The sequence below is a fragment of the Terasakiella brassicae genome, from assembly GCF_014641495.1.
Taxonomy (GTDB): Bacteria; Pseudomonadota; Alphaproteobacteria; order Rhodospirillales; family Terasakiellaceae; genus Terasakiella; species Terasakiella brassicae.
On sequence record NZ_BMHV01000001.1, the window covers coordinates 115,344 to 171,644 of the forward strand.

Annotated in this window: 62 protein-coding genes and 3 tRNA genes (2 of these 65 running past the window's edge); 25 read left to right on the top strand and 40 right to left on the bottom strand. The window is 46.8% G+C overall.

Going from position 1 to position 56,301, the window contains the following annotated elements; all coding sequences use genetic code 11:
* The 15 genes from IEW74_RS00465 to IEW74_RS00535 all read right to left on the bottom strand — a co-directional run.
* Positions 1–320, bottom strand: partial view of a protein-L-isoaspartate(D-aspartate) O-methyltransferase gene (locus tag IEW74_RS00465; RefSeq protein WP_188659872.1) — the 5' portion only. 316 nt of this gene lie to the left of the window's left edge; 320 of the gene's 636 nt are visible here — the first part of the coding sequence; its start codon is at positions 318–320; its stop codon lies beyond the left edge, outside the window.
* Entirely contained in the window at positions 317–1,087 is a 771-nt protein-coding gene (gene surE / locus IEW74_RS00470; protein WP_188659875.1) for a 5'/3'-nucleotidase SurE, read from the bottom strand. The genes IEW74_RS00465 and surE overlap by 4 nt, the downstream gene beginning before the upstream one ends.
* Entirely contained in the window at positions 1,084–2,361 is a 1,278-nt protein-coding gene (gene serS / locus IEW74_RS00475; protein ID WP_188659878.1) for a serine--tRNA ligase, read from the bottom strand. The genes surE and serS overlap by 4 nt, the downstream gene beginning before the upstream one ends.
* 12 nt (positions 2,362–2,373) lie before the next feature.
* Positions 2,374–3,195: a twin-arginine translocase subunit TatC gene (gene tatC, locus IEW74_RS00480; RefSeq protein WP_308419081.1), complete on the bottom strand. Its 822-nt coding sequence runs from the start codon at positions 3,193–3,195 to the stop codon at positions 2,374–2,376.
* A gap of 11 nt (positions 3,196–3,206) precedes the next feature.
* On the bottom strand, positions 3,207–3,605 hold the full coding sequence (tatB, locus tag IEW74_RS00485) for a Sec-independent protein translocase protein TatB (protein ID WP_188659889.1): 399 nt from the start codon (positions 3,603–3,605) through the stop codon (positions 3,207–3,209).
* A 33-nt stretch (positions 3,606–3,638) separates the two neighbouring features.
* The gene (gene tatA, locus IEW74_RS00490; RefSeq protein WP_188659890.1) at positions 3,639–3,866 is read right to left on the bottom strand and encodes a twin-arginine translocase TatA/TatE family subunit; all 228 of its coding nucleotides are present in this window, start codon (positions 3,864–3,866) and stop codon (positions 3,639–3,641) included.
* Between the two features lie 94 nt (positions 3,867–3,960).
* Entirely contained in the window at positions 3,961–5,016 is a 1,056-nt protein-coding gene (locus tag IEW74_RS00495) for an ABC transporter ATP-binding protein (RefSeq protein WP_188659892.1), read from the bottom strand.
* Between the two features lie 12 nt (positions 5,017–5,028).
* A complete protein-coding gene (locus tag IEW74_RS00500) occupies positions 5,029–6,687 on the bottom strand; it encodes an ABC transporter permease (protein WP_188659894.1) in 1,659 nt (552 codons plus the stop codon).
* A gap of 109 nt (positions 6,688–6,796) precedes the next feature.
* The gene (gene scpB / locus IEW74_RS00505; protein ID WP_188659896.1) at positions 6,797–7,438 is read right to left on the bottom strand and encodes an SMC-Scp complex subunit ScpB; all 642 of its coding nucleotides are present in this window, start codon (positions 7,436–7,438) and stop codon (positions 6,797–6,799) included.
* Positions 7,439–8,236, bottom strand: a complete 798-nt coding sequence (locus IEW74_RS00510) for a segregation and condensation protein A (RefSeq protein ID WP_188659898.1) — start codon at positions 8,234–8,236, stop codon at positions 7,439–7,441.
* Positions 8,237–8,242: 6 nt separating this feature from the next.
* On the bottom strand, positions 8,243–8,935 hold the full coding sequence (locus IEW74_RS00515) for a site-2 protease family protein (protein WP_188659900.1): 693 nt from the start codon (positions 8,933–8,935) through the stop codon (positions 8,243–8,245).
* Between the two features lies 1 nt (position 8,936).
* Entirely contained in the window at positions 8,937–9,974 is a 1,038-nt protein-coding gene (gene nagZ, locus IEW74_RS00520; protein WP_188659902.1) for a beta-N-acetylhexosaminidase, read from the bottom strand.
* Positions 9,958–11,013 carry an SPOR domain-containing protein gene (locus tag IEW74_RS00525; RefSeq protein WP_188659904.1) on the bottom strand — a complete coding sequence of 352 codons (1,056 nt, stop codon included), beginning with the start codon at positions 11,011–11,013 and terminating at the stop codon, positions 9,958–9,960. The genes nagZ and IEW74_RS00525 overlap by 17 nt, the downstream gene beginning before the upstream one ends.
* Positions 11,013–12,764, bottom strand: a complete 1,752-nt coding sequence (gene argS / locus IEW74_RS00530) for an arginine--tRNA ligase (protein WP_188659907.1) — start codon at positions 12,762–12,764, stop codon at positions 11,013–11,015. The genes IEW74_RS00525 and argS overlap by 1 nt, the downstream gene beginning before the upstream one ends.
* A complete protein-coding gene (locus IEW74_RS00535) occupies positions 12,761–13,951 on the bottom strand; it encodes a deoxyguanosinetriphosphate triphosphohydrolase (protein WP_188659910.1) in 1,191 nt (396 codons plus the stop codon). Before IEW74_RS00535 ends, argS begins: the two co-directional genes overlap by 4 nt.
* A 104-nt stretch (positions 13,952–14,055) precedes the next feature.
* On the opposite strand from IEW74_RS00535, the gene erpA reads away from it, so the two are divergent.
* Positions 14,056–14,388 (top strand): iron-sulfur cluster insertion protein ErpA, encoded by a 333-nt coding sequence (gene erpA, locus IEW74_RS00540; RefSeq protein WP_188659913.1) that lies wholly within the window; start codon positions 14,056–14,058, stop codon positions 14,386–14,388.
* 10 nt (positions 14,389–14,398) lie between these two features.
* Here erpA and IEW74_RS00545 read toward each other — a convergent pair whose 3' ends face one another.
* Complete coding sequence (locus tag IEW74_RS00545) at positions 14,399–15,085, bottom strand: hypothetical protein (RefSeq protein ID WP_188659916.1); 687 nt, start codon at positions 15,083–15,085, stop codon at positions 14,399–14,401.
* A gap of 50 nt (positions 15,086–15,135) precedes the next feature.
* Between IEW74_RS00545 and xth the strand changes: the two genes are divergently transcribed.
* Both xth and IEW74_RS00555 read left to right on the top strand, forming a co-directional pair.
* On the top strand, positions 15,136–15,909 hold the full coding sequence (gene xth, locus IEW74_RS00550; RefSeq protein ID WP_188659918.1) for an exodeoxyribonuclease III: 774 nt from the start codon (positions 15,136–15,138) through the stop codon (positions 15,907–15,909).
* 1 nt (position 15,910) lies between these two features.
* Positions 15,911–16,264: a VOC family protein gene (locus IEW74_RS00555; RefSeq protein WP_188659921.1), complete on the top strand. Its 354-nt coding sequence runs from the start codon at positions 15,911–15,913 to the stop codon at positions 16,262–16,264.
* Here IEW74_RS00555 and IEW74_RS00560 read toward each other — a convergent pair.
* Positions 16,261–17,118 (bottom strand): ATP-binding protein, encoded by an 858-nt coding sequence (locus IEW74_RS00560; RefSeq protein ID WP_188659924.1) that lies wholly within the window; start codon positions 17,116–17,118, stop codon positions 16,261–16,263. The two genes, IEW74_RS00555 and IEW74_RS00560, sit on opposite strands and share 4 nt — an antisense overlap.
* A gap of 134 nt (positions 17,119–17,252) precedes the next feature.
* Here IEW74_RS00560 and yajC point away from each other — a divergent pair, with 134 nt between their 5' ends.
* From yajC to IEW74_RS00580, 4 genes are read left to right on the top strand one after another with little or no spacing between them, the layout of a single operon-like run.
* Positions 17,253–17,651 (top strand): preprotein translocase subunit YajC, encoded by a 399-nt coding sequence (gene yajC / locus IEW74_RS00565; RefSeq protein ID WP_188659927.1) that lies wholly within the window; start codon positions 17,253–17,255, stop codon positions 17,649–17,651.
* Between the two features lie 31 nt (positions 17,652–17,682).
* Positions 17,683–19,242, top strand: a complete 1,560-nt coding sequence (gene secD / locus IEW74_RS00570) for a protein translocase subunit SecD (protein ID WP_188659930.1) — start codon at positions 17,683–17,685, stop codon at positions 19,240–19,242.
* 14 nt (positions 19,243–19,256) lie between these two features.
* The gene (gene secF / locus IEW74_RS00575) at positions 19,257–20,210 is read left to right on the top strand and encodes a protein translocase subunit SecF (protein ID WP_188659933.1); all 954 of its coding nucleotides are present in this window, start codon (positions 19,257–19,259) and stop codon (positions 20,208–20,210) included.
* The gene (locus IEW74_RS00580; RefSeq protein WP_188659936.1) at positions 20,210–20,590 is read left to right on the top strand and encodes an Mth938-like domain-containing protein; all 381 of its coding nucleotides are present in this window, start codon (positions 20,210–20,212) and stop codon (positions 20,588–20,590) included. Before secF ends, IEW74_RS00580 begins: the two co-directional genes overlap by 1 nt.
* 81 nt (positions 20,591–20,671) lie before the next feature.
* Here the strand turns inward: IEW74_RS00580 and IEW74_RS00585 are convergent, their stop codons facing one another.
* From IEW74_RS00585 to IEW74_RS00600, 4 genes are all read right to left on the bottom strand, one after another.
* Entirely contained in the window at positions 20,672–21,274 is a 603-nt protein-coding gene (locus tag IEW74_RS00585) for a superoxide dismutase (RefSeq protein WP_188659939.1), read from the bottom strand.
* A gap of 98 nt (positions 21,275–21,372) precedes the next feature.
* Entirely contained in the window at positions 21,373–22,494 is a 1,122-nt protein-coding gene (locus IEW74_RS00590; protein ID WP_188659942.1) for a hydroxysqualene dehydroxylase, read from the bottom strand.
* Complete coding sequence (locus IEW74_RS00595; RefSeq protein WP_188659945.1) at positions 22,487–23,323, bottom strand: squalene/phytoene synthase family protein; 837 nt, start codon at positions 23,321–23,323, stop codon at positions 22,487–22,489. The genes IEW74_RS00590 and IEW74_RS00595 overlap by 8 nt, the downstream gene beginning before the upstream one ends.
* Positions 23,320–24,042 (bottom strand): squalene/phytoene synthase family protein, encoded by a 723-nt coding sequence (locus tag IEW74_RS00600; RefSeq protein ID WP_188659948.1) that lies wholly within the window; start codon positions 24,040–24,042, stop codon positions 23,320–23,322. The genes IEW74_RS00595 and IEW74_RS00600 overlap by 4 nt, the downstream gene beginning before the upstream one ends.
* A 69-nt stretch (positions 24,043–24,111) precedes the next feature.
* Between IEW74_RS00600 and IEW74_RS00605 the strand changes: the two genes are divergently transcribed.
* Complete coding sequence (locus tag IEW74_RS00605) at positions 24,112–24,942, top strand: phytoene/squalene synthase family protein (RefSeq protein WP_188659951.1); 831 nt, start codon at positions 24,112–24,114, stop codon at positions 24,940–24,942.
* On the opposite strand, the gene IEW74_RS00610 is transcribed toward IEW74_RS00605, so the two are convergent.
* Together IEW74_RS00610 and trmFO are read right to left on the bottom strand one after the other, a co-directional pair.
* Entirely contained in the window at positions 24,939–26,156 is a 1,218-nt protein-coding gene (locus tag IEW74_RS00610) for a threonine ammonia-lyase (protein ID WP_188659955.1), read from the bottom strand. The genes IEW74_RS00605 and IEW74_RS00610 overlap by 4 nt on opposite strands.
* A gap of 15 nt (positions 26,157–26,171) precedes the next feature.
* Positions 26,172–27,524, bottom strand: a complete 1,353-nt coding sequence (trmFO, locus tag IEW74_RS00615; RefSeq protein ID WP_188659958.1) for a methylenetetrahydrofolate--tRNA-(uracil(54)-C(5))-methyltransferase (FADH(2)-oxidizing) TrmFO — start codon at positions 27,522–27,524, stop codon at positions 26,172–26,174.
* Positions 27,525–27,623: 99 nt separating this feature from the next.
* On the opposite strand from trmFO, the gene IEW74_RS00620 reads away from it, so the two are divergent.
* From IEW74_RS00620 to IEW74_RS00640, 5 genes are all read left to right on the top strand, one after another.
* The gene (locus tag IEW74_RS00620) at positions 27,624–28,022 is read left to right on the top strand and encodes a rhodanese-like domain-containing protein (RefSeq protein ID WP_188659961.1); all 399 of its coding nucleotides are present in this window, start codon (positions 27,624–27,626) and stop codon (positions 28,020–28,022) included.
* A gap of 131 nt (positions 28,023–28,153) precedes the next feature.
* On the top strand, positions 28,154–29,992 hold the full coding sequence (locus IEW74_RS00625) for an AsmA family protein (RefSeq protein WP_188659964.1): 1,839 nt from the start codon (positions 28,154–28,156) through the stop codon (positions 29,990–29,992).
* 50 nt (positions 29,993–30,042) lie between these two features.
* Positions 30,043–30,531, top strand: a complete 489-nt coding sequence (locus IEW74_RS00630) for a hypothetical protein (RefSeq protein WP_188659968.1) — start codon at positions 30,043–30,045, stop codon at positions 30,529–30,531.
* A 158-nt stretch (positions 30,532–30,689) separates the two neighbouring features.
* Positions 30,690–31,142 carry a hypothetical protein gene (locus IEW74_RS00635; protein ID WP_188659971.1) on the top strand — a complete coding sequence of 151 codons (453 nt, stop codon included), beginning with the start codon at positions 30,690–30,692 and terminating at the stop codon, positions 31,140–31,142.
* Positions 31,143–31,237: 95 nt separating this feature from the next.
* Complete coding sequence (locus IEW74_RS00640) at positions 31,238–31,813, top strand: Panacea domain-containing protein (protein WP_188659974.1); 576 nt, start codon at positions 31,238–31,240, stop codon at positions 31,811–31,813.
* 67 nt (positions 31,814–31,880) lie between these two features.
* On the opposite strand, the gene IEW74_RS00645 is transcribed toward IEW74_RS00640, so the two are convergent.
* The 10 genes from IEW74_RS00645 to IEW74_RS00690 are packed head-to-tail and all read right to left on the bottom strand — an operon-like array spanning position 31,881 to position 39,308.
* A complete protein-coding gene (locus IEW74_RS00645; protein ID WP_229734184.1) occupies positions 31,881–33,593 on the bottom strand; it encodes a Na(+)/H(+) antiporter subunit D in 1,713 nt (570 codons plus the stop codon).
* Positions 33,583–33,834 carry a hypothetical protein gene (locus IEW74_RS00650; RefSeq protein WP_188659975.1) on the bottom strand — a complete coding sequence of 84 codons (252 nt, stop codon included), beginning with the start codon at positions 33,832–33,834 and terminating at the stop codon, positions 33,583–33,585. Before IEW74_RS00650 ends, IEW74_RS00645 begins: the two co-directional genes overlap by 11 nt.
* Complete coding sequence (locus IEW74_RS00655) at positions 33,831–35,318, bottom strand: monovalent cation/H+ antiporter subunit D family protein (protein WP_188659978.1); 1,488 nt, start codon at positions 35,316–35,318, stop codon at positions 33,831–33,833. The genes IEW74_RS00650 and IEW74_RS00655 overlap by 4 nt, the downstream gene beginning before the upstream one ends.
* Positions 35,315–36,793 carry a monovalent cation/H+ antiporter subunit D family protein gene (locus IEW74_RS00660; protein ID WP_188659981.1) on the bottom strand — a complete coding sequence of 493 codons (1,479 nt, stop codon included), beginning with the start codon at positions 36,791–36,793 and terminating at the stop codon, positions 35,315–35,317. Before IEW74_RS00660 ends, IEW74_RS00655 begins: the two co-directional genes overlap by 4 nt.
* Positions 36,793–37,161, bottom strand: a complete 369-nt coding sequence (locus IEW74_RS00665) for a cation:proton antiporter subunit C (RefSeq protein WP_188659984.1) — start codon at positions 37,159–37,161, stop codon at positions 36,793–36,795. Before IEW74_RS00665 ends, IEW74_RS00660 begins: the two co-directional genes overlap by 1 nt.
* Positions 37,162–37,164: 3 nt before the next feature.
* Positions 37,165–37,584, bottom strand: coding sequence for a Na(+)/H(+) antiporter subunit B (locus IEW74_RS00670; protein ID WP_229734185.1), 420 nt, complete (start codon positions 37,582–37,584; stop codon positions 37,165–37,167).
* The gene (locus IEW74_RS00675) at positions 37,581–38,135 is read right to left on the bottom strand and encodes a DUF4040 domain-containing protein (protein ID WP_188659987.1); all 555 of its coding nucleotides are present in this window, start codon (positions 38,133–38,135) and stop codon (positions 37,581–37,583) included. Before IEW74_RS00675 ends, IEW74_RS00670 begins: the two co-directional genes overlap by 4 nt.
* A 29-nt stretch (positions 38,136–38,164) precedes the next feature.
* Positions 38,165–38,524 carry a monovalent cation/H(+) antiporter subunit G gene (gene mnhG, locus IEW74_RS00680; protein WP_229734186.1) on the bottom strand — a complete coding sequence of 120 codons (360 nt, stop codon included), beginning with the start codon at positions 38,522–38,524 and terminating at the stop codon, positions 38,165–38,167.
* Positions 38,524–38,820: an MrpF/PhaF family protein gene (locus IEW74_RS00685; protein WP_188659989.1), complete on the bottom strand. Its 297-nt coding sequence runs from the start codon at positions 38,818–38,820 to the stop codon at positions 38,524–38,526. The genes mnhG and IEW74_RS00685 overlap by 1 nt, the downstream gene beginning before the upstream one ends.
* On the bottom strand, positions 38,820–39,308 hold the full coding sequence (locus tag IEW74_RS00690) for a Na+/H+ antiporter subunit E (protein ID WP_229734187.1): 489 nt from the start codon (positions 39,306–39,308) through the stop codon (positions 38,820–38,822). The genes IEW74_RS00685 and IEW74_RS00690 overlap by 1 nt, the downstream gene beginning before the upstream one ends.
* A gap of 119 nt (positions 39,309–39,427) precedes the next feature.
* Between IEW74_RS00690 and IEW74_RS00695 the strand changes: the two genes are divergently transcribed.
* The 6 genes from IEW74_RS00695 to IEW74_RS00720 all read left to right on the top strand — a co-directional run bounded on the left by IEW74_RS00695 (position 39,428) and on the right by IEW74_RS00720 (position 43,488).
* The gene (locus IEW74_RS00695) at positions 39,428–40,036 is read left to right on the top strand and encodes a DUF192 domain-containing protein (protein ID WP_188659993.1); all 609 of its coding nucleotides are present in this window, start codon (positions 39,428–39,430) and stop codon (positions 40,034–40,036) included.
* Between the two features lie 57 nt (positions 40,037–40,093).
* Positions 40,094–40,170: transfer RNA gene (locus tag IEW74_RS00700), tRNA-Pro, on the top strand.
* Between the two features lie 180 nt (positions 40,171–40,350).
* On the top strand, positions 40,351–40,647 hold the full coding sequence (locus IEW74_RS00705; RefSeq protein ID WP_188659996.1) for an ETC complex I subunit: 297 nt from the start codon (positions 40,351–40,353) through the stop codon (positions 40,645–40,647).
* 22 nt (positions 40,648–40,669) lie between these two features.
* Positions 40,670–40,746, top strand: a tRNA-Arg gene (locus tag IEW74_RS00710).
* Positions 40,747–40,890: 144 nt separating this feature from the next.
* Positions 40,891–41,499 carry a Cif family virulence factor gene (locus IEW74_RS00715; protein WP_188659999.1) on the top strand — a complete coding sequence of 203 codons (609 nt, stop codon included), beginning with the start codon at positions 40,891–40,893 and terminating at the stop codon, positions 41,497–41,499.
* 267 nt (positions 41,500–41,766) lie between these two features.
* On the top strand, positions 41,767–43,488 hold the full coding sequence (locus tag IEW74_RS00720) for a putative bifunctional diguanylate cyclase/phosphodiesterase (protein ID WP_188660003.1): 1,722 nt from the start codon (positions 41,767–41,769) through the stop codon (positions 43,486–43,488).
* A gap of 3 nt (positions 43,489–43,491) precedes the next feature.
* Here the strand turns inward: IEW74_RS00720 and IEW74_RS00725 are convergent, their stop codons facing one another.
* The 7 genes from IEW74_RS00725 to IEW74_RS00755 form a co-directional block, all read right to left on the bottom strand.
* Positions 43,492–43,782 carry a DUF6460 domain-containing protein gene (locus IEW74_RS00725; RefSeq protein ID WP_188660005.1) on the bottom strand — a complete coding sequence of 97 codons (291 nt, stop codon included), beginning with the start codon at positions 43,780–43,782 and terminating at the stop codon, positions 43,492–43,494.
* A 50-nt stretch (positions 43,783–43,832) separates the two neighbouring features.
* Positions 43,833–44,999, bottom strand: a complete 1,167-nt coding sequence (metC, locus tag IEW74_RS00730) for a cystathionine beta-lyase (RefSeq protein ID WP_188660008.1) — start codon at positions 44,997–44,999, stop codon at positions 43,833–43,835.
* Positions 45,000–45,099: 100 nt separating this feature from the next.
* Positions 45,100–45,957: a 3-mercaptopyruvate sulfurtransferase gene (gene sseA / locus IEW74_RS00735; RefSeq protein ID WP_188660011.1), complete on the bottom strand. Its 858-nt coding sequence runs from the start codon at positions 45,955–45,957 to the stop codon at positions 45,100–45,102.
* Positions 45,958–46,104: 147 nt separating this feature from the next.
* Positions 46,105–47,103 (bottom strand): cysteine synthase A, encoded by a 999-nt coding sequence (locus IEW74_RS00740; protein ID WP_188660014.1) that lies wholly within the window; start codon positions 47,101–47,103, stop codon positions 46,105–46,107.
* An 89-nt stretch (positions 47,104–47,192) separates the two neighbouring features.
* Positions 47,193–47,831 (bottom strand): NUDIX domain-containing protein, encoded by a 639-nt coding sequence (locus IEW74_RS00745; protein WP_188660017.1) that lies wholly within the window; start codon positions 47,829–47,831, stop codon positions 47,193–47,195.
* Positions 47,832–48,461: a ParA family partition ATPase gene (gene parA, locus IEW74_RS00750; protein WP_188660020.1), complete on the bottom strand. Its 630-nt coding sequence runs from the start codon at positions 48,459–48,461 to the stop codon at positions 47,832–47,834.
* An 89-nt stretch (positions 48,462–48,550) separates the two neighbouring features.
* Positions 48,551–49,804 carry a D-amino acid dehydrogenase gene (locus tag IEW74_RS00755; protein ID WP_188660024.1) on the bottom strand — a complete coding sequence of 418 codons (1,254 nt, stop codon included), beginning with the start codon at positions 49,802–49,804 and terminating at the stop codon, positions 48,551–48,553.
* A gap of 71 nt (positions 49,805–49,875) precedes the next feature.
* Between IEW74_RS00755 and IEW74_RS00760 the strand changes: the two genes are divergently transcribed.
* The 6 genes from IEW74_RS00760 to lon all read left to right on the top strand — a co-directional run.
* Complete coding sequence (locus IEW74_RS00760) at positions 49,876–51,315, top strand: NAD(P)H-hydrate dehydratase (protein WP_229734188.1); 1,440 nt, start codon at positions 49,876–49,878, stop codon at positions 51,313–51,315.
* Positions 51,316–51,410: 95 nt separating this feature from the next.
* Positions 51,411–51,495 (top strand) — tRNA-Leu (locus IEW74_RS00765).
* 85 nt (positions 51,496–51,580) lie between these two features.
* Positions 51,581–53,002: a trigger factor gene (tig, locus tag IEW74_RS00770; protein WP_188660027.1), complete on the top strand. Its 1,422-nt coding sequence runs from the start codon at positions 51,581–51,583 to the stop codon at positions 53,000–53,002.
* Positions 53,003–53,121: 119 nt separating this feature from the next.
* Positions 53,122–53,754 (top strand): ATP-dependent Clp endopeptidase proteolytic subunit ClpP, encoded by a 633-nt coding sequence (gene clpP / locus IEW74_RS00775; RefSeq protein ID WP_188660032.1) that lies wholly within the window; start codon positions 53,122–53,124, stop codon positions 53,752–53,754.
* A gap of 221 nt (positions 53,755–53,975) precedes the next feature.
* Positions 53,976–55,241, top strand: a complete 1,266-nt coding sequence (gene clpX, locus IEW74_RS00780; protein WP_188660035.1) for an ATP-dependent Clp protease ATP-binding subunit ClpX — start codon at positions 53,976–53,978, stop codon at positions 55,239–55,241.
* Positions 55,242–55,395: 154 nt separating this feature from the next.
* Positions 55,396–56,301, top strand: the 5' end (the start) of a protein-coding gene (gene lon, locus IEW74_RS00785; RefSeq protein WP_188660038.1) for an endopeptidase La. It continues 1,506 nt past the right edge of the window; the window shows 906 of its 2,412 coding nt (coding positions 1–906); its start codon is at positions 55,396–55,398; the stop codon falls past the right edge of the window.

The window sequence follows — 56,301 nt, forward strand, 5'->3', positions numbered from 1 at the left end:
AACCGTTCAATCGTATAAAGACGGCGGCAAAGCTTTGCCAAAACCAAAGCCTGATAGCCTGACCCTGTCCCGATTTCAAGTACCTTCATACGGTCATTGACCTGAAGCTTTTCTGTCATATAGGCGACAATATAAGGCTGACTGAGCGTCTGGTTATACCCAATCGGTAATGCGATATTGTCATAAGCCTGATCTAAAAAGCTGGCTGCAACAAAACTTTCACGTGGAATACGTTCCAGTGCAGCTAACACATTGGTATCGGTAATGCCTTGTCGGCGTAATTCCATGAGAAGGCGAATTTTCTGGGCTTCGATACTCATAACAGTTCCCCCTGTAAGTCAGTGAGTGTCGAATAATCTGTAAAATCAAGCGAGATCGGCGTTATTGAAATTTTGCCGTGCGTGATCGCGTATAAATCCGTTCCTTCATGGAAAGTTTGTTGAGAACGCAAAGCACCGACCCAAAAATATTCTTCTCCGCGCGGATCAATTCCTTTGGCCAGATCATCCCCGATTTTGCGCCGGCCTTGTTGCGTAACCTCAATTCCTTGTACAGATTTTGCAACCACATCCGGGAAGTTTACATTTATCAATGTATTTTTTGGCCAACCGATCGCAGCCAGCTTTCGCAAGACATCCGGGCCATGCGTCTGGGCGGTTGCCCATTTCACCCGATCAGGATCAGCATAAAATTGTGACAAGGCGATCGCAGGCACTCCTAACAAGGTGGCTTCCATCGCCGCCGCAACCGTACCGGAATAGGTGATATCTTCGCCGAGATTCCCGCCACGGTTTACACCGGAAAGTACCAAATCAGGCGGGTTATCTTTCATAATTTCATTCAAAGCCAACAAAACACTGTCGGTCGGCGTCCCATCCACGCTGAAACGTTGATCTGAATGTTTATGAATACGCAAAGGGCGGCGAAGGGTGAGGGAATGCCCGGTTGCACTTTGTTCCGTTTCCGGCGCAACCACCCAGACCTCTTTCGCCACCTCTTTGGCAATATGTTCCAGTACCTTCAAGCCCGGTGCATGGATACCGTCGTCATTTGATATCAAAATTCGGGCTTGGGACAGGTCTATCATTTGTTTGGCTCGATAACCTCAAGGCCACCCATGTAGGGACGCAGAACCTCAGGCACGATGACGCTGCCATCGGCTTGTTGGTAATTCTCAAGAACGGCAACCAAGCACCGACCGACTGCCAGGCCGGACCCGTTTAAGGTATGCACAAACTGCGGTTTTTTCTCACCTTCTGCGCGGTAACGGGCCTTCATACGGCGAGCCTGAAAATCCCCTGTTGTGGAACAGGATGAAATTTCACGATAACGGTCCTGACCCGGCAACCAAACTTCGATGTCATAAGTGCGGCGGGCGCTAAAGCCCATATCGCCCGCGCAAAGCGTAATCACGCGGTAGGGAAGTTTCAAACCTTGTAAAACCGCTTCGGCACAACCGGTCATACGTTCCAGTTCCGCATCCGATTCTTCAGGTTTGGTGACACAAACCATCTCAACCTTACTAAACTGATGCTGACGGATCATCCCGCGTGTATCCTTGCCCGCAGACCCCGCTTCGGAACGGAAACACCATGTCATAGCCGTATAACGACGCGGCAGATAATCTTCCGACAGAATTTCCCCGGCGACAATATTCGTCAGCGGAACTTCGGCCGTGGGGATCATCCAGAACCCGTCTTCGGTACGAAACAGGTCTTCGGAAAATTTCGGCAATTGCCCCGTGCCATAAAGGGCTGCGTCCTTCACTAAGGCCGGCGGATTTACTTCGATAAATCCGTGTTGCATGGTGTGGAGATCAAGCATGTAAGAGGCCAAGGCGCGTTCCATACGGGCAAGGGCACCAGACAGTAAAACGAACCGGGACCCGGAGAGTTTGGCCGCAGTTTCAAAATCCATCAGGCCAAGTGTTTCGCCTATATCGAAATGCTCTTTCGCTTCAAAATCAAAAGATGGAACCTCGCCCCATTTGCGGACTTCAACGTTATCGTCTTCATCCTTACCATCCGGCACATCATCGTAAGGAAGGTTGGGCAAGGACATGAGCGCATTTTCAAGCTCGGCTTCCTTGGTTTTTGCCTGTTCTTCCAACTCGGCTTGTAAATTTTTGGATTGCGAGACTTTTTCCATAATATCGGAAGCATCGCGACCTTCGCGTTTGGCAAGTCCAATTTCTTTGGACAGCTTGTTGCGCTCTGCCTGAACGTCTTGGGCGCGCGTTAAAATATCACGGCGTTCGGTATCAAGCGCAATCAGACGTTCCGCCTGTGCCTCTTGCCCACGTCGTGCCAGCCCTGTATCGAATTGATCAGGGTTATCTCGTATCCATTTAATATCGAACATAGCTACAAAGCCTTAAGTCATATTGAAGTCTGTTTCTTCGAATTCATCGTCATCTTCTTCATCTTCGATGTCGCCGCGTTTTTTTTCTACGCTGCGCACCGAAATGATAGAGATTTCATACAAAAACAGAATGGGAATTGCCAGCCCTACTTGCGAAATAATATCGGGTGGGGTCATAAGGGCTGCGGCGATAAAGGTCACAACAACAGCATATTTACGTTTTGCGGCAAGACCGCGTGAGGTTGCGGCCCCGATACGCGCCATTAAAGTTAAAACCAGTGGCAGTTGAAAACTGATACCAAAGGCAAAAATCAACTTCATAACCAGCGAGAGGTATTCATTGACCTTTGCTTCCAACTGGATAGGCAACGTGCCATCGGTGCCCAAGGTTTCAAAGCTAAGGAAGAATTTCCAGGCCAATGGCATAATGAAATAATAGACCAGTGCGCCACCCAGTGCGAACAGGATTGGCGATAAAACCAGATAAGGCGCAAGGGCGGCTTTCTCGTTTTTATAAAGACCCGGTGCTAAAAATTTCCAAAATTGGGTCGCAATAACAGGAAAGGCAAGAAACAGGGCTGCAAAGAATGAAACTTTAATCTGCGTAAAAAATGCTTCATGCAGCGCCGTATAGATCATGCGGCGATTGCCGCCAAGTTCGGAAAGAATAGTCGCAAGGGGATGAACCAGAAATCCGTAAATTTCGTTGGCAAAGTAATAACACCCCAAAAAAGCGACGAACAGAGCACCAACCGCAACGGTCAGGCGGTTTTTCAGTTCAATCAGATGCTCCATTAAGGGCATCGTATTTTCAACGGCTTGAGGTTCTTGCACGGCCTAACTCGTTATTTCTTTTCTGATTGATCCGATACTGCATCCTTTTTCGGGACAGCAACTTGTTCTTCGTTTTGCAACGGGGATGGCTCTTTCATGGAATTATTGAAAGCGGCCGCCTCTTTCGAAAGGTCCATTCCTTTTTCAATTGATCCATCTGAATCAATCGCCTTGGCGACTTGGCTTTTCACGTCAAAATTACGGGCGGATTGAATGGACTTTTTGACTTCCTCCAATTCCGTATCCCGGATCATATCATCGACGTTGTTTTGAAATTCACGCATCATATGCTTGGCTTTTCCGATCATCTTGGCCATTGCACGCATTGCTTTGGGCAAATCGCGTGGGCCGATGATAAGAACAGCAAGAATCACAATGGTGACGATTTCCGTCCAACCGATATCAAACATCGATTCTATCCAGATTCAGGGAAAGGGAAGGGCTTAAGAGACGTCTTTTTTCTCGGAAGACGCCGGAACTTCCGTTTCTTCTTTAGCTGAGATCGCAGCTTGGTCGTCTGCTTTGGCTTCTTCTTCGCCTTCTTTCAGGCCGGATTTGAAGTTCTTGACGCCTTTTGCAACATCGCCCATGACTTTAGGCAATTTGCCTGCGCCGAAAATGATCAAAACAATGACAAGGACAAGGACAACTTGCCAAACACCAATACCCATGCGAGGTCTCCAAGATTTTAGTTATACAATTGTTGACAAGCATATAAGCAGAAAGATGGAAGCCCGGCAATGCTAAAGGCACAATTTTTTACATTTAGCAGGCGCGAAATACAAAGGCGCGCGCAGGGTCCATTGTTGCAACAATATTTTGATCTACGATAGGTTTCAACTGACTATCAATACGTGCATGCAAATGTGTGCAAGCCCCCGTTTCATCTTCAACACAAAGATGCAGCAAGCTGTCTCGTCCCAGATAACGGGCGGCCTCAATTTTTGTTGTATGGAAATGCTGATCAACATCGTTTCTGGGCCGGACAATCACGTTTTCCGGTCGAATGAGGACGTCAACAATTTCACCTTCGTTAAAGCCAGATACTGGAACACTGCCCAAAATAGTTTGTGCGGTGCTCTCTTTAATGACCCCTTTAATGATATTGATTTCCCCAAAGAAAGAGGCTGCAAAATGGTCAATCGGATTTGTATAAAGTTCGTGCGGCGCCCCGTCCTGAATAATGGAACCGCCCTTCATCAAGACAATACGGTCAGCCATAAACATGGCTTCTTCCGGGTCATGGGTAACCATCACGGCAGCGACATTTGTTGATTTTAAAACATGCAGGGTTTCATCACGAATATCAGCACGTAAGCCTGAATCAAGGCCGGAAAAAGGTTCATCCAACAACATGATCCCCGGCTTTGGCGCCAAAGCACGCGCAAGCGCGACACGTTGTTGTTGTCCGCCAGACAAGGTATGGGGCAGGGCATGGGCGTATTTATCCATGCGGACCTGTTTTAAAACTTCGAGAACACGGCGTTCTGTTTCAGGTTTAGAATATCCTTTGAGGCCAAAGGCGACATTTTGAAAAATATTCAAATGCGGGAAAAGTGCAAAATCCTGAAAAAGAAAACCGATGTGCCGTTTTTCCGGCGGTAAGACTTTCGTGCCATCGGTTACGATTTTATCGCCGAGCATAACCCGACCACTTAACGGGCTTTCCAAACCTGCACAAACCCGCAAGGTTGATGTCTTGCCACATCCACTGGGACCAAGCAAACAGACAAATTCACCGGCTTTCACATGAAGGCTGAGATTATCCAGAACGCAAAAACCATCAAAAGAAAGTCTTATATCTTCAAGCTTTAAAACCATATTCGTTCTGTCCTAATTTTCTTGACCCGGGCGTGATTTCGCAATGGTGCGACTGATCATAATCACCGGAATAATACCAACGAGTACCATTGCAAGTGCTGCACTGGAAGCTTCGGCCAATTGTTCATCACTTGCCAGTTCAAATGTGCGAACGGCTAGTGTAGTAAAATTGAACGGGCGCATAATCATGGTTGCTGGAAGTTCTTTAATCACATCGACAAAGACTAAAATCCCGGCACTAAACATACTGGCACGAATAAGCGGGAGATGTACTTTTTTAAGGGTTTCGGATGGATTATGTCCAAGCGTACGTGACGCGCAATCCATATTTTGTGTGATTTTACCCAATCCGGCCTCAATGCCATTAAAAGAAACAGACAAAAACCGGACAATATAGGCAAAAACAACGGCAACGATTGTTCCAGACAGAATCAATCCGGTTGAAAAACCCAGATGTTCGCGCGCCCAACTATCCACGAGGTTATCGGTCCAGGCAAACGGCAGCATAATGCCAACCGCCAGAACAGATCCTGGCACAGCATAACCGATAGACGCGGCACGCACACCGAATTTGGTAAAAAATGACGGGCGAAGTCTGGCGCCATAGGCCATTAAAACAGCCAAGAAGACAGCAAGCAAAGCCGCGACACAGGCAAGAATGAAACTGTTAAAGGCGAATTCGACAAATTGCAGGTTCATCCACCATTCGGTTGTTTGAAAAGCCCAGTTTAACAAGACGCCTGCGGGCAGTAAAAAACCCAATAAAACAGGAAAAAAACAAGCCAGAATGCAAATGACTTGCTTCAGGGGCGACATTTCCAACTTGCTTAACGCCCGATAGCGCACGGTGGTATGATGATAAGCTGCTTTACCACGTGAATAACGTTCAAGGGCGATTAAGCTGACAATAAAAATAAGCAGACATGCGCCCAGTTGTGCCGCTGCCGCCGGTTCCCCCATGCCAAACCACGTTCGGTAAATGCCTGTGGTAAAGGTATCAACCGCAAAGAAATGAACGGTGCCAAAATCATTCAGGGTTTCCATCAGGGCAAGGGCACTTCCTGCCGCAATTGCGGGACGTGCCAAGGGAAAGGCAACATCTTTAAAAGCCTGCCAAGGGGTGCGCCCAAGGGTACGGCTGACTTCCAAAACGCAAATGGATTGTTCAAGGAATGCAGCGCGCGACAACATATAGACATAGGGATAAAGCACCAATGTAAACATGGTCATCGCCCCCCAAACTGAACGGATTTCAGGGAACCAGTAATCACGCCGCGAGGTCCAGCCGAAAATCTCGCGCAAGACAGTTTGTACGGGACCGGCAAAATCTGTGAGCCCGGTGTAGGTATAGGCAATCACATAAGCCGGGACCGCCAAGGGCAGCAAAAGCGCCCATTCAAACACCTTTTGTCCCGGAAAACGGCACATGGTGACAATCCACGCGCACCCCGTACCGACCACAAGCGTACCTGTGCCCACACCAACCAATAAAAGAACGGAATTATAGATATAGTTCCCAAGCACCGTATCGGCCAAATGCGACCAGATTTCACCTGTAGGAACGAATACATAGGAAACAACAATGAAAACAGGTGAGGCAATAATCAGCGCGGTGATAACGGTGAAGAGAGTCCAGCCGTTAAAGAGATTTTGCAATCCGTATTGTTTCATGGCCACGCGTTTTTATTTGTAAGGTTGTTGTTTTTGAAAATGACTTGCAATAACAAATATACAAAAGAAGTTGATCCGTCCAGCAGAAATACTGGCAATTTTTCTATGATTATTCTTCTGCGAGCGGTTCGATCAATTCGTCTTCATCTTCCGGTTGATCGGGGTGGTCAAACGGCAGTTCCATTTCCCCGCGCACACTATAGGCATTGATGGCGGGGCGGGCATCCAGCAGGCCAGCTGATTTCAATTCTTCGATCCCCGGCAGGTCTTCGACCCGTTCCAACCCGAATTGATCAAGAAAATCAATCGTGGTGCCCCATGTCATGGGCCGTCCCGGTGTCCGTCTGCGTCCGCGCGGTTTGATCCAATCGGCTTCAAACAAAACATCTAGCGTCCCTTTTGAAAGGGAAACACCACGAATTTCTTCAATCTCAGCACGGGTTACCGGTTGATGATAGGCGATAATGGCTAAAGTTTCGATGGCGGCACGCGATAAGGTTTTTACGTTTTCGCGATATTCGCTTAATTTTTCCGCTAAATCCGGTGCCGTGCGAAACGCCCATGCATTGCCACGTCGGACCAGATTGACCCCTTTATTGGCATATTCTTCCTGAAGGGTTTTCAGCAAGGCTTTTAGATCAATTTCATCTTCAAAATAATTGGAAAGTTTGCGTTCGCCCAAGGGTTCCTTGGTTGCAAAAAGAACGGCTTCCAAAAGGCGGAGGTTTTGCGTGAACTGTTCGTCGCTCATTTACTTGGTCTCCATATCCGGGCTTTGGATATAAATCGGGCCGAAGGTATCGGATTGTCTGATTTTCACTTTACCATCACGTGCCATTTCCAAAGCAGCGGCAAAGGTGGACGCAATTGCAGAACGGGTATGAAGGCTGTTTTTCAAATCCTTGGGCAGAAAATGCATTAACGTTGTCCATTCCGGTATTTTCCCAAGGAAAGCGCGTAACCGTTCAATCGCCATATCCATAGAATAAAGGTCTGTGGGTTCAATATGAAGAGTTTGATCCACATGCTTGTTCATCTGGTCCCCATAAGCCTTCATCAAGTCGTATAACGTGACATCATAGGTCACATCATCCAGCTTGCCGAAATTTTCCGGTTCCCCCCGGCGAAAGATTGTCAGGTTTAAAGCGTTGCGTTCCAGCAAGGTCTGCCCGGCATTACGCATAGCTTCCAATCGTTGCAATTGAAAGGCGAGGGCGGCAGCCATTTCTTCGGCGCTTGGTTCTTCTTCACTGGCTTGTGCCGGGATCAACAAACGGCTTTTCAGATAAGCCAACCAGGCCGCCATAACAAGGTAATCCGCCGCCAGTTCCAGATTTTGGCGACGGGCTTCTGCCACCCACAACAAATATTGATCGGCCAGTTCCAAAATGGACAGATGGATCAAATCAACCTTTTGATCGCGGGCCAATTCCAACAGGATATCCAGCGGCCCTTCAAACCCATCCAGATCAATAATCAGTGACGCTTTTTTGCGCTTTGGGCGCAGGTCATCGTCTTCATGCTGATCAAGATCAATAAGATTGGCCATCACGTTTTACCCCGCGATACCGACCATATAGGCAATTCCATAAGTGATATAGTCAGCAGGAACTTTAACCAACCACCAAAAAATATTTAAGTTTAAGCCGATAATACTTCCTAAATAGGGTACTAAAAAAATCATGCCCAATAAAATGAACATGCCATAACGTTCAAGGCTTGCCAAACGCATAGCTAATGGATGGGGTAATAGACCAACAGCAATCCGCCCGCCATCTAATGGGGGCAAAGGTATTAAGTTAAAAACGCACAATATTACATTGATATACAAAGAATTTTTAAGGTTATGACCTAACCAGTTTGCGACATCAGGAGGCATTAAAGGTAAGGTATAAAATAACAAAGCAGAGATAATGGCTATCAGGATATTGGCCCCTGGCCCAGCCGCCGCCACCAGCACCATATCACGCCGGATATTGGAAAAATTGCGCATGTTAACCGGGACGGGTTTGGCATAACCAAACATCATTTTTCCACCGGATAGCAACAGCATCAACCCCGGCATTAAAAGCGTGCCGAACGGGTCAATATGCTTAATCGGATTGAATGTAACACGCCCCATCATGTAGGCCGTATGATCGCCAAGGCGCCAAGCCACCCAGCCATGTGCGGCTTCGTGTAAGGTCACGGCAATGATAATCGGAATGATCCAGACTGAAACCATAAAACCGATGTTGGCAAAATCCATGTTACAAGACCAATTCCATCAGGGTGTTGAAACGATGTTCGGCTTGGTCAAAGTCAATCTCTTCCAGATTTTCCCGACACATTTTCCAGCCTTCTTCCAGACGGTCATCGGTTTGATCATTAATCGGTCGCAAACCTTCGGCAACCGCCAGCATTTCGTCGCGTTCCCCGTTACAATGAAGGACAAGGTCACATCCGGCTTCCAAGGCGCTTTGTGCCCGGTTTGTAAAATCACCTTCCAAGGCATGCATGGAAAGGTCATCCGAAATCAAAATGCCGTTGAAACCAATTTGGCAGCGAATAACATCTTCGATCAGGCGTGGCGACATGGTTGCCGGTGCATAAGGGTCGATATCGCTGTAAACGATATGTGCCGTCATCGCCCAAGGCATATCCGCCAGATCAATAAAGGGGCGGAAATCGACACTTTCCAGAATATCAAGGGTGGTATCGACAACTGGCAAAGCCTTATGGCTGTCCACAGTTGCCCGCCCATGACCTGGGATATGTTTTACAATAGGCAAGACACCGCCTGCCATGAAGCCCCGACAGGCCGCCCGGCCCAAAACAGCCACCATTTCCGGGTGTGTGGAATAAGCCCGATCACTGATAATCGGATCGGCATCTTCTGTCGGAATATCCAGTACAGGGGCACAATCCACATTAATGCCAAGGTCCATTAATTCCGAGGCAAACAGGCGTGCGTTTAAGTGCGTTGCTTCCAATCCCATTTCCAGATTAAAAGCCGCCAGTTCACCGATTTTGGCCGCTGTCGGGGCTGCACGCCAATGCGGTGGCTTTAACCGGGCAACACGTCCGCCTTCCTGATCAATCAGGATCGGCACATCCGGGTGTGAGACACAACTTCGTAAATCATCACAAAGTTCACGCACCTGATAGGGATTATCGATATTGCGGGCAAAAAGAATAAAACCAAGCGGATTCACATCGCGAAAGAAATCACGTTCCCAGTCATTCAGTTCCAATCCCTCACAGCCAAAAATGACGGCATTCGGATTGTCATTATCGTACTTTGACAATGAAGCACCCCACTTTACGTTTTTTGAATTGCGCGCATAAAGATTTCGCTTTATCCGCCGTTTGAACCGGACCAAGGCGTAAACGGTAATAAATGCCTTTTTCAGGCCCTAAATCCGCCTTGACGATATGGACGGGAAGATCGCCGATAATATCGGTGTTTTTGGCCTTGATCTTATCCCAAGTGGATTGCACGCCACTTTCGCTTTTTGACGACAGCAATTGCAGAATGTACCCGGCCTGATCCAGTGGCTTTATCTCACTTGGAATGGTTTTCGGCTTTTCTTCTACCTTTGCCATTGCCGTTTTGGGGGCTGGGGCGGGTGTTGGCTGTTCAACTTGTGTTTCTTCACCAAGGGCTTCAGCGATTTTCGCATTCAGGTCTTCTTTATCCTGTTGCGTTGGTGCGTTCTGTGGTGAATTTTCAGGTTCATCTTCGGGTGTTGTGGCCTCTTCTATACCGCGTTTCACCAACGCGCGTGGTGAATTGGGGTCGTCAATTTGCACGGGGGCCGGTGCAGGTTCAGATATATTTTTCGCCAAATCTTCTGACGGTACCTCGGGTAAGGCCGGTGTCGGGGTTTCTGATTGTGTTGCTTGCTCTGTTGTATCCGTTGCAGCGACATCTTCGCTTGGCGTGAGTGGCGTTTCCATGTCAGGCAGGGGGATACTTTGAACAGGCTTATCCAAGGGTTGTTCTGCCCGTGGTAACAAACGTTCCAGCTTGGGTTCCGTATTATCACCGGCCACACGGTCATAGACCGTCTTATCACGGTTGGGAACAGCCATCCCGCCGGGATCATCCGGTTTTTCCTTGGTCGGGCTGTCTGTTGCGCGCACAAGCGGCACGTCATCATGGTTTTGCGCCCCGATTCCTACGAAATACCAGGCACCACCTGCCAAACCGGCAATGACCGTGGCAGCGACCAGAAGCTTTACAGCTTTACCGCCGCCGCCTTCGTTTGACGAAACGGGCTTGTAATCATAGGCATCCGAAGACGGGTCCATTAAATCGTCGTCGAAATCATCCCTATGCGGCATTAACGCAACTCCTCACGTGGTTCAACACCCAAAACCAACAAACCGGATGCAATTACCAAAGAAACAGCCTTTAACAAAGCAAGACGCGCTTTGGTCAATTCCAGATTATCGGCATGCAGGAAACGCAAACTGACGTCTCCGGTGCCCTTGTTCCAAAGGGAATGGAACTCGGACGCCAAATCGTATAGGTAATAGGTAATACGATGTGGCTCATGGCTTTCGGCTGCGGCTTCGATCAGGCGCGGCCATTCCGCCATTAATCTCATTAAAGTTAGCTCAGATTCATCATTTAACAAGGACAAATCGGCTTTTGCCAAGGCGGTTTCTGTGCGGTCCAGATCGGCAAATTCTTCATCGGCCTTGCGGAACACAGAATGACAGCGCGCATGTGCATACTGAACATAAAAAACCGGGTTGTCTTTGGATTGTTCGGTGACTTTGGCAAAATCAAAATCCAGTTGCGCGTCATTCTTGCGCGTCAGCATGATGAAGCGCACAACATCTTTGGTCACTTTATTAATGACTTCGCGCAATGTAATGAATGTACCAGCCCGTTTGGACATTTTAACGGGTTCGCCGTTGTCCATCAGGTTCACCATTTGGGCAAGCTTGATGTCTAGTTCCGCTTTTCCTTCGGACATAGCTTTGACGGCGGCTTTCATCCGTTTAACGTATCCGCCGTGATCTGCGCCCATGACATCAATTAATTGATCTGAACCGCGTTGGAATTTATCAAAGTGGTAGGCAATGTCAGAGGCAAAATAAGTCCCGGAACCATCGGATTTTTTAAGCGGACGATCAACATCGTCACCAAATTCGGACGCCTTAAACAGCAATTGCGGACGCGGTTCCCAATCTTCAGGCTTTTTACCTTTCGGCGGTTCCAGCACACCAGTATAGATCAAGCCACGTTCTTCCAAATAAGCGATTGCCTTGTCAACGCCACCATTTTCAACCAATTCTTTTTCGGAAGAAAAGACATCATGGGTTACACCAAGAACGGCTAAATCCTCGCGGATCAAATCCATCATAGCATTGATTGAAAAGGCTTTAATCTCGTCCAGATAATCAGATTCTTCGGCATTCAGCCATTTGTCGCCAAATGTTTCTTTAAGTTTTTCACCGACTGGAACCAGATAATCACCGGGGTATAGGCCTTCAGGGATTTCAATCGTTTCACCGAAAGCTTCGCGGTAACGCAAATAAGCAGAACGGGCCAAGACATCAACCTGCGCCCCGGCATCGTTTATGTAATATTCTTTCGTAACTTTATAACCTGCCTTGGCTAACAACAAGGCGAGGGCATCACCGACCACGGCGCCACGGCCATGTCCGACATGCATCGGGCCTGTCGGGTTTGCAGAAACATATTCCACGTTCACCGTTTGACCGTTTCCGATATCGGAATTCCCCCAATCGGTGCCTGCTGCAAGTACGTCACATAATTTTGCATGCCAAAATTCTTGCGCCAGACGGATATTGATAAAACCGGGGCCTGCAACATCAACAGAGGTGACATGATCGATTTTGGCAATTTCCACCGCCAGCAGCTCTGCCAAGTCACGCGGTTTCATTTTGGCCTGCTTGCACAGAACCATTGCGGCATTGGTGGCAACATCACCGTGCGAGGCATCACGCGGTGGTTCACACGTCAGGCGGGATGGGTCCATGCCATCGGGCAATTTGCCTGCGGCAGATAATTTTTCAACGATAGAAGAAATTTCACAATGAAATGCTTTAAAAAAATTCATGAGTTTCTGGCCTGTACGTCAAATAAACGGGCATGTTCATCCAACGCGTAACGATCTGTAATTCCGGCAATATAATCGGCAACGACCTTTGCGGTGCGTTCCGACGGCTTGCCATCGGTGAGTTTGTACCATTCAGTCGGTAAACAGTTAGGTTCTGCCATAAACAAGGTGAACAAGTTTTGTACCACCCGGCGGGCCTTGCTGGTCATCCGATTGATTTTGTAATGACGATAAACGTTTTCAAACATAAAGGCCTTCAATTCCCGATCACATTTTTGAATGCGTTCGGAAAAAGACGCAATCGGTCCATTCGAATGACGGATATCATCAATATCTTTTGGTGAGGCATCTTTAATGCGCTGTTGCGTTTCCTGCAAGAGATCGTTGACCATATCGCCAATTAGTCTGCGAACAGCCTCGTAAATCAGGCGAGATTCATCCAAACCGGGGTATTGTTTGGCAACTTGTGCAAATGTTTCACCCACAACAGGAATATCACTTAAGTCGTCGATTCGAATAATTTCAGCGCGCAAGGCATCGTCAATATCGTGATTGTTATAGGCGATATCATCGGAAAGGGCGGCGATTTGCGCCTCCAGACTGGAATAGTTTTCCAAATCCAGATCCATAACATTTTCGTTATAGTCCAGTATCGCCTGCGGGACCGGCTTGGGATTTAAAACTTTAGAGCCCAACAAGGGACCGTTATGTTTGACAACACCTTCCACACATTCCCACGTCAGGTTCAGCCCGTCAAATTCGGCGTAGCGTTGCTCCAGTTCACTGACAACACGAAGCGATTGCGCATTATGGTCAAACCCGCCATAAGGCGCGAGGGCCTCGTCCAAGGCATCTTCCCCCGCATGTCCAAAAGGGGGATGGCCAAGATCATGGGCAAGGGCAAGCGATTCCGCCAATTCCTGATTTAAGTTGAGGTAACGACATGCTGTTCGGGCGATTTGCGCGACTTCAAGGGAATGCGTCAATCGCGTTCGGAAAAAATCGCCTTCATGGTTGACGAAAACCTGCGTTTTATACTGCAAACGACGAAAGGCCGCAGAATGAATAATGCGGTCCCGATCACGTTGGTGACAGCTTCGTGTTGCGCTTTCCGGTTCAGGAAAACAGCGGCCTTTGCTTTGTTCTGGCAGGCTGGCAAATGGGGCAAGTGAAATATGTTGGTTCATGGAAAGAAAGGTAACCTCGCGGGCCTTGATATGCAATGGGTTTGACAAATACAAAAGATAGATTACATAAAAGGCCAAAGATATTTTACAGGACGGAGTTCGATATGACTGCACAAGTTGGTTTGACACAAAGCGCAAACGAGCAGGTTAAAAAACTGATTGCGCAGGAAGGTAATCCAGATCTTAAGCTTCGCATTATGATTACCAGCGGCGGTTGTTCGGGTTTTTCCTATAATTTCAGCCTTGATGATCAAGTCAAAGCCGATGATCAGGTCTTTAGCTTTGATGATGTCGATGTACTGGTTGACGAAGCCTCCTTACCGTTTGTAGAAGGTGCGCAACTGGATTATGTGACCGATTTGATGGGGTCCAGCTTTCAAATGACCAACCCGAATGCTACATCGGAGTGCGGTTGCGGGTCGTCTTTTTCCGTTTAATCCGGCGATTTTACCAATTTGCGCACATGGCCTGTTCGCGACGATAATTGGCTTTTGTGTCGATGCGGGCGTTTTTGCGACTAATCGCCGATGACATCCGCTTAAAAAGCGGCCTGATCTGGGCATCCAGCAGGTCGCGCAATTTTTTGCTGGTGGCATTGGCTGAGCGCAAATAAACCGGGCCTATCCTTGGGGCTTTCTTGCGAACAGCACTTTCAATCGAGTTTGCATAGCGATAAAGCGTATCGCGAAAAATCTGCACATGAATATTTTCGTGATTTAAAATCGATTCATATTCGCAAGACCCTTGGGGGTATTTCGAACTGATATAAACGTTGATATTGCGATATCCGATAAAAACCTTTGCTGATTTGATAACGGCACAATAACGATCCCGGCCAAGCTGATAAACTTGTGTCGTCATTTCAAGATTATAGTTTTCATCAGCAACCGTCAGCCCATTTGGCACCCAAAGTGGCCCCATCTGGCGGCGCACCTTGTTTTTTATTTGTGACAATTGCGCGGGATTAAAACCGTTTTGATAGCGCAGGTTTCCCATAGAGGTTTCCATATAAATCTCGACACGGCGACCATCTTCGGGGCAGGTGGGCCAACCGTTTTTGGCCCATGCCTCTTGTCCTGTACCAGACAGCAACAAGCCAACAAAAAAAAGGAAAAGGAATACTGGAAACTTCATAAGGACAGTATATGTTATGGAGGACTGTTGGCTCAATGGAGAAATGACCTGTGAAAATCGCAACGTGGAACGTAAACGGGATTAATGCACGCACAGAACATTTGCTGCGCTGGTTAAAAGATTTCAATCCCGATGTCGCGCTTTTACAGGAATTAAAGACACCGGGCGATACCGTTCCAGCACTGGAATTGAAAGAACTAGGCTATCATATTGAATATGTTGGGCAAAAATCATTCAACGGCGTTGCTGTTTTATCCAAAGCACCGATTGAGGTTGTTTTACGTGCCTTACCTGGCAATGAAGTAGACGAACAAGCGCGTTATCTGGAAGCCGATACAGGCGGCGTTCGTGTTGCTTCAATCTATTTTCCCAATGGTAATCCGATCGAGTCGGAAAAGTTTGATTACAAACTGAATTTCATGGAACGGGTGATTGAACGCACCAAAGATTTATTAAGTCAGGAAATTCCTTTTGTTTTAGGTGGAGATTATAACGTCGCCCCGGATAATGGCGATGTGTACGATATTCAAAAAATGGCAAACGATGCCATTTGCCGCGAAGAAGGTCGCCGCCTTTATCGTCAACATCTTCACCTTGGATTGACCAATGCCTTTAAACTGTATCACCCTGAATCCGGTCAATTTTCATGGTGGGATTATCGCGCAGGGGGCTGGACAAAGGATCATGGTGTTCTGATTGATCACTTGTTATTGTCCCCTCAGGCTGCGGACCTGTTGACCAATGCAGACATTGATAAAACGCCACGCAGCTGGGAAAAAGCATCCGACCACACCCCGGTCTGGTGCGAATTGGAGGTTAATTGATATGACGATTTGTCCCCCCAAAGATAAAACAATCAATTACATCGAATTTCTTGTGCAGGATATTTCACGAACAAAGAAATTTTACGGTGATGTTTTTGGCTGGACCTTTAGCGATTATGGGCCGGATTATTGTGAATTTAATGATGGCCATATGACGGGTGGGTTTGCTCACGGTACACCGGTTGCCGGTGGGCCTTTGATTGTACTTTATGGCCTTGATCTCAGTGCTTTGGAAAAGGCAGTCACAGCCGCTGGTGGGGAAATCAGCAAAGAGATTTTCGATTTCCCCGGTGGTCGGCGTTTTCAGTTTAAAGACTTAGACGGATATGAACTCGCCGTCTGGTCTGAGACTTAGGAAAGTTTTTTCCCCAATCGTCCGGCCAAATCCTGAATATATTGCCATGCGACACGCCCGGACCTTGATCCACGCGTGACCGTCCATTCGATGGCCTCTGCTTTCCAGTCTTCCTCGGATATATCCAATTTATATTGTTCGATATACCCGGCAATTGCTGCGAAATAGGTGTTTTGATCCATATTGTGAAAACCAAGCCACATGCCGAAACGATCAGACAAGGAAACTTTTTCTTCAACCGTTTCTGCAGGGTTGATGGCTGTTGAACGTTCATTTTCAATCATATCGCGTGGCATTAAATGGCGACGGTTTGATGTGGCATAAAAAATGACATTTTCCGGTCGGCCCTCGATTCCACCCTCAAGAACGGCTTTCAATGATTTGTAAGAGGTATCATCACCATCAAAAGACAAATCATCGCAATAAACCAGACAACGTCGATCCGTTTGTTTCAACACTTTCAACAAGTCCGGCAGGGTTGAAAGGTCTTCGCGGTGAATTTCAACAATCAACAAGCTATGTGCTTTTTGCGCATTAATATAGGCATGGACCGCCTTAACGATAGAGCTTTTGCCCGTCCCACGCGCGCCCCATAACAAGGCATTGTTTGCCGAATATCCATTGGCAAATTGCTGTGTGTTTTGAAGGAGTAATTTCTTTTGTAATTCAATGCCTTGCAGCATATCAAGTGGCACGTGGTTGACCTGATGAATGGCATGTAAAGCGCAGGTTTCAGGGTGCCAGACAAAGGCATCGGCATGATCAAGATCGTTGTTTGCAACAGGCTTGGGGGATTGGCGTTCCAGTGCATCTGCAATTCGCAAAAGAACGGAAAGGATTTGTTGCTCGCTCATATTACTCTCATATAGGTGAAAAAAGTCTCTGAAAGCTAAGGATTCATATAGAAAATGTAAACACCGCATTGTATAGTCCCGGCCAAGTTTGGGGAATACCCAACGAGATTTCTGTTTCAACCAAGGAGTTTTCAATGCTCATTTCTCCGGCTTATGCTCAAGCTGCTGGTGGTGCCGGTGGCGGCATCGAGGCCTTTTTGCCGCTTATCCTGATCTTCATCGTCTTTTACTTCCTGATGATCCGTCCGCAGCAAAAACGTGCGAAAGAACATAAAGCCATGTTGGAAGCCGTTCGTCGCGGCGACAACATTGTGACTAACGGCGGTATTCTCGGTAAAGTGACGAAAGTCGAAAACGATACCGAACTGTCTGTCGAAATTGCCAAAGACATCGTTGTTAAGGTACGCCGCGATATGATTGCGCACGTCACAAGCAAGACAGAGCCCGCAAAAGGTGAAGACGCCGACAAGGGTGAAGAAAAAACCGAACAGGCCGGTGGTTTGAAAAAACTCTTCGGCGGTAAAAAAGACTAATCACGAACGTTAATGGAAGGGACCTTATATCATGGTCTACTTCGCCAAATGGAAAATTGCCATCGTGGTTGCTGTTTGCTTGTTGGGCGTGGCATTTGCTGCGCCCAACCTGCTTGATCGCAACACGACGGAAAATCTACCGGGTTGGCTCCCCAATCAACAGATCAGTCTAGGGCTTGATTTACGCGGTGGTTCACACCTTCTTTTGGAAGTTGAAGCCCAGACCGTTATCAATGAACGACTGGAATCTATTGTCGATTCAATTCGACAAACACTGCGTAGCGAACGTATTCGCTATACCGGACTCGGCATTCGAGATTCCCAAGTTAGCGTCCAGATTAAAAAGCCCGATCAGGTTCAACAAGCCTATGATCTGCTTCGTAAAATCGATACAGGTACTGAGACCATCAATGAAAATGGTAAAATCAGTATTACCATGACGGAAGAAGCCGTTTTGAAGGCAAAACGCTCTGCGGTTGAACAATCAATCGAAATCGTGCGCCGCCGGATTGACGAAACAGGTACAAAAGAACCCAATATTCAACGCCAAGGTGACGATCGTATCCTGATCCAGTTGCCGGGGATTGATAACCCTGAAGACGTTAAACGTCTGTTGGGTAAAACGGCAAAAATGACTTTTCATCTGGTCAATCATACGGTGACACCGGAAGATATTTTGGCCGGACGCATTCCCCCGGGAACGATTGCCTTGCCGGACGCGGAAAATGAAAACACCAAAATTGCCGTTCGCCGTAAAGTCGAAGTGAGCGGCGATATGTTGATTGACAGTCAGCCGACATTTCAGGATGCGCAACCTGTCGTTTCCTTTACCTTCAATGCGTTAGGTGGAAAGAAATTCGGGCAGGTCACATCTAAAAACGTCAATCGCCGCCTTGCGATTGTTTTGGATGGCAAAGTCATCAGTGCACCGAATATCCAAGGCCCGATTTTGGGTGGCAGCGGGATCATTACCGGACGTTTCAGCGTTCAGGAAGCCAATGATCTGTCGCTTTTGCTGCGTGCGGGTGCACTGCCGGCACCTTTGGTCATTCTTGAAGAACGCACCGTTGGTCCGGGCTTGGGGGCTGATTCGATTGAAGCGGGTAAAGTTGCCTCCGTCATCGGTTTGTTGGGGGTTATCATCTTTATGGTTGCCAGCTACGGACGTTTTGGGATTTATGCGGATATCGCATTGATGTTTAATATTATTCTCATCGGTGCAGCTTTATCTGTCTTACAGGCCACCTTGACCTTGCCCGGTATTGCCGGGATTGTCCTGACGATCGGTATGGCGGTTGATGCCAACGTTTTGATTTTCGAACGGATCCGCGAAGAAACGCGTAATGGACTTGGTCCCATTGCGGCGATTGATTCCGGGTATAAGCGGGCGATTAAAACCATTGTCGATGCGAACGTCACCACATTGATTGCAGCTGTCTTGCTTTATCAATTTGGTTCTGGTCCGGTGCGCGGTTTTGCTGTGACATTGGCCATCGGTATCCTGACATCCATGTTTACGGCGATTATGTTGACCCGTTTGCAGGTTGTCGTGTGGTTACGTCGTACCAAACCCAAAACACTTGAACTGTAGAGGAGGGATTACACATGCGTCGTTTGCATATGATCCCGACAGGGACAAAAATCGACTTCATCGGCAAGAAAATTGCTTTCTTTGCCTTTTCGTTCTGTTTGATCATTGCCTCTATCGGTATTTTTGGTACCAATGGCTTGAATTATGGTATCGACTTCAAAGGCGGTATCATGATGGAGGTTCGTTCCAATAGTGGCCCGGCAGATGTCGGGGCCTTGCGGACACAACTTTCAAAACTCGGCCTGGGTGAAATTTCCATTCAGGAATTTGGTGAGCCAGAAGAAGTCCTCATCCGAATTCAACGCCAGGATGGTGACGAAAAAGCGCAACAAGCCGCTGTTGAGGCCGTTAAGTCGGAATTACACGATACCGTTGAATACCGCCGTACAGAGTTCGTTGGCCCGAAGGTTTCCGAAGAACTCTTCATGGATGGTGTCATGGCTGTTGCACTGGCAATCGGTGCGATACTGGTCTACATCTGGTTCCGTTTCGAATGGCAATTCGGGATGGGGGCCGTTGTTGCCTTGATCCATGATGTTATTTCAACGATCGGTATCTTTGCCCTGCTGGGGATGGAATTCAACCTTTCCACGGTTGCCGCTGTTCTAACTATTGCCGGGTATTCCATCAACGATACGGTGGTTGTCTATGACCGCGTACGTGAAAACTTGCGCAAATACAAAAAGATGGATTTGCCAGAACTTTTAAATATGTCAGTCAACGAAACACTGTCTCGTACCGTTATGACATCTGTGACCACGTTGGTTGCTTTGCTTGCCCTTTATATTTTGGGCGGTGAAGTTATTCGCGGTTTCAGCTTTGCCATGATCTGGGGCATTGTCATCGGGACATATTCGTCGGTCTGTCTCGCCGTTCCAATTTTGACTTACTTCGTACTTCGTCGCAGCGATGATGAAGATGAAGAAGATAGCGAAATTGAAAAAGTCGAAGGCGAGGGGGCTGTTTAATGTCTTTGGACATCACCCCTCTCGTCACCGATAACCGGTTAATGATCCTATCCTATGGCGATGGTCGTTTCGATGTAAACGGCCATATCGTCACGGGATCAATTTTACTGTACGAAGGCCGGGTGGATCCGTGGAATGTGACAGAGCCATCCGATATTACGTTGGACAGCTTGCAACCGCTTCTCGATCATGCGGAAAATTACGATATTTTGCTGGTTGGTTGCGGGGAGACATCCAAGATGCCGCCCAAAGGCTTGCGCGAAGCTGTCAAAGAAAAAGGCCTCATACTGGAATGGATGAATTCCGGTGCGGCGGCCCGAACATTTTGCGCCCTTCAAATTGAAGATCGCAGGACATTGGCTGCTATAATTGCTGTTTAAGGCGTCAAATACAGACATAAAAAAAAGGCCCGGCACTTTTGACAGTACCGGGCCTTTTTATTTGATCATATTGATCTGCGATTATGCGTTTGCCAATTGTTCAGCTACAAAATCCCAGTTGACCAATTCGTTGAGGAACGTTTCAACGTATTTTGGGCGCAGGTTTTGGTAATCAAGATAATAGGCATGTTCCCAAACATCACATGTCAACAGTGCGGTTTGACCATGTGCCAACGGTGTGTCTGCACCGATTGTTTTGGTGATTTTCAGTTCGCCATTTTCAACAACCAGCCAACCCCAGCCAGAACCGAAAGCGGTGATACAAGCTTGGGAAAATTCTTCTTTGAATTTATCGAAGGAACCGAAAGCCGCATCAATTTTTGCAGCCAGTTCACCACTGGGTGCGCCGCCGCCGTTCGGCTTCATACAGTTCCAATAAAATGTGTGGTTCCAGACTTGAGCCGCATTGTTGAATACGCCAGCCTTAGACGCATCGCCAGCCGCATCTTTGATAACGGCTTCGAGGTCAGCTTGTGAAGAACCAGCAGCATCACCCAACAGGTTGTTAAGGTTCACAACATAGGTGTTGTGGTGCTTGCCGTAATGGAAGCTCAAAGTGTTAGCGGAGATATGTGGCTCGAGTGCGTCTTGAGCATAAGGCAGGGCAGGAAGTTCGAATGCCATTTGTTGACCTCTTCTGAGTTTGGTAAATTTGAATATTTCTAAAAAATAGGCAGAATGATTGTAAAAATGAAGGCTTTTATGAAAAAAGATATAAAAAATTATCTTTTATTATCAATTGCCGCTTTTACAGCCCATTTGCCTGACCTAATTGCACTTTCAATGGTAGCTGGAAGTCCGGTCTCAATCCAGTCACCTGCAAGAAAAAGATTTGTAAAGTTCGTTCTAGTTTGAGGGCGATGGGTTGCAAAATCCATATTTTGTGCAGGTGTTGCATGTTTTTTGCAAACAAGTCGACACGGTGGCATCTGACAATCATCAAGCCCCAAAAGTGGGCGAACTTCCATCCAAATTTGTTTTGAAATTTCAGACGATTCGAATTTTTGATTGCTGATGGTGACACAGGCATGCCGACCTTTGGCATAAAGCCATTGGCTTCGTGTCCCGATCAGGCCGACAAAACATTCCTCCACATCCGAATCCAGATCAAAATGAAAATTGCTGATTGGGTTGCATGTAATCGCTGAAAAATCAAAAGGAGAGGTAATCTGTGCATAAGCCTGAGGCGGCAGGGCCAAAATAACCCGGTCTGTTTTTTTTAGGGGGATTTGCCCGTCTTTGAAAACAAGTTGACTTTCATTTACGCTGGTTAATCTTTTTCCAAACCTGATATCAAACTGATCCAAGAGGGGGCGTACAAATGTATCTTCAAGTGTGTTTTGGCAAAAATAAGGGATCAAGGCACTTGGCCCCTGTTTTAACATCTCAAAGAACATATTCTTTCGCAGTTGCGCCGGAACGTCTTTGAGTTCCGTATTAAAAACAGCGAGAAAAAATGGATCCCATAAGCGATCTTTTGCCGTTTTCCCCACAATATTTGTTGCATTTACCCCCGGAATACTACCCTTTGCCACTTGCCAGACAAAGTGATTGGCTTTGACTTTCCAGCTTAAGTGACTTGCAGGTTCCGTGAAAGAATACGCCCCATTCCCAAAGGGAGAGAGCGTTTCACTCATGCCAATTTGGTTCAGATACGCAAAGGTCGCTTCATAGCCTTTTACGATTAAATGTGTGCCATTGTCATGGCTTCGGGCTTGACGAATGCGTCCGCCCGCTTTTTTTGTGGCTTCATATATGGTGCAAGAAACACCGTTTTTTCTAGCTTCAACCGCAGCACTTAGCCCCGCCAAACCAGCCCCGATAATATGAAGATGTTTAATCATGACGCGTCAGGAATTCCATAACCAAAAATGCTTTTTCCGTCTTGCTCAGGCTCATACGCGGTGTCATTTGATGCCAGCCGCGATGTTGCATTTTTTTAAATATTTTCTGGTAAGCCTGCTTCATCAGAACGGCTGGTTTTAGGTTCGCACTTCCGATTTGTCTCAGCAACTTTTCTGCATTTTTATAATGCTGTTCCGTTTTTTCAGCGACATCGGCGAGAACAAGGTTAAGGTTTGGCGAAACAATCCCTTCCACCTGATGCTTTTGCAGAGATTCCTGTGGTAAATACAAGCGCCCGACTTGATCATCTTCAACCACATCACGCAAAATATTGGTTAATTGCAAGGCGTATCCCAATTCCTGTGCGAAGTCCTGTGCCCCTTGGTCTGTCCGTCCAAAAATGGGAAGGGACAACAAGCCGACACTGACGGCAACTTTGCGGCAATAGTCATATAAATCATCCCAAGACGGGGCGTGGATAGGTCCCAAAATATCGACTTCCATCCCATCAATCAATTGATAAAGCTCATCTTTTGGAACATCATATTGATCTATGGCCTCACACAATATGCGTGTGATGGCGCAAGATGGTTTCCCTACAATAAGTTGCGTAACCTTGGTCCGCCACTCATTCAATTTCTTTAGCTTTTCTTCACGGGGAAGGGCATTGTCGGCAATATCGTCCAGCATGCGGCAATAGGCATAAATCGCAAAAAGATAACCGCGCCGATCCTTAGGCAAGGCTTTCATCCCCAACGCAAAGGAACTTTTGGCCTCGCACACAATATTTTCGACATATTCAAAATCGGCTGAGCTGGGACGTGTCATAAAGGGTAAAAACCTTTGTAGGCAATCAGAAATTTATCGAATGTACCGAGTTCAACCCGTCTTGCCAATGGATCCTGACAACGTAATCGACCAGCCAAAGCCACCGCACAAAGCAGGGTAACCTTGCATTGATAACGTAACCGTTTGTTTTTAATCTGGCTAGGTAGATTAAAAACCGGTTTCAACATTTCATCAACCCGGTCCAGGCAGATGTTGAGAACATTCCGTAAAGGTAGGGCACAGCTTGATTGTGAAAGCAAGTTTTCGTAACTTTCCCCTTCAGGCAAAAATTCCAGAGGCAGATAAATTCTGTTCATCACCTGAAAATCTTTTTGGCAATCTTGCAGGTGATTGAGGATTTGCAAAACACTACACAGGGAATCGCTTAAAGTTTCACCCCCACTTTCACCATGTACATTCAATAAAAAACGTCCAACCGGGTTGGCGGAATATTGGCAATAATCCATTAAATCCTGCCAGTTTTCATAACGGTTTTGGTCAGCATCCTGATGAAAGGCAACCAAGAGATCGTTCAAAAACGGGTTTTCCCACTCGTCTGGCAATTCATTATGTTTTTCTTCCGGGCTGAGAGTTGGGGAGTCCGCAATATCATCCCAACAGCGTGCCAATTGATAAAATTCCATCACCTGTTGGCGCACATTTGGGGCCAATAACAGGCTGGCAACCGGAAAATTTTCTTGATTTGCAGTTTTTGACACTTTGCCTTTTCCTTTTCTACCCCTTATATGACACATGTGTTTTTCCAATTCAAAAAATGAATACGTTTTATGACCTCCTCCCTCAGCCTATGTGCGCAAGAAATCCGCAAAAATGAACATGACCAATTCCTCTGTGGCTTGTTTGCCCCGGAAGATCGTCAGACTGATTTTTTTGCAATGCAGCTTTTCCATATGGAAACCCTGCGTATTCGTGATGCCGTCAGCGAACCACATCTGGGTTTGATCCGCCTGCAATGGTGGCGTGATCTGGTGGACGGGATTTATAACGGAGATAAATCAGCGGATGCAGAAAACGGGACGCATCAGGAAATTGCACAAACACTGGCAAAGGGTGCCATCGACAAAGCTTTGTTTGATCGTTATTTCAATGCCCGTTCCTTTGATATGGAAGACCGCGCCCACGACGACATGTCAGCCCTTGTGCGCTATTGCGAGGCAACCGGGGGATTAAGTGCACAGATCAAAGAAGCGGCAATCGGTTGTCCGGTTAGTGAGGCAAGCCTTAAGGTTGGAACGGCAAATGCCCTTTGTCACATTATTCGCACCTTGGCCCATCAATCCCGTGTCGCGCGTTGCAAGTTACCGCTTTTGCTGATTAAAAAGCATAATCTGGATTTGAACGGCTTTTATAAATTTGAATGCCGTGCGGAGCTTAAGAATATTGTCGCAGAACTCGTCAGTGAAATTGAACGCTTAATCGCAGACGCACGTACACAAGGCGCGACACCAAATGCAGTTTTGCTCAATACGGTCGGCCTTGAAGATTACCTGAAACGTCTGAAAAAGGTCGATTGCGACCCGTTTAATCCCAATATAGGGCAGGGGCGTTTATCCAAACAAATCAAGCTGGCTTTCAAGGCGTGGCGCAATCGTTATTAAGCATTCTTCTCGCTGATTTCCCGACAGCTATAGCCTTCACCCACAAACTGATCGATCAAACGCTGAACATGGTCTTGATCCAGTGTTTCAACAACCACATCGACTTCGGTCAGTTTAACCGATAGATCAAAAAACATGCGTTGGTGATAAATCTCGACAATGTTGGCCCCATTGTCACTCATGATTTTTGTAATCTTGGCAAGATGGCCGGGTTGATCCGGCACGGCAATGCGCAAAACGGCCATCCGACCATCGCGATAAAGACCACGCAATAGCACAGACGACAAAATCCGCGAATCAATATTTCCGCCGGATAAAACCAAGCCAACGCGTTTGCCCGCAAAACGTTCTTTATTTTGCAAAAGGGCCGCCAAACCAACAGCGCCAGCACCTTCGACAGTTAAACGCTGATTTTCCGCAAGACTGAGGACCGCTTCTTCAATCTGGATTTCATTGACCACAAAAATATCGGTCGTCGTTTCTTTTATGATCGGTGCCGTCAATTCACCCGGTTCTTTAACGGCAATCCCTTCCGCCAGGGTGTAGCCGCCTTTGGTGTTGTTTTGATTGTAGAAACTATCTGCCATTGAGGGAAACGCATCACATTGCACACCGAAAATTTCCGTGTCGGGCGAAAGATGTTTAAAGGCAGAGGCAACACCTGCCAATAATCCGCCGCCGCCGATGGGAACAAGAATGGCGTCTAGTGGTATTTCAACCTGATCAATCATTTCCAGACCGACAACACCTTGTCCCGCCATGATATCTTCATGATCATAGGGGCTGACATAGGTCAGGCCATCACTTTTGACCAAATCAAGGGCGGCATTGCGGGCTTGAATAAAGGTTTCCCCGCTAACAATAACTTTGGCACCCAATTTTTCCGTTTTGGAAATCTTGTTAAACGGTGTGCCTTGCGGCATGACAATCGTTGCCGGGATCCCCATGTTTTGCGCGTGATAGGCAACGCCTTGGGCGTGATTCCCGGCAGAGGCAGCAACAACGCCTTTTGCGGCTTCTGCTTTGGATAAGCTTGCCAATCGCACCAAAGCCCCGCGTGATTTAAAAGAACCCGTAATTTGCAGGTTTTCCAGTTTTAAATAAACCTCGGCACCCGACATGTTTGAAAGTACTTGAGAATAAATCATAGGCGTTACATTGACTTTACCCGCAAGGGTTTCTTGTGCACGCTTTAGAACTTCCAGTGAAATCATCTCAAATACTCTCTCTTATACTCTGTCGGTTTTATCCAGCCATTCATCCAATGCTTTTAAGGCACGGGCGGAAACGGCGGCCTTTTTCTCTTTACCTTTAACGCGCTTGCCACGTTCATTTCGTACATCCATCGGCGGTAAAAGACCAAAGGTAATATTCATCGGCTGGAATGTCATGGCATCCGCCCCACCTGTGATATGGTTCAAAATCCCGCCAAGGGCTGTGACATCCGGCGGGGGCACAATGTCCTGTCCCATAATTTCTGCGGCAACGAAACGTCCCGCCATTAGGCCGACAGCTGTACTTTCCACATAACCTTCGCAACCAGTGACTTGTCCGGCAAAACGAATGTTGTCACGGGCTTTCAATTTCAACGTGCCATCCAACAGGCGGGGGGAGTTGATAAACGTATTGCGGTGAATGCCACCAAGGCGGGCAAACGTTGCATTTTCCAGACCGGGCAGTGTCTTGAAAATACGCACCTGTTCCCCGTGCTTCAATTTGGTCTGAAAGCCGACCATATTATAAAGCGTTCCCAATTTATTATCTTGGCGCAGTTGAACTACAGCGGCATATCGCGCGTCCGGTTCGTTCGGGTTTTGCAGGCCAACCGGTTTCATCGGGCCAAACGCCAAAGTTTCCCGACCACGTTCCGCCATGACTTCAATGGGCAGGCAGGCTTCAAAATACGGCGTATTTTTTTCCCATTCCTTGAATTCCATCTTTTCACCTGCGATTAAATCGTCGATGAATTGATCATATTGTGCACGGGTCAGGCCCAGATTGATGTAGTCACTGCCATCACCTTTGTCATAGCGTGACTGGAACCATGCTTTTGAAAAATCAATACTGTCCTTATCAATAATCGGGGCTATAGCATCAAAAAAGTGCAAGGATTCCTCGCCGCTTAATTCCCGGATGGACTGGGCGAGAGGTTCAGAGGTGAGGGGACCTGTCGCAATGATCACATGTTCCCAGTCTTCAGAAGGCAGTGTGGTAATTTCTTCGCGCACAATTTCTACATTCTCGTGGGCCTCAAGTGCACTTTGTACTGCAAGGGCAAACCCTTCGCGATCAACCGCCAAGGCCCCGCCTGCCGGGACGGCGTTTTCATCGGCACATTTCATAATAAGGGAACCACAACGACGCATTTCTTCGTGCATCAAACCAACGGCATTATACTGCGCATCGTCAGAACGTAAGGAATTGGAACAAACCAGCTCCGCCAACGTGTCTGTGTGGTGGGCCTCTGTCGGTCGTGTCGGGCGCATTTCGTGCAAGACGACTTTTACGCCGCGTTGTGCAGCTTGCCAGGCTGCTTCGCTGCCTGCCAATCCGCCGCCAATGATATGTAGTGTCTGTGTCATAAGAACCAGATATAGATTGTTGCCCCAATTAGCAAGCCTCTTGCATAAAACAGGCAGCCAAACTAAAACAGAACAAACTGATATATTGAGGATTTCAAAATGGACTCTCCACTGATTGCGGTTGCTGTTGTTATCGTGGTTTCGTTTTTTTCATTGCGCATGATCCCGCGCCTTGTTGCCGGTGTTCCCTTCATTGACCCGAGCAAAGTTTACGAACATATGCAACAGGATGAAAATGCTGTCCTTTTGGATGTACGGACTCCTGAAGAGTTTGCAGCGGCGCATGCTCTGGACAGTATCAATGTGCAACCTCATCAACTAGGGGATGATTTAGAGTCAAAACGTGCCTTCCTCGACCATAAAGTTTATGTGATTTGTTTGTCGTCGCAAAGAGCGGCAATGTCGGCAAAAAACCTTAAAAATCTTGGCTTTACAAACGTGAGTGTTGTTAAAGGTGGCCTCAACCTCTGGAAGAAACGCAAACTTCCTGTCGCCTAAGCACCATTGAACGGTTGTGAAAGGTATTATCTCTATGTAAAGTAATGCTAAATCGCACGAGAGAATGCCAAAAAACAAGCAATTGGTTAAGGTCTTAAATGTTAAAAGTCGACGGTATTGGAATCAAAGGCATGAAAACAAAAGTACCGGTTATCATAATTGGTATCTTATTGATTTTGATTGCAGTTCCTTTCTTTCTGCCCTCGGCAGTTTACAAAAATATCATTGAAACCAAACTTGAAGAAACCACAGGTCTGGATTTTGATTTTGAGAATGGTTTTTCGTTCTCTTTGTTGCCAACCATCCGTTTGGACGCAAAAGATGTCCTGTTTAGCGGGAAGATCGGGCAAGATGTTCAGGTTGTCGGCACGATCCAGAGTATTCACCTTGATATGCAGTTTTGGAAATTTCTCAGCGGTGATATAAACGTTGACAACTTCCTGATTGCCGAACCTAAAATCACCATTGAAGGGGATTTTACCCCCTATATCCCCGACTGGGTACGTACAAATTTAAGTGCTTCTCGTAAAAATGAAATTCGTTATATCGAAATTCTTCAGCATTTCATTGAAGATTCGATTTTTAAAACCGCACGGGTGGAAGAAGCGCGTTTCCTTTGGAAAAAGGCTCCCGGAACAACGGTCGATATTGAAAAAGCGACGCTTGATATCGCAAAGCCCGCTCATAACAAGGATTTTTCGGTTCAAGGCAATGCGTACGTTAATAAACGAACGCTGGATATTAAAATACGCCTGGAACGTCCCGACGATTTTTTGCGGGGATATCGCAGCAAAATGACCCTCGCAATCGATTCCGCCCCTATTCGTATTGATTATAATGGCAGCGCGGCAAAACGGCAGACCTTTGTCTCTCAAGGCAATCTTCGGGTTGATATTCCGTCCTTGTTCGAGTTCTGCAACTGGTTTACAGACAAAAACAAATGCGCCGACAAACAGGGGAACCTGTTGATCCTATCCGATCTTAAAATTCGCGATCAACGTCTGCAAATCGAAGACGCAAGCTATACGCAATCACCATTTTCCGCCAAAGCCCGTGGTGTTATTGATTTCAAAACGGTTAAACCTGAAATCACAGGAACCATTACAATACCGGGGCATGCATTATCCGGTCTTAAACCCGATTTTGATCACCTGCGCACAATCGACCTCAATCAATTTTTTCTGGATACTTTCCGCGCCAATGTTGATGTCCTTTATGGCGGCTATAAATTATCAACAGGTGAAATAATAAAACCAAAGCTTAAAATCCGACACGAAGACGGACGACTAAGCCTTTCGGTGGATCAGTTGCACTTGTTAGGCGGACTCGCCAATGCGCGCGTCCGCTGGCATAAAGGTTTGGAAAACGGCTATATGGATGCCCGAATTGACCTGAGCAGCATTAATTTGGAAAAACTGCAAAAAGAACTCACTCAACAGGTCAATCTGCTGGGTGCGCTGAATAGTTCTATTGAAATTCAATCCGAAGGTTCCACACTGGTTGCACTCATGGAAACAGCAACCATTCGCGGAGATTTCTCCGTACTGGATGGTTCAATCACGAACGAGAAGATCGCCAGTGCCCTCAATGCCCGACCATCCGAACAATTTGATTTTGCAGAATTAAAAGGGCGTGTTCAAGGCAACCGTGGACAGTTGGTCAGCGAAAATCTATCCTTTGTTGCCCCTTCGGTAAATGTGGACGGACGCATGACCTTTGATTTCATAAATAATGCCCTTACACTCACACTCAACAGTGTTACCCAAACAAAAGAAGGCCCTTCCAACGGTTATATTCAGATTGACGGTCCATTAAACGATTTGTCGCTGGCAACGTCAAAAGGGGAAAAAACATCACTTGAGGGGGAACGAGGATTATTGTCAGGCTTGTTACCTTATGAAGAAGAAAATGAACAACCTGCTTTAGGCGACGAAGAATTTGTTATAGAAGAAACAGACCTTCTTGATTAATGGAACTTTCACCTGTGTCTTTTTTTAAATCCTGCAAAACACTTTTCGCGATGGCCGCTCTCCTTTTTTTACAGGCCTGTTCCTCTTCACCCTATGTCGAAGACTGGAATAGGGAGCGCATAAGTCAGATCCCGGAAAACGGGATTGAAGTTGCCATTTGTTTTGACAAAACGATTCATAGCCGCCAACAGGTTCTTGATTTAGCCAAAAAAGAATGCAAAATCCGCGTGACAGAGGTGCAAAACCTTGTTCAATATAAAGAACTTGGTCAAGTAAAATACCTTGATCAAGCCGAAGGCGAACTGTTTGCAGGCCCTGTGGAGCGTCAACGCAAGCTGAAAGCAATCCTTGCAAGTATTCAATTGGGATACCTTGAAAATGATATTTGGGAATGCCCGATTGCAACCCCAAACCGTATAAAATTCAAATGTCTTTATGATCCCAATGCAACGGATTCGGCACAAAGCGGCACTTCAGTGCCAATGCCCGAACAAGATATTGAGTTACCACCGGAACTTCCTGAAGATTTAAAACCTTAGTAATACAAAGGGTTAATTTGATATCCTTTTGATTTGGAAACTTTTGCGGGCGTTTCCTTGACGAGGCTTGGCTACTCCCGTAGATTAGTGAGTACGTACGTTTAGTTTATAGGTGGGTTTTTCCGCCTGTGTTTCGAAACTGTTGAAAGATTTTTGACATGTCCAGCGTTGCCAAGCCCATAGCTTCTGGTAACACGTCGGTCCCTTCAAGCAGACCGGCGGGCGGTAGCGCGCGTCAAATTTCATCTTCACAATATAATTCCGTCTCCGAACTCTACGCTCAAGCAGGCGTGAGAGGGGAAGACGAAAGCCGTAGTTTTGAAAATTACAGCCAAGGGCAAGGTCAACAAAACCAAGGCCATCAGCAGCCTCACACTTTAAAACTGCATGGGACATCGCGAACCTTTGCAATGTTATTTGAAGATGCCCAGTCCGATTATGATGCTGGAAACCTTGGTGAGTCTTCCTATAACGGTGACCCTTTTGCACGTCCGGGAAAACCGGCTTTCCAAGCCTATATGGAACGGGCGACCTCTACCTATGAGCTCAGCACACGTGCGATTAAGGGTGAGCTTAAAAATCGCGGCGGTTCTATTAATCTCGCAATGTAAATCAACTCATATGCACCGATCCACGATTAAGCAGGTGGAAAGGTTTGTGCGTGTAAGCTATATTCAGATTACAAGATCAAGACTAAGGATATTCTATGGCTGCCGCTGTTGAGACAATGTATGACGTTGCCGCATGGTTTATGGACCATGCTTTAAATGACAACGAATATCTTCAACCGATGAAAATGCATCGCTTATTATTTTTGTCACAAAGCTATTTTGCGATTGCCTATCACGGTCGTAAACTTGCCCCGGGTGTCTTTGTTGCCGACGATATGGGACCGATTGAACCCCATGTTTTTCGGGCTTTTGAACAGGGGCGACCTTCGTTTTATTTAAATACAAATCTCCCGGCCCATATTGAAACTTTTTTAGAAAGCATCTGGCGGCGTTTTGGCTCGTACTCGGCTGATAAACTATCCGATATCACAAAAAAAACACCAGCCTATCAAAAGGCGATTAAAAAGGGCAGGCGCACCGAAATTGAATTTAAGATCATGGTCGCAAGCTTCAGCAAACATAAGGAAGCGCCCAGTATTGATAAGGTCTTAAAGCCACGTGTTTTGCGTTCCCAAACCGGACGCCCCGTTCAGGTCAAGTCCTGGGCACCGGGACTTCGCAAAGTGGCCGAGGCAACACCACTCCCATCCCAGAAAAAAGCAAAAAAATAACCTGTGTATTTCTCACAAAAAAAGCCCTTGGGTCTATTCCCAAGGGCTTTGTTCGTTGGAACTGAGTTTAGATATAATAGACCAGTAAATAAAGGCCGAGCAGGATTGCAACCCACAGAACCATACTACCGGTTGGCCATGTGCGGGCCAAAATGCCATGCGGGCCGTGATGTTTGAAAATATGATTGATAATCACATCAACACGTTTCAAGCACGCCAGACGGAATTTGGCAAAAGCAGCCCCACCGTGGCGAACCACAAATTCTTCGTGAAGCAGGTTAAAGAACTTGCGGTAAAACCAGTCGAAATCCAACGTAATCGTCAATGTCCGCTTCATCATCTTTAACAGAACAAAGAAGGCAAAGCCGGAAAACAGCAACAATTCCAGCATGTGAATGACTTTGGTCGATGTATAAGGCACAAAATCAACTGGATTTGGCAAGATCGCATAAAGCGGATCGGGGTAAACCCCAAGCCCCACACACATGACGGCAAAAATAACCATTGCTAAACGCATGTTAAACGGTGGATCTTTTGGTTTTGCACCAAATTCACGTTCCACATACCCCGGGGCACGTTGGAAGAAAACAAACCACGGGAACTTGATACCAGCATGTAGAAAAACACCGGCAGAGGCCGCTTCCAACAGGAACCAAGCATAGGCAATATGTTGATCAGCCGCAGCAGACGCAATCATGGTCTTTGTCGTAAAACCGGATGTTAACGGGAAGCCGGAGATTGCAAGCGCACCGATTGTCCCACAAATCATGGTTAGCGGCATGGCCTTATAAAGCCCGCCAAGATCGGTACATTTACGCTTGTTGATCTCGTACATAACCGCACCAGCCGACATCAGTAACAATGCCTTATAGATGATATGGGCGAAGGCATGGGCGGCTGCGCCATTAAGGGCCAAGTCCGTACCGATGCCGATCCCCGTCACCATAAAACCAACCTGGTTGATGATAGAGTAAGCGAGAATACGGCGCATATCATTTTCCAGAAGCGCGTAAATGATGCCGTAAAACACCATATAAAGGCCGACAAAGATCAGAACATTTTCGCCGGGAAAGCTACGGATCAAAACATAAACGGCTGTCTTGGTCGTGAAGGCTGACAAAAAGACACTGCCAGACCACGAGGCACTGGGATAAGCATCCGGGAGCCATGCTGAAAAGGGTGGGGCACCTGCGTTGATCAGGAACCCGGCCAACAACATCCATGTCCACCAGCTATCCGCCTTCATCGCGCCAAATTCAACAGAACCTGAGTGATAGATTTGACCAATCACCCCGATCATCAAAATTACACCGCCAAACAGGTGGACAATCGCATAACGCATGGAGGCACGATAGCTTTCCTTCGTGCGCGCAGACCAGATCACCAATGTAGAGGCAACCGCCATAAATTCCCAAAAGATGAAAACACTGACCAAGTCACCCGACATGGCAACACCAACGGCACCACCGGCATAAGCATAAGCGGACAGAAGTTCAATCTGGCTTTTTTGATTGAGTGCAAAAATGCCGCCGACAAAGGCCATTAACGTAAAGATGGTTGCAAACAGGCGCGACAGCTTGTCACCTTGCAACGGTTCGAGCGTGTAATCCAGAAATGGTACGGTTAACTGCACACCATCTGGGACAGCCCAAATGAAATACATGGTCAGAACCGGCAAAAGCAGCATCAACGTCTTACGCGCATTGCCAACCAGAGCAGGCAAAAACAATGAACCGAGAATCAAGATAAGCCCGGGGGGAAGGGCACTGTTAATCATCATAGTAGGTGTCCTTCCGTTTTAGGAAAATGCCCAACAATTTGGCAAACAAAACCATTGCTGCGCAGGAGAAAAAGCCGAACCATGCGTTAAAGCCAAACCAGCCATCAATCCCGAAATAAGGATGCGGATGGATCGTCAGTTCCAACGCAACGGTTAGAACCAAAATGGCAATACCAACGATCCATAGTTTTTTTATGGTTGTCGGACGGCAAAGCCAGTGAACGTCATGTTGGTCGCTCATTGGATACCCCCAATCATTTGTTGTGCCAATTCCAAGGCAACATCCGGGAAGAAAAACATCAGGATTGTCAATGTCGCCGTCGATGTAATGGCAATGACAATCGGTAATGGTGCTTCCCCATGATGATCATGGTGCCCCCCATGATCATCTGGCCCTTTCGGTTCAGCTTGTCTGAAGAAAGCAGCATAAATAATCGGCAAGAAATAGCCTGCATTCAACAAGGTACTGAGAATAACAACACTCAATGCCACAAAGTTTTCCGAACTCATGGCTCCTTGAATGATATACCATTTCGAGACAAAGCCTGCCGTTGGCGGCAATCCGATCATGGACAACGCACCAATGGCAAAGGCAGTCATCGTAATCGGCATTTTCCAGCCAATACCATTTAGTTGGCTCACTTCCGTCTTATGCGCCGCCGTATAGATGGAACCGGCCGCAAAGAACAAAGTGATTTTTCCAAAGGCATGGGCTGCAATATGCAGCGCGGCCCCAACTGCGGAAATCGGTGTCAGGATCGCGGCGGCCAGAACCACATAGGACAATTGCGAAATCGTTGAATAAGCCAATCGGCGTTTCAAGTTGTCCTGACGCAAGGCAACCATAGAGGCAGCAATGATGGTAAAGCCCGATATATATACCAGCCAATCGGCAGAACCGGAAGTGACCAGATTATCGATACCGAATGTATAGACAATGACTTTAACGACGCTAAAAACACCGGATTTCACAACCGCAACCGCATGCAGCAATGCCGAAACCGGTGTTGGCGCAACCATTGCCGCTGGTAACCAACGGTGAACCGGCATGACCGCAGCCTTACCGATCCCGTAAATAAACAGCATGAGAAGCAAGCCCATCAACGGGCCTTCCACCTTGCCGCCTAAAATACCGCCATCAACAAAATCCAATGTCCCGGTTGCGCTGTAAGTCCATGCAATTGCAAAGAACAGGAATGCAACGGAGGTTGTAACCAGAATACCAAGATAGGTACGTGCCCCCTTGAGCGCCGTTTCGTTTCCTTTGTGTGAAACAAGCGGATAGGTGGAGAAGGTCAACACCTCGTAGAAAATGAACAAGGTCAAAAGGTTGGCGGAATAAGCCAGCCCCAATGTTGCCGAAATTGCAATCGCAAAACAGATATAGAAACGCGTTTGATGTTTCTCTTTATTGCCCCGCATGTAGCCAATGGAATAGATGGAATTCAAAATCCACAGACCCGAAGCGATTAAGGAAAACATCATTCCTAAAGGCTCAACCTTAAAGGCAATGGCCAATCCCGGGAACATGTCCAATAAATGAACTTCCGGGCGTTCCCCGTCCAGAACCGGACCAAGCAGGTTTAAGACATTCAGGAACAGGGCAATTGCCGTCAACAAGGTAATTGTTTCGCGCAAATTGGGAATGCGCCCGCTCAAAGCAATCAAAACCGCGCCAACAGCCGGAATAGCCATCGCGAGGATGATTGAAAGTTCCATACTCATGGCGCACCTCCAACCAACATTTCTGCGGCGAGTTGTGCAACACCAAGTGTCATATCGGTATCAACTCCGAAGTAGATGGAAGCGCCCGCCATGACCCATAAAGGGATTAACATGGAAAGTGGTGCTTCTTTGATCTTGAGAGACGGATTTGCCGGTTCCTTAAAGTAGGCAACCTCGATAAAGCGCCAGACGTAAACGACAGCCAATAAAGAACTGAGCAAAATCAGCAAGGCAATCGGCATCATGTCCGCTTCCATAGCCGCTTGGATCAAATACCATTTGGAAATAAAACCAACGGTTAAGGGAACGCCGATCAAACTGAGACCGGCAACCACAAAGGCCGCCATTGTCCAAGGCATTTTTTTGCCTATGCCATGCAAGTCTTCAATCTGAACCGATCCAACACGGTACATAAAGCACCCCATTGCAAGAAAAGCGGCACATTTCATAACCGCATGGTTCAGCAAGTGAACGATACCCGCAGATACACCCGTTACATTCAAAAAGCTGATCCCCAACATGATATAACCGATTTGCGCAACCGAGGAATAGGCCAGCAATCGCTTCATGTCATTTTGGAAAATCGCAACGGTGGACGCAACGAACATACCGGCAATCGCCAATGTCATTAAGACGGGCGCAAGCCCGGTTTCTTCGAAGATATCGACACCGAAAATCGTAAAGAACACCCGCAACATAACATAGACAGCCACCTTGGTTGCCGTTGCCGCCAAAAAGGCTGTAACGCTGCTGGGGGCATAGGTATAGGCATTAGGTAACCATAAATGCAACGGGAACAGGGCCAGCTTCAAGCTTAAACCAACGGTCAAAAAGGCCAGTGCCGCCTGCAATGTACGGATAGACCCGTCCATATCCAGAAGCTTGGCATGTAAGTCCACAATGTTCAGGGTCCCCGTCATCATATAAAGAAGACCAAGACCAATCACATAGAATGTTGCCCCCAACGTCCCCATGATGAGATACTGATAGGAAGCCGTCAAGGCACGACGGTCTTTCCCCAATGAAATCATCGCATAGGTAGACAGGGAAGAAATTTCGAGGAAAACAAACAGGTTAAACGCATCACCTGTTGCCGTCATCCCAAGCAAACCGGTTAAACACAGCAAAAATGCCGTATAAAACAAATAAATAAGATCACGAGGAACTTCGCGTGTGACACTATGGCGCCCATAGAAAGCGACAACAGCCCCAATGGCAGAAACGATTAGCAGGATATATGCATTGACTGCATCAATCCTAAACTCAATCCCCCAGGGGGCGGGCCAGTCGCCCATGAAATAAGAAATCACACCTTGTGTGAGTACCTGATCCAGAATCATTGTCGAGATCACAAAGGAAATCAGGCTGACCAGCAAAACAATGATCCATGCGATATCGCGATGCCTGAATACAACACACAAAGGTGCCGCCATCAAGGGGATCAAAACTTGCAAAATAGGAAGATGGGCCGTCATTAAAAGTCTTCCTCCTGAGCGTGAATATCTTCTTCTTCAATCGTGCCATATGCCTCGCGAATACGAACGACAAGGGACAAACCCAAAGCCGTTGTTGCAACGCCAACCACGATCGCTGTCAGAATCAAGACGTGGGGAAGGGGATTTGAAAAGACCTCGAAACCTTCACCAAAAATCGGTGCGGTACCGCCCACAACTTTACCCATACTGATGTACAGAACAAAAACCGAGGTTTGAAAGATATTCAAACCAACCAGCTTTTTAACCAGATTGCCCCGCGCAATAACTATATAAAAACCGATCATCATTAAAAAGATAACGATCCAATAGTTATAAAGGCCGGGGTTAATTATTTCGTTATACTGCATCCTTTAGCGCCCCCGTCCCGCAAAGGTATAGAAAATAAGGGTCATGGCGGCAAAAACAGTTACTCCAACGCCCAGTTCAACCAGCAAAATACCATAATGCTGACCATGTAAGGGATCATGTGCCAAAGAATTGTAATTGAGGTAATTATCCCCAACAAAAAAACTGACGACACCGACACCGGCATACAATAAAACACCGAGTGCTGCCAGAACCTCTAACACACTGGAAGGCATAACCATTTTGGCATCATGCAGGCCGAAAATAAGGGCGTATAGAATAAAACTGGATGCAAAAATAACACCCGCCTGAAAACCGCCCCCCGGCCCAAAATCACCATGAAATTGGACATAAAGGGCAAAGAGCAGGATAAACGGCATAAAGACTTTTGATGTCACCCGTAAAATGGGTTTGCGTTTCATCATGCGTCATCCTCCTGTTCTTCCAGATCTGCCAAGGTCGGGGCATCATTGTCTTTTCGCCGACGTCGCGTTGCCAACAGAATTAACACCCCGACCAGTGCCGTAAAGACCACTGTTGTTTCGCCCAAGGTGTCGAACCCCCGATAAGAGGCCAGAACAGACGTTACAACGTTGGGCATGCCAACTTCACCTTCTGAATCCAGCAGATAACGCGGCGCAACATGATGATGTACAGGCGCATTCGGATCACCATAATCTGGCATATCCAACGTTCCATATATCAACGCAATACCGGTTGAAAAAACGACAACAAGAGGGAGCCAAAAGGTCCGAGAGGATTTCTTTTCGCTTTTTTCTTCACGCGATGTCAGCGCAAGCGTGCCCAGCATTAGCACGGTGGAAATCCCCGCACCAACGGCTGCTTCTGTAAAGGCGACATCCACGGCGTCCAAGTTTACAAACATTTGTGCCGACAGCAAACTGTATATGCCGCCGAGCATGACCACTGTAAACAAATTCTTTATGCGCAGGATAACGATTGCCGTTACTGCCATAAAGAATAGTAAGACTATGTCAATAATCTCTAATATGACTTGTCTCCTTCATCTTTCAGGGCGCCTTCCAATTCGACACCTTCTTTAAGAAGTGGTTTGGCACCATCAGCCATTGCCGCACGAACAAGTGCATGACTTGAAACCGGACTTGTGAAAAAAAGTGCAAGCCCGATCATAACAAGTTTGACCAGAACCAGGTTAAATCCATCTGATTGAAACATAAGACCTATTAAGAGCATACCGGCACCCATTGTATCAATCATACCAGCAGCATGGGATCGGGTAAAAACATCAGGCAACCGTATGACACCGATTGCACCAATCAAAATGATGGCACTACCCAACAAAATAAAAAACCAGCTCAAACCGGTGAGGATCATCTCAATCATTATGCATCCTCCTTATGGGCTTCATTTGAATCGCGGCCATCATGGCCCAAGTCTTTAAAGCTGAAATACTTTAAAACTGCAATTGTACCGATAAAGTTAATCAGCGCATAGACAAGCGCGATATCCAGAAATTCCGGGCGGCCCGCTAAAAAGCCATGAACGGCAATTAACAAAACAGTCAATGTACCGATCTTGTTCACTGCCAGAATACGATCATAGATTGTCGGTCCGAGAGAGGCGCGCACCAATCCTAACGCAATCGCGATTAAGATTGCGACAACAGCTGCAATATACATCAGTACTTGCCCTCCATCTCACCTTTGACCTGACAAACGCGTCGGTCCATCTCGCCACTGAGTACATCCTTGGCCCCCTGAATGGTCAGCGCGTGTACTTCTAAAATACCATCTTCAAGATTTACCGTAACGGTTCCCGGTGTCAACGTAATGGAATTGGCATAGATCACCTGACCTAATTCACGTTTTTGATTGGCTTTGGTTTTAAACATCACCGGACTGATCGGCAGTTTCGGTGACAGGATAACTTTCGCGACATCGATATTCGCTTTAACAATCTCCCAGGATAACCACGCCCAGTAAGGTAGAATCTTGAGAGAGAGATGAGATGGGTGTCCTTCATGGTCGATTACATCCATACGATGGGCGATGTAAACGACAAGCGTACAGGAAACCGCCCCGAACCCGAGCAACAAAGGCTCGGTATGTCCGGAAAGCAGAAACCAGAAGGCATACAAAAAGACCCAAAGGCTAATAGAGTTTGCCACAGGATTTCCCCTGACTGTGTTATTATGGTTCGTTAGTCTGAAGGAACTCAGACCGATGCATCAGTTGCTAAAAGATAACAATTCGTTAAGGGATATCAATATCTAAAACGCCCTGTTGAATGCCTGATCATGCAAGAAGGCCATTTTCTTTGCTTTTTGAGGCAGTTTCTACCGGATTTTACGTAATACGAAGGATCAAGCTTATTATTCAACTTGCTAATCCCCGCTTATGTTTGTTTAAATATTATCGAAATTCCAATGGATTCGGAGTATTCCCCTTGAAAAAATGTGGTCTTTTCCTTTGCTGTCTTTTGATTGTTCTTAGTTTTATCTTCTTGTCCCAGGCAACGCAAGCCGCCGGTAGTGGGACACTGAAAATAAAAACGCAAACCGGTACAGTTCAATTCAAGGTGGAGTACGCGATTACACCGGCAGAAAAAGCAAAAGGACTTATGTATCGGACCTCGCTTCCTCAAAACACGGGCATGCTCTTTATTTATCAAAAACCGACATTGGTCACCATGTGGATGAAAAACACCCCCATATCGCTGGATATGTTTTTCATAAACAGAATGGGGCGTATTCGATATATAGAGGAAAAAACCCAGCCGAATTCCACCCGCCAAATCCATTCAGGAGGGCAGGTTTCAGCCGTTTTGGAACTTCCGGCAGGGTCAGCGGAAAACCACGGAATTAAAGTTGGCGATCTCGTGATTTTACCAAACTGATTTTTTTTTAATTTTTATCTTGCAAAATGATCGGAAACTTCATAGGTTTCGCCCCGTCGGGGAGTAGCGCAGCCTGGTAGCGCACGTGCTTTGGGTGCATGGGGTCGCAGGTTCAATTCCTGTCTCCCCGACCAGCTTTTTTTAAAGCTTATTTTTTACATATTCTGCATTTTGAATATTTTCTTCCAACGCTCCCTCTTAAATCCATATTTTTGCGCAACAAAAGCAATTTTTATTTGACGCCGTGACGAGATTGGGGCATTCACCCAAGACTGCTGATACAATTGGCTAAAAGATATGGAAGGTGTTTGACTATGGACGTTCGTATTTACCAACCCGCCAAGAATGCCATGCAATCCGGTCGCGCAAAAACAAAGACCTGGATTTTGGAATTCATGCCCATCGCTGCGGAACGCGCAGATGACCTTATGGGCTGGACAGGCGGTGGCGATACCCGCAAACAGCTGCAAATGAAATTTGAAAACAAAGAGCAAGCCATTGCCTTTGCCAAGAAAAAAGGGCTTTCTTACGTTGTAAAAGAACCCAAAACACGCAAATTGCAGATTAAAAATTATGCGGATAACTTCGCCCTTAACCGCATCGTTTACTAATCAACACCTCTGAACGGCTTTAGCGCCCATAGCTCAGCTGGATAGAGCATCCGCCTTCTAAGCGGACGGTCGAGGGTTCGAATCCTTCTGGGCGCGCCAGCGATAAGAAAACCTAAGATGAGTATATTATGCCATCTTAGGTTTTTTTTATGATCTTATTTGGATCATAAAGCGTTTTTTATTTGAACTCTCCTAGATTGTCATCGACAATATTGCCTTGGCGCGAGAAATTGGCGATTATCGATGAAAAACAGATTAAAAACCATCGAGATCACAAAAAAATATATAGATGCATTTAACCGACGTGATCTTAAAACTATTGAAGAAATGCTGGATGAACGCGATGTATGTTTCGTCAGGCAGGCCGAACCGACAATACTGGGTCGAGAAGCCATTTTAAACCGGACTCGCAAGAGTTTGGGTAAGCTTGATCGCCAAGGCCATCAATTGCATATGATCAATGCGATTATAGATGTTAAAGGTATTGCAGCGCACCCTTGCATGTTAGGCATAATGGATGGAGAGCGTCACTGTGTTGTGGTGCTTGGTTGCCATAATAATGGACATATCGCTTCTATCTCCATTCTTGTTACCAAAGATTTTTTGCAAAAAGCCCGCCCGCTGGAACCAGCCGCACCAAGCGAAATTGCTGAGCTGCACAGCATGAAATCCAAATTGACCCATGAAGAACTGGCACAACGGCGTGAAAACTTGACGGAAAAAGCCATTCATCTACAGGAACGGCTCAAAACAGAAGGCCCGACAAACGAACTGATGGGGAAGTTTGACCGGCTGCAAGATGCCCAGAAAAAATTAAAACAAGATGAATACGATATACTTTATCAGGACTAAACACCATCCAAGTCCTGTGCATAAATGGCGCTCAAAAACAATTAAAGGTTTTAAACAATACCAATGAAAAAATTGATCAACCTTATCACTGTCTTTATATTTACGGTTCCTTTCATAATCTCTTTACTTATTTTTTCTGATCATTTTGCCTTTGCTCAAGATGTAAAAAATATTGATTATTTACAATCTGTTATTGCACAACAAGAGGCCGTCATATCAGAAAAAAATCGTCAGATTTATTTGATTTCCATAGGCGGTTTTCTCAGTATGAGTACGGTTATTGCGTATCTTTGTTACCTTTTAAGACGACGTCATAATGATGAAAAGCAACTGAGACTCGCTTCATCCGTATTTGAAAATGCCATTGAAGCCGTTGTCGTTACCGATACCCGCGCCGTTATCCAAACCGTCAACAAAGCCTTTAGCGACATCACAGGCTTTAGCCGCGAAGAAGCCACCGGGCAACCGATGGGGATTTTAAATTCCGGTTATCACGATAAAAGTTTTTACGATGAAATGTATGAAAGCCTGCAAGCTAATGGGGAGTGGGAAGGCGAAATTTGGAACCGGCGCAAAGATGCCAGTGTTTACCCGGAACATCTGACGATTACAACGTTGCAAGATCACAAAGGTGCACAAGAAGGCTACGTGGCCCTTTTCACAGATATTACCAAGCGCAAAGAAGCGGAAGCACGCATCAAACATCAGGCCAATTACGATCCTTTGACTGAACTGGCAAACCGCAATCTTCTGATTGATCGTTTAACCCGCGCTGTTTACCGGGCAGAAGGCAATGCAAGCGAAGTCGCGTTCTTACTTATTGATCTTGATCGTTTTAAAATCGTCAATGATACCTTCGGTCATCCCATCGCGGATGAATTATTAAAACTGGTTGGTGGGCGTTTACGCGATCTAACGAAAAAATCAGACACCTGCGCCCGTCTTGGTGGCGATGAATTTGGCATCGTTCTCACCGATATCACCGATCTTTACAGTATAGAAGAAATCCTCGTTAAAATACTTCAGGAACTTGCGAAGCCTTATCGTCTGGAAAATCAGGAAGCCTTTATTTCTGCGAGTATCGGCGTTGCGTTGTATCCCAGTGACGGGCAAGATGCCCTCACATTGCTGAAAAATGCAGAGAGTGCGATGTACCGGGCAAAAGACAAAGGGCGTAATAACTTTCAATTTTTCACAGAAGCCATTGATCTGGAAGCACAACGCCTTTTGGAACTGGAAAATGCCCTGCATCTGGCATTGGAACGCAACGAATTTATCGTGAATTACCAGCCGATTGTCTCTTTATCCGACCCCGGCACCATCAATTGCGAGGCCCTCATTCGCTGGCAACATCCCACCAAAGGCTTAATCGCCCCGTCAGAATTCATACCATTGGCAGAAGAAGCCGGCTTGATCGTCCCTATCGGGGAATGGGTTTTACGAGAATCCTGTAAAGAAGCCGCAAGCTGGATGAAGCTCAGTGAAAATTCACCTAAAATATCGGTGAATTGCTCCACCCGTCAGTTTCAACGCGTTGATATGGCCGATCTTGTCACACAGGTTTTAAAAGAAACCGGATTACCGGCAGAAAAACTCTGTCTCGAAATTACAGAAAGCCTGATTATCAAAGATGATGACGATGATATACAGAACCAACTGGAAAGACTAAATGAGATGGGCGTTGCGCTCAGTATTGATGATTTTGGAACCGGATATTCATCTTTGAGTTACCTGAAACGTTTTCCGATTTCGACACTTAAAATTGATCGATCCTTCATTTCCGACGTCAACGCCCAAGAAGATGAAGGTGCCTTGGTTGCCGCCATTCTTTCAATGGCAGAAAGCCTGAAATTAAAGGTCGTCGCAGAAGGGGTTGAAAATGCACATCAACAGAATTTTTTGAAAGAACGCGACTGTTCCTTCATTCAGGGGTTTCACTGTTCAAAACCCCTGTCCGGTGAGGAATTCAGGAAGTTCTTGAAAAAATAAAACTCAGTCGCTTTTTTTGCGCCCGCCCAAGCGCAACAATGCCAAAATAGCCCAGATCGGAATAACAATGGTTGCGCCGAGTAAAATATAAGGAACCATCCAGCGCAACCAGCCTGTGAGGGTCGCATAGGCTTTGGTAACCGTTTCGCCAAAGTTTTCCAAAATAGATTGCGGTGTGATATCAAACCAGGACATGACCAGACCGACAATCAAGGAGACAACGGCCAATTTCAGGATCGTTTTTCCAATGGCTTGCGCTTTGGTATCCTCGTTATATTTGGTTACTTCACCCATCGCATGGTACTTTCGAAAGTTATTAATCTTCAGGTTCTTATAAGGATAACTTACGCCTTATTCAACCGTGCAAAGCCCTTTTCAAGATCGGCAAGCAGGTCTTCAATATTTTCCTGTCCGGCATGTATGCGCAAACACGGGCCTTTGTCCGGCCATGCGGTAACTTGACGTGCGCCTTGCGGGTTAAACGGAATGATCAAGCTTTCATAACCGCCCCAACTGTAGCCCATTGGGAAAAGTTCCATACCGTCCAACATGGCGGCAACAGCGCTATCGGTATATTTTTCATCAAGCACAATCGAAAACAGCCCGCATGCCCCGCTGAAATCACGTTTCCAGATTTCATGTCCGGGACAATCTTCAAAAGCAGGATGCAGAATACGGGTTACTTCGGGGCGCTCTTTCAACCAGTTTGCCATTTTAATTGCATTATCCTGATGAATGGCAAGTCGCGCCGGCAGGGTACGGATACCGCGTTGCGCCAGATAGCAATCATCGGGTGCTGCACAATAGCCCATGCCGTAAACATATGTTTTGACCTTTTTATAAAGGTCATCATGTAAAGCGATTGTCCCGAGCATAACATCGGAATGACCACCAATATATTTCGTTGCGGCCTGAACGGAAATATCGCATCCATTTTCAAATGCATTGAAGAAATAGCCCGCCGCCCATGTATTATCGATAATGACAAGCACATCACGATCATGGGCTGCCTTGGCAATTGCCGGAATGTCTTGTACCTCAAAAGTTAAGGAACCGGGCGCTTCGGTAAAGACGATTTTTGTATTGTCCTGAATCAGCGCGGAAATACCCGAACCGATCATCGGATCATAATAGGTTGTTTCAACACCAAAGCCCTTGAGCACCGTATCACAGAATTTTTTAGTCGGAAAATAGGCCGAGTCCGTCACTAAAATATGATCACCTGTTTTCACAAAAGGTAAGATAGCCCCTGTGATCGCGGCCAATCCCGATTGCACGGCAATTGCACGATCTGCCCCTTCAAGGCTGGCGACCGCTTCTTCCAAGGCTTGTGATGTTGGTGTCGCCATGCGCCCGTAATAAATGCCTTCCGTCGGGTTTTGACCAGCCTTATGCATTGCGTCCACACTTGGGAATGTCACCGTGGATGCATGGTAAACTGGCGGATTGACAATCCCAAAATTGTCTTTGGGATTGCGCCCGGCATGGAGAATACGGGTTTCTTTTTTCATGGCGAATAGACCTTGTTTGTATTCGGATCAGGACAAACTACACAGAAAAACAAAACCCCGCAATGTCACATGCAGGGTTTTTAAAGCTATTCCAATTTTTCTATTCCACAGGGGTATCGTCGCTGGAGCCCCATTCCGCCCATGAACCATCATAAACAGCCGCATCCTTATTACCCAACAGGTAGGCAGCAAACGCAAGCACAGACGCCGTCACACCGGACCCGCAACTTGCAACCATCGGTTTGCGCGGGTCAATGCCTGCTTTTTCAAAAATAGAGCTTATTTCTTTTGCCGTTTTAAACGTCCCACCGTTTTCAACGTCAATCAGGCTGTCAAACGGAACGTTATGCGAATTGGGAATGCGCCCGACTTTGTGGACATTCCACGGTTCTGTCCCTTCACCGCGATAGCGTTCAGCAGAACGCGCATCAACGACTTGTTCGCGTTTGCGTTCAATATTGTTCAACATCTTTTGCTTATCACGAATGATAAAATGATTGATGCGTGGGGTGAAATGACGTTCTTGTACGGGTTCAACCGGGCCTTCTTCGACGCGACGACCTTCCGCAATCCATTTACCAAGGCCGCCATCCAGAACAGCGATATCTTCATATCCGAAATATCTGAACGTCCACCAGACACGCGCCGCCGCACAGCAGCTATTTCTGGAATCATAGACAACCATACGCACCCCATCGCCAAGGCCGAGTTTGCGAACCCGTGAGGAAAACTTCTCGGCTGATGGCACCATATGGGGGAGGGGGCTTTTCTCATCCGCAATATCGTCTACATCAAAAAACTGTGCCCCGGGAATGCGGGTTTCCATATAAGCATCACGCGCCGTTTTTCCTTCAACAGGTAAAAAATAGGTCGCATCAATTACACGAACATCCGGTGCATCCAGGTGATCTGCAAGCCATTGGGTATCGACAAGTGCGTGTGGGTTTTTAAAGGTCATTTCGCCCCCCCCTTTTTATCTCTTTTTCTCCTGTACCTATTGGGCACTTTTGATAAACATTAGGCAAGCGAAATTTGAACTTTTTTACCCGTCACCAACAAAAAAGCCGTCCATGTATAAAGGGACGGCTTTTTTTATATAAGGACCTTACATCCAGTCCGGTGTCGGTAAATTTTGTTCTCTCAAAAATTCGGGGTTAAACAGTTTGCTTTGATATCGGGTTCCGCTATCACACAAAACCGTAACGATGGTATGGCCCGGTCCCATTTCTTTTGCCAGATGAATGGCGCCGGCAACGTTTACACCGGAAGACCCGCCCACACAGATCCCTTCGTTTTTCAACAACTCAAAAACAAGTAAGACGGCTTCTTCATCATGGATTTGATAAGCACGGTCAATAACAGCACCTTCAAGGTTGGCGGTAATGCGTCCTTGTCCAATCCCTTCCGTGATCGAAGACCCTTCTGCTTTTAATTCACCATGTTTGTAATAGTGATAAAGGGCTGCCCCCATTGGGTCGGCAATGGCGATTTGAATTTCTGGATTGTGCGCTTTCAAACCCATTGATATTCCGGCCAGCGTCCCGCCAGTCCCAACAGCGCAGACAAAACCGTCCACTTTTCCGTCTGTTTGCTGCCAGATTTCTTGTGCGGTTGTCTCCATATGGCCTTGGCGATTTGCCACATTGTCAAATTGGTTGGCCCATATCGCCCCATTTTCTTCGGTTTTTGCAAGTTCTTCCGCCAACCGACGCGAATAATGCACATAATTGTTGGGATCTTTATAAGGTACGGCCGGGACGAGACGAAGGTCCGCCCCACACAAGCGTAACATATCCTTTTTTTCCTGACTTTGCGTTTCAGGCATGACAATCACACTACGATAACCCAAGGCCCGTCCAACCAAGGCAATGCCAATTCCCGTATTTCCCGCTGTGCCTTCGACAATAACGCCGCCGGGGCGCAACAGACCTTTGGCTTCTGCATCTTTGATAATTGCCAAGGCTGCGCGATCTTTAATTGACCCACCGGGGTTTAAAAATTCCGCCTTTGCCAAGATTTCACAGCCGGTTTCTTCCGATGCGTTTTTCAGGCGGATAAGGGGCGTGTTACCGATGGTTCCAACAAAACCGTTTCGAATGTCCATATGTCATCTCTTCAAACATGATTGTGTGTTGAAGGGAAAATAGTCACTCGCTTAGAATTTTTCAATATTTAATCTAATATTATTGTTGTTTATTTATTTTTACACCATTTTTCACGTATATTATTATGGTGTAATTTCAGCCATTGTAAGGCGATTATCCCCGTCGAATTATGCATATGACCATTGTTTAATAATTCAAAAGCTTCTGCACTCGACATTTTTAAAACACGAATATGTTCGCCTTCTTCTTCCAGCCCCGCATGATCAAGGGCTTCATCGCTATCAACTTCCACACAATATAGATGGATGGTTTCAGATGATCCCCCCGGTGTCACAATATAATCTGCAATAAATTCGACCCGTTTGGCTTCGCAACCGGTTTCTTCTGTGGTTTCGCGGATGGCAACATCTTTGGGGGTTTGCCCGTCTTCGATAATCCCCGCCGGGACTTCCAAAAGCCACGGGTTATTTCCGGCGGCATAGGCCCCGGGACGGAATTGTTCAATTAAAATAACGATATCTTTAACCGGGTCGTAAGGCAGCATGGCAGAGGCATGCCCACGTTCAAAAACTTCGCGTATAATCGGTTTTGTCCAACCGCCTTCGTGAATACGATGCTGTATCGTATAGACATCAATTTGGAAATACCCTTTAAACGGGGTTTCTTTCTTTACAACTTTCACATCATCTTGGCTGAATTGTGCGTAATCCGCGCGGCTCTTTGCCATTTATCGTCCCCAGATTTCTTTTGCCAATGCTTTAACTTCGCGCGTTGCGGCACTGCTTTTATCCGATTCAACAACCCCAAGGCCATCAATCATACTGGAGGCAAAGGCAACCCGGTTCCCCAATGTCGCGCTCAACATCGGACGTTCATCTTCTTCCAGCATGGTTTTAATCTTTTCCAGCAGTTTTCCACGCGGTGGAATGCGGTTTAAAAGAACGATGGCTTCTGTTTTCTCTTTTTTGGCTTGTTTAAACGTTGGATCGGTCGCCCAGACATCCATCGGGCTGGGTTGCACCGGGATCACCAATAAATCTGCATAACGAATGGCGATATTGGCCTCGGTTTGTGCGTGCGGTGGTGCATCAACCAAAATAACGTCGAAATCCTGTTTTAATCTGTCCAGTTCGTTTTTTAAACGCCAACCGCCCACACTTGACAAAACAATGCGGTTTTTTTCACCCAACGTTCTTTTGCGTTCCGCAAACCACGAGGTCAGACTTGCCTGCGGATCAATATCAACCAAAGCCACGTTTTTCCTTTGTGCCGCATAAACAGCAGAAAGTTGCGCCACAACGGTTGTTTTACCGGCACCGCCTTTTTGTTGGGCGATGGTGATGATTTTGGCAGACATTGCAAGCCTCCTGCATAAAATGTGCGTCTTCAACACTCAATTGTTGCTTGAGTATGTCGCAATAGCAAGGAATTGCTGCATCGCACCAATCAAAAACGATCGTAAGACAGGCCCGACAGACTGATTTCCGGTGTTTTCTCGCCAATTATGTCTGTGATGACTTGTGCCGACCCGCAAGACATTGTCCAGCCCAACGTTCCATGTCCAGTGTTTAAATATAAGGAATCGATAGATGTTTTACCGATGATCGGTACGCTATCCGGCGTTTTTGGGCGCAAACCTGCCCAAAGTTCTGCATCCTCAGGATTAGCACATCCCGGAAACAGTTCCATCGTTTTTTTCAGGATGAAATCCGTGCGAACATCATTTAACGCCGTACTATATCCCCCCAGTTCTGCGGTGCCTGCCACCCGCAAGCGATTACCAAAACGGCTGATAACCAATTTAAATTCATCGTCCGTTAAACTGACCGTTGGTGCATTTTGCGGCTTTAACAAGGGTAGGGTGATGGAATACCCCTTGGCGGGATAGATCGGTAAATTTATCCCGTGTTCTTTCACCAAAAACCGGCTAAAACTGCCCATGCAAACCACATAGGCATCCGCTTTTATAGTTCCATGATTGGTGGAAACGCCTTGGATTTTACCGTTTTCAACGATCAAGCGGTGAATGTCGTGATTAAACCGGAAATCAACACCGTTGACCTTCGCGCTACGTTCAATGGCTTGGCTAAATTTATGGGCATCACCGCTTTCATCATCCTGCGAATAAATGCCACCGACCAGTTGCTCGCCAACATGGCTTAAAGCCGGTTCACATTCAAGACATTGGGATGGGGACAAAACGCGACGATCCAATCCATATTTGCGCATGATACATGCAGCGTGAACGGCTTGGTCAAACTCTTTCGAATCCCGATAGAAATGAAGGATACCTTCTTCGCGTTGATCGTAAGATAAATTCAGTTCGCGGCGCAGCTCTTTTAAACATTTACGGCTATGTAACGCGATGCGCAACGTGCGTTCGGTATTGATTTCAGTTTTACGTGACGTGCAATTTTTTAAAAACTGAAAACACCATGACCATAGGGCCGGGTCGAGGTGTAAATAATGAAATAAAAGCGGTGCGTCTTTTTTACCGAGCCATTTTAAGGCTTTCCACGGGGTTGTCGGACTCGCCCAAGGGTCCGCGTGCGCGGCCGCAATTTGCCCGCCGTTTGCAAAACTTGTTTCCATTGCGGATGTTTCTTGGCGGTCCAGTACCACGACCTCATGCCCGGCTTTTTGTAAATAAAAAGCCGTCGTTGTACCGACTACACCTGCGCCAAGGACCAATACCCGCACGACAACACTCTCTTTTTCTTGTATTACTGGAACCGTATTTAAAAGCAGTGACCCTTAAAGGCAAGGAAGCGATGGCAAAAAACACAAAAAACCATCTTCTCAGTGTCGCACAAATGTATGAGGCAGACCAACGCACTATAGAAAGCGGTATCTCCGGGATACGGCTTATGGAAGCTGCCGGAAGCGCGATTGCACGTGAGATTACAACCCGCTGGTCCCCACGCAAAACGGTTATCCTGTGTGGACCGGGAAATAACGGGGGCGATGGTTTTGTCGTTGCCCGCCTTTTGCATAACAAAGGGTGGTATGTGCGTATTTTACTTTTGGGGGAACGTGACAACCTGAAAGGGGATGCAAAAACCAATGCGGACCGTTGGCCGTTTGAAACACAACCTTTCTCTCCGGACGGGATCAAAGACGCGGACCTGATTGTTGATGCCGTTTTTGGCGCAGGCTTGGTGCGTGATGTGGATGGCATTGTTGCCCTGACATTAAAGGCTGCCCAACAACAAAACGTTCCGATCATTGCTGTCGATATGCCCAGCGGTGTTGATGGCGATAGCGGACAAATTTTAGGGATGGCAATACAGGCAGACATCACCGTCACATTTTGCCGGGCCAAAACCGGGCATTACCTTTTGCCCGGACGAACACTGTGTGGTGATGTGATCGTTGCAGATATTGGAATCCAGGATCCTATCATTGAACAAATTGCCCCAGAAAACACGAAAAACGCACCTGCTCATTTATTCCCTTGGCCCAAAACTGAAGGGCATAAATTTGATCGCGGACATGGTGTCATTGTCGGTGGGCAGCAAATGACCGGGGCAACCCGGTTGGCTGCCCTTTGTGCGCGACGGGTTGGGGCTGGTTTGATTACCATTGCCGCGCGCGGCACTGCCTACATGGTCTATCGCACATGTGAACCCGGAAATTTAGTTTCCAATGATAACTTAAACGAGATTCTCGCCGATCCACGCAAAAACACCGTTTTGATTGGTCCCGGCCTCGGTATCGGGGAAGGGCGAAAGGCCTTGGTTAAGGATCTTCTTAACACCGATAAAAATCTTATTTTGGATGCCGATGCCCTGACCATGCTCGCGGGGCATAATTGGCAAAACAGGGCAGGGGAAACCTTGCTTACCCCGCATGAAGGTGAATTTAAACGGCTATTCCCAGATATTACGGGATCCAAACTGGAACGCGCCCGCCAAGCCGCACATCAGTCCAAAGCAACGGTTTTATTAAAAGGTCCAGATACGGTCATTGCCGCCCCGGATGGTCGTTGCACCATCAATACGACAGGTACACCGTGGCTGGCCACCGCAGGAAGCGGTGATTCTTTGGCCGGTATTTGTCTTGGACTGATCTGTCAGGGGCTCAATTCATACGATGGCGCCTGTTTAGGGACATGGCTGCACGGAAAATGTGCTGAAACAGGCGGTGTAGGCCTGATTTCCGAGGATATAAGCACACTTTTGCCCGAAGTTTTGAAAACATTGCAAAAATAAGTATTCTTATTGTTGACTTGCCAAGCGGAATGTATAGAGTGTGCCCGCAATTGGATTCGAGCGCTTGGCGCTATTGAGTGCGATTTTTGGACAATGCGGGTGTGGTGAAATTGGTAGACACGCCAGATTTAGGTTCTGGTGGCGCAAGCCGTGGGGGTTCAAGTCCCTCCACCCGCACCAAAGATATCAAGCTCAGAGACAGGCTGCCGCACCGAGTTCAGAAACAAACGAATTCGTAAACCCAATCCTTATAGAGATTTCCCATATGCAGGTTACTGAAACCAAGGCCGAAGGCCTCAATCGAGAATACACCGTTGTTGTTGCTGCTTCCGACATTGAAACTAAAGTAACAACTCGCCTCGGTGAGATTTCCAAAACTGTTAAAATTCCGGGTTTCCGCCCCGGTAAAGTTCCTTCCAAAATCTTGCGCCAGAAATACGGCCAGTCCGTAATGGGCGAAGTACTGGAAGGCGCGGTTAACGAAGCTTCTGCCAAAACACTGGAAGAAAATGAACTTCGTCCGGCGGCACAGCCCAAGATCGAAATCACCAAATTTGAAGAAGGTGCCGATCTGGAATTCACTATGGCTGTTGAACTGTTCCCTGAGTTCGATCTCATGGACTTCAAAAAAGTCAAGCTTGAGCGTCTGGTCGTTCCTGTCAAAGACGAAGAAATCGACGAAACACTGCAACGTATTGCAGATGCCAACAAAGATTCTGAACCGGCGAAGTCCAAAGCCAAGAAAATTGCCAATGGCAATATCGCAGTTATCGATTTTGTCGGCAGCATCGATGGTGTTGAATTTGACGGCGGCAAAGGCGAAAACTACAGCCTCGAAATTGGTTCCAACACATTCATCCCCGGCTTCGAAGACCAACTGATTGGTTTAAAAGTCGATGACGAAAAAGACGTGGAAGTGAAGTTCCCGGAAGAATACGGCGCTGAAAACCTTGCAGGTAAAGACGCTGTCTTCAAATGTAAAATCAACGAAATCCGTACCGTTGTTCCGGCTGAGATCAATGACGATCTGGCCAAGAAAATCGGTATGGAATCTTTGGATGCTTTGAAAGAAGCGATTCGTGAAGAACGTTCCAAAGAATTCGAACAAATGACACGCCAGCACGTTAAAAAACATTTGCTTGATGCGCTCGACGAAGCACATTCGTTTGAACTGCCGGCTTCACTGGTTGAAGGCGAAACCAACCAAATCTGGTCGCAATTCGAAGAAACACGTAAAAACAACCCGGATCAAATTGACGCAGAAGACAAAGATAAGTCTGATGACGAACTGAAGGCCGATTACGCGAAAATTGCAGAACGCCGCGTTCGTCTTGGTTTGGTCTTGGCCGAAGTTGGCCGTGTCAACAAACTGGAACTGTCCCCGGAAGATCTGAATGGCGCCATCCTCAACGAAGCACGTCGTTATCCGGGTCAAGAACAGGCTGTTTTCGAATATTTCAAAAACAACCCGCAAGCCATCGAATCTCTGCGCGCACCGCTCTTTGAAGAAAAAGTCGTCGACTTCATTCTTGAATTGGCTGATGTGAAGGACAAAGAAGTCACGGCTGAAGACCTTCTGAACTCCTTGAACGCGGAAGAAGAAGAAAAAGCAGAACCAAAAAAGAAAGCACCGGCCAAGAAAAAGGCTGCGGCTAAGAAAAAAGAAGCTGAAGAAGACCAAGAATAAGCTTTTTGGCACTTTTCTGATGTTCCCCCTTGCGGGAATTGAAAAGGCTTCGTAATTTAAACCCACCTTGCAAAATGCAAGGTGGGTTTTTTTAATGCAATTCAAGGAACGAATTTATAATGCACGATCCTCTTAGCGTCATGAGCAATCTGGTCCCCATGGTCGTCGAAACGACAAATCGCGGGGAACGCGCCTACGACATCTATTCCCGTCTGTTAAAAGAACGTATCATCTTCATAACAGGGCAGGTAGAAGACCATATGGCGAGTCTGATCTGCGCACAGCTGTTGTTCCTGGAATCGGAAAACCCGGACAAAGACATTGCCATGTACATCAACTCCCCCGGTGGCGTTGTGACAAGTGGACTGTCCATCTATGACACCATGCAATATATCCGCCCGGACGTTTCCACCGTTTGCTTGGGACAAGCTTGCTCTATGGGTTCGCTTTTATTGGCCGCTGGTGCTGCTGGTAAGCGTTACGCCTTGCCAAACTCCCGCATTATGGTTCACCAGCCTTCCGGCGGTGCACAAGGCCAGGCAACCGATATTGAGATTCAAGCGCGTGAGATTCTGGCCCTTAAACGGCGCCTGAACGAAATTTACGTTCATCACACCGGGCAAAAACTCGAAGAAATCGAAAAAGCACTGGAACGTGACCGTTTCATGCAGCCCGAAGAAGCAAAATCTTTTGGTCTAATTGATCAGGTGGTCTCATCACGCCCGAAAGGCGAAAGCGATTCTGAAGATTAATTCGATATTTTCCCGTCAATTGCACCACGCCCGCTTGATTAGCGGGCGTTTTGCTTTTTTGTAATTTCAACAAAAGGCCTGTTCACGCACAAAGGTAAACAGATCGGCTGAAATTAACAAAAAGGTCATTTTAGGCATTGTAGTCCGAACTAAAGTCGGGCTAAGCTAGGGAAAGAGAAAAAACCAAGGTGGCGACCAATCGCCAAGAATACGGAGAAAACATGACTAAGTCTTCCGGTGACGACTCAAAAAACACGTTATACTGCTCCTTCTGTGGCAAAAGCCAACATGAAGTCCGCAAGCTGATCGCCGGGCCTACCGTCTTCATTTGTGACGAATGCGTTGAACTCTGCATGGATATTATCCGTGAAGAAAATAAAACCGGATTGTCCAAATCGGAAGAAGGCGTTCCTTCCCCGCAAGAAATTTTTGATGTTCTTGAAGATTATGTAATCGGTCAGGCCCATGCAAAGCGTGTGCTTTCCGTTGCGGTCCATAACCATTACAAGCGACTAAACCATATTGGTAAAACCGGTGAGGTGGAATTGGCGAAATCCAATATCCTGCTGGTTGGCCCAACAGGTTGCGGTAAGACTTTATTGGCGCAGACGCTCGCACGCATACTGGATGTTCCCTTTACAATGGCGGATGCAACCACATTGACCGAAGCCGGTTATGTGGGGGAAGATGTGGAAAATATCATTCTCAAACTCCTGCAAGCTGCTGACTACAATGTGGAACGCGCCCAACGCGGCATTGTTTATATCGATGAAGTCGATAAAATTTCCCGAAAAAGCGACAATCCATCCATTACGCGCGATGTATCGGGTGAGGGTGTCCAGCAGGCTTTGCTGAAAATTATGGAAGGCACGGTTGCCTCCGTCCCACCACAAGGCGGGCGTAAACATCCACAACAGGAATTTCTGCAAGTGGATACCACAAATATTCTGTTTATCTGCGGCGGTGCTTTTGCCGGGATTGACAAGATTATTTCACAACGTGGGCGCGATACCTCCATCGGTTTTGGGGCGGATGTGCGCAGCGAAGATGAACGCAGCACAGGTAAAATCCTGCATGAAATGGAACCTGAAGATCTGTTGAAATTTGGGCTGATCCCTGAATTTGTCGGTCGACTGCCCGTTCTGGCAACGCTTGAAGATTTGGATAACGAAACGCTGGTTCGTATTTTGACAGAACCCAAAAATGCGCTTGTTAAACAATATCAACGCCTGTTCGAAATGGAAGAGGCCGATCTATCCTTTACCGAAGGGGCCTTGGAAGCAATTGCTCAAAAAGCGATTCTCCGTAAAACAGGGGCCCGTGGTTTGCGCTCGATCATGGAAGGGATTCTCCTTGATACCATGTTCGAATTGCCCAGTCAGGAAAATGTAGAAGAAGTCGTGGTCAATAGCGAAGCGGTTGAAGGTGATGCTCCACCGCTGTTGATTTACGCTGATAAAAAAGAAGAAGCTGAGACAAGTGCTTAAAATAGCCCTGTCACAGTAAAAAAAATCAATTTTTTAGCTCCCTTGAAGTTTTCTTCTTGGGAGCTAAATTCTTTATGGTCTAATATGAATGTAACAAGCGATTGCCGATCGTACGGGATCGCAAACTGAACAGACAGTTTTGAAAAAGGGTCATATGTTCGAAAATACATCTGACGGCACTTATCCCGTCCTGCCACTTCGTGACATTGTTGTCTTCCCGCACATGATCGTGCCGCTATTTGTAGGGCGCGAAAAATCAGTACGCGCCTTGGAAGATGTTATGAAGGAAGATAAGCAAATCCTCCTCGTCGCTCAGAAAAACGCAACGGACGACGATCCGCGCGCGGATGACATTTACGAGGTGGGTACAGTTTCCACCGTTCTGCAACTTCTCAAATTACCCGATGGTACCGTCAAGGTTCTGGTTGAAGGTGGCAGACGCGCACGTATTGACGAATATACACAGACAGACGATTTCTTTCAGGCCCGCGTGAGCGAAGTCGAAGAAGACGAAGGCATCCCGGAAGAGGTTGAAGCCTTGGGTCGTTCTGTCGTTACTCAATTTGAGCAATACGTCAATCTGAACAAAAAAGTGCCGCCGGAAGTTATGGTTTCCATCAACCAGATCGAAGGTTCCGGCAAACTGGCGGACACGGTTGCCTCTCATCTGGCATTGAAAATTTCTGAAAAACAAGAACTCCTTGAGATGCCAGCGGTTGTCGATCGTTTGGAACGGGTCTTTTCCTTCATGGAAACCGAAATCGGCGTTCTGCAAGTCGAGAAGAAAATCCGTAACCGTGTCAAACGCCAAATGGAAAAATCCCAACGCGAATACTATTTGAATGAGCAATTAAAAGCCATTCAGAATGAATTGGGCGAAGGCGATGAAGGCAAGGATGAAAGTTCTGAATTTGAAGAAAAAATCAAGAAAACCAAATTAACGAAAGAAGCCCGCGACAAGGCAATGGGCGAGTTAAAGAAACTCAAATCCATGAGTCCTATGTCGGCAGAAGCAACCGTTGTGCGTAATTATCTGGACTGGATGCTGTCTATTCCGTGG

What these genes read in the sequence shown, in the direction of transcription:
- surE (WP_188659875.1), bottom strand. Translation starts at nt 1,087, where the DNA reads ATGATAGACCTGTCCCAAGCCCGAATTTTGATATCAAATGACGACGGT.
- serS (WP_188659878.1), bottom strand. Translation starts at nt 2,361, where the DNA reads ATGTTCGATATTAAATGGATACGAGATAACCCTGATCAATTCGATACA.
- tatB (WP_188659889.1), bottom strand. Translation starts at nt 3,605, where the DNA reads ATGTTTGATATCGGTTGGACGGAAATCGTCACCATTGTGATTCTTGCT.
- tatA (WP_188659890.1), bottom strand. Translation starts at nt 3,866, where the DNA reads ATGGGTATTGGTGTTTGGCAAGTTGTCCTTGTCCTTGTCATTGTTTTG.
- IEW74_RS00495 (WP_188659892.1), bottom strand. Translation starts at nt 5,016, where the DNA reads ATGGTTTTAAAGCTTGAAGATATAAGACTTTCTTTTGATGGTTTTTGC.
- IEW74_RS00500 (WP_188659894.1), bottom strand. Translation starts at nt 6,687, where the DNA reads ATGAAACAATACGGATTGCAAAATCTCTTTAACGGCTGGACTCTCTTC.
- scpB (WP_188659896.1), bottom strand. Translation starts at nt 7,438, where the DNA reads ATGAGCGACGAACAGTTCACGCAAAACCTCCGCCTTTTGGAAGCCGTT.
- IEW74_RS00510 (WP_188659898.1), bottom strand. Translation starts at nt 8,236, where the DNA reads ATGGCCAATCTTATTGATCTTGATCAGCATGAAGACGATGACCTGCGC.
- IEW74_RS00515 (WP_188659900.1), bottom strand. Translation starts at nt 8,935, where the DNA reads ATGGATTTTGCCAACATCGGTTTTATGGTTTCAGTCTGGATCATTCCG.
- IEW74_RS00525 (WP_188659904.1), bottom strand. Translation starts at nt 11,013, where the DNA reads ATGCCGCATAGGGATGATTTCGACGACGATTTAATGGACCCGTCTTCG.
- argS (WP_188659907.1), bottom strand. Translation starts at nt 12,764, where the DNA reads ATGAATTTTTTTAAAGCATTTCATTGTGAAATTTCTTCTATCGTTGAA.
- IEW74_RS00535 (WP_188659910.1), bottom strand. Translation starts at nt 13,951, where the DNA reads ATGAACCAACATATTTCACTTGCCCCATTTGCCAGCCTGCCAGAACAA.
- erpA (WP_188659913.1), top strand. Translation starts at nt 14,056, where the DNA reads ATGACTGCACAAGTTGGTTTGACACAAAGCGCAAACGAGCAGGTTAAA.
- IEW74_RS00545 (WP_188659916.1), bottom strand. Translation starts at nt 15,085, where the DNA reads ATGAAGTTTCCAGTATTCCTTTTCCTTTTTTTTGTTGGCTTGTTGCTG.
- IEW74_RS00555 (WP_188659921.1), top strand. Translation starts at nt 15,911, where the DNA reads ATGACGATTTGTCCCCCCAAAGATAAAACAATCAATTACATCGAATTT.
- IEW74_RS00560 (WP_188659924.1), bottom strand. Translation starts at nt 17,118, where the DNA reads ATGAGCGAGCAACAAATCCTTTCCGTTCTTTTGCGAATTGCAGATGCA.
- yajC (WP_188659927.1), top strand. Translation starts at nt 17,253, where the DNA reads ATGCTCATTTCTCCGGCTTATGCTCAAGCTGCTGGTGGTGCCGGTGGC.
- secD (WP_188659930.1), top strand. Translation starts at nt 17,683, where the DNA reads ATGGTCTACTTCGCCAAATGGAAAATTGCCATCGTGGTTGCTGTTTGC.
- secF (WP_188659933.1), top strand. Translation starts at nt 19,257, where the DNA reads ATGCGTCGTTTGCATATGATCCCGACAGGGACAAAAATCGACTTCATC.
- IEW74_RS00580 (WP_188659936.1), top strand. Translation starts at nt 20,210, where the DNA reads ATGTCTTTGGACATCACCCCTCTCGTCACCGATAACCGGTTAATGATC.
- IEW74_RS00585 (WP_188659939.1), bottom strand. Translation starts at nt 21,274, where the DNA reads ATGGCATTCGAACTTCCTGCCCTGCCTTATGCTCAAGACGCACTCGAG.
- IEW74_RS00590 (WP_188659942.1), bottom strand. Translation starts at nt 22,494, where the DNA reads ATGATTAAACATCTTCATATTATCGGGGCTGGTTTGGCGGGGCTAAGT.
- IEW74_RS00595 (WP_188659945.1), bottom strand. Translation starts at nt 23,323, where the DNA reads ATGACACGTCCCAGCTCAGCCGATTTTGAATATGTCGAAAATATTGTG.
- IEW74_RS00605 (WP_188659951.1), top strand. Translation starts at nt 24,112, where the DNA reads ATGACCTCCTCCCTCAGCCTATGTGCGCAAGAAATCCGCAAAAATGAA.
- IEW74_RS00610 (WP_188659955.1), bottom strand. Translation starts at nt 26,156, where the DNA reads ATGATTTCACTGGAAGTTCTAAAGCGTGCACAAGAAACCCTTGCGGGT.
- trmFO (WP_188659958.1), bottom strand. Translation starts at nt 27,524, where the DNA reads ATGACACAGACACTACATATCATTGGCGGCGGATTGGCAGGCAGCGAA.
- IEW74_RS00620 (WP_188659961.1), top strand. Translation starts at nt 27,624, where the DNA reads ATGGACTCTCCACTGATTGCGGTTGCTGTTGTTATCGTGGTTTCGTTT.
- IEW74_RS00625 (WP_188659964.1), top strand. Translation starts at nt 28,154, where the DNA reads ATGAAAACAAAAGTACCGGTTATCATAATTGGTATCTTATTGATTTTG.
- IEW74_RS00630 (WP_188659968.1), top strand. Translation starts at nt 30,043, where the DNA reads ATGGCCGCTCTCCTTTTTTTACAGGCCTGTTCCTCTTCACCCTATGTC.
- IEW74_RS00635 (WP_188659971.1), top strand. Translation starts at nt 30,690, where the DNA reads ATGTCCAGCGTTGCCAAGCCCATAGCTTCTGGTAACACGTCGGTCCCT.
- IEW74_RS00640 (WP_188659974.1), top strand. Translation starts at nt 31,238, where the DNA reads ATGGCTGCCGCTGTTGAGACAATGTATGACGTTGCCGCATGGTTTATG.
- IEW74_RS00645 (WP_229734184.1), bottom strand. Translation starts at nt 33,593, where the DNA reads ATGATGATTAACAGTGCCCTTCCCCCCGGGCTTATCTTGATTCTCGGT.
- IEW74_RS00650 (WP_188659975.1), bottom strand. Translation starts at nt 33,834, where the DNA reads ATGAGCGACCAACATGACGTTCACTGGCTTTGCCGTCCGACAACCATA.
- IEW74_RS00655 (WP_188659978.1), bottom strand. Translation starts at nt 35,318, where the DNA reads ATGAGTATGGAACTTTCAATCATCCTCGCGATGGCTATTCCGGCTGTT.
- IEW74_RS00660 (WP_188659981.1), bottom strand. Translation starts at nt 36,793, where the DNA reads ATGACGGCCCATCTTCCTATTTTGCAAGTTTTGATCCCCTTGATGGCG.
- IEW74_RS00665 (WP_188659984.1), bottom strand. Translation starts at nt 37,161, where the DNA reads ATGCAGTATAACGAAATAATTAACCCCGGCCTTTATAACTATTGGATC.
- IEW74_RS00670 (WP_229734185.1), bottom strand. Translation starts at nt 37,584, where the DNA reads ATGATGAAACGCAAACCCATTTTACGGGTGACATCAAAAGTCTTTATG.
- IEW74_RS00675 (WP_188659987.1), bottom strand. Translation starts at nt 38,135, where the DNA reads ATGGCAGTAACGGCAATCGTTATCCTGCGCATAAAGAATTTGTTTACA.
- mnhG (WP_229734186.1), bottom strand. Translation starts at nt 38,524, where the DNA reads ATGATTGAGATGATCCTCACCGGTTTGAGCTGGTTTTTTATTTTGTTG.
- IEW74_RS00685 (WP_188659989.1), bottom strand. Translation starts at nt 38,820, where the DNA reads ATGTATATTGCAGCTGTTGTCGCAATCTTAATCGCGATTGCGTTAGGA.
- IEW74_RS00695 (WP_188659993.1), top strand. Translation starts at nt 39,428, where the DNA reads ATGCCTGATCATGCAAGAAGGCCATTTTCTTTGCTTTTTGAGGCAGTT.
- IEW74_RS00705 (WP_188659996.1), top strand. Translation starts at nt 40,351, where the DNA reads ATGGACGTTCGTATTTACCAACCCGCCAAGAATGCCATGCAATCCGGT.
- IEW74_RS00715 (WP_188659999.1), top strand. Translation starts at nt 40,891, where the DNA reads ATGAAAAACAGATTAAAAACCATCGAGATCACAAAAAAATATATAGAT.
- IEW74_RS00720 (WP_188660003.1), top strand. Translation starts at nt 41,767, where the DNA reads ATGAGTACGGTTATTGCGTATCTTTGTTACCTTTTAAGACGACGTCAT.
- IEW74_RS00725 (WP_188660005.1), bottom strand. Translation starts at nt 43,782, where the DNA reads ATGGGTGAAGTAACCAAATATAACGAGGATACCAAAGCGCAAGCCATT.
- metC (WP_188660008.1), bottom strand. Translation starts at nt 44,999, where the DNA reads ATGAAAAAAGAAACCCGTATTCTCCATGCCGGGCGCAATCCCAAAGAC.
- sseA (WP_188660011.1), bottom strand. Translation starts at nt 45,957, where the DNA reads ATGACCTTTAAAAACCCACACGCACTTGTCGATACCCAATGGCTTGCA.
- IEW74_RS00740 (WP_188660014.1), bottom strand. Translation starts at nt 47,103, where the DNA reads ATGGACATTCGAAACGGTTTTGTTGGAACCATCGGTAACACGCCCCTT.
- IEW74_RS00745 (WP_188660017.1), bottom strand. Translation starts at nt 47,831, where the DNA reads ATGGCAAAGAGCCGCGCGGATTACGCACAATTCAGCCAAGATGATGTG.
- parA (WP_188660020.1), bottom strand. Translation starts at nt 48,461, where the DNA reads ATGTCTGCCAAAATCATCACCATCGCCCAACAAAAAGGCGGTGCCGGT.
- IEW74_RS00760 (WP_229734188.1), top strand. Translation starts at nt 49,876, where the DNA reads ATGGCAAAAAACACAAAAAACCATCTTCTCAGTGTCGCACAAATGTAT.
- tig (WP_188660027.1), top strand. Translation starts at nt 51,581, where the DNA reads ATGCAGGTTACTGAAACCAAGGCCGAAGGCCTCAATCGAGAATACACC.
- clpP (WP_188660032.1), top strand. Translation starts at nt 53,122, where the DNA reads ATGCACGATCCTCTTAGCGTCATGAGCAATCTGGTCCCCATGGTCGTC.
- clpX (WP_188660035.1), top strand. Translation starts at nt 53,976, where the DNA reads ATGACTAAGTCTTCCGGTGACGACTCAAAAAACACGTTATACTGCTCC.